This is a genomic window from Vibrio sp. 10N.286.52.C3 (assembly GCF_041468865.1).
GTDB classification, from domain to species: domain Bacteria; phylum Pseudomonadota; class Gammaproteobacteria; order Enterobacterales; family Vibrionaceae; genus Vibrio; species Vibrio crassostreae_C.
The window spans coordinates 1-57,671 of sequence record NZ_JBFRJM010000053.1; the positions used below are offsets into that span (position 1 = coordinate 1).

Annotated in this window: 53 protein-coding genes and 1 pseudogene (1 of these 54 running past the window's edge); 29 read left to right on the top strand and 25 right to left on the bottom strand. The window is 45.9% G+C overall.

Annotated elements, in window-relative coordinates; genetic code table 11:
* Positions 1 to 196: 196 nt before the first annotated feature.
* Complete coding sequence (locus AB4138_RS16590; RefSeq protein WP_136977858.1) at positions 197 to 1,090, bottom strand: DMT family transporter; 894 nt, start codon at positions 1,088 to 1,090, stop codon at positions 197 to 199.
* 123 nt (positions 1,091 to 1,213) lie between these two features.
* On the opposite strand from AB4138_RS16590, the gene AB4138_RS16595 reads away from it, so the two are divergent.
* Positions 1,214 to 1,696, top strand: a complete 483-nt coding sequence (locus tag AB4138_RS16595; protein ID WP_017054932.1) for a MarR family winged helix-turn-helix transcriptional regulator — start codon at positions 1,214 to 1,216, stop codon at positions 1,694 to 1,696.
* Positions 1,697 to 1,795: 99 nt separating this feature from the next.
* Here the strand turns inward: AB4138_RS16595 and AB4138_RS16600 are convergent, their stop codons facing one another.
* Together AB4138_RS16600 and aceB are read right to left on the bottom strand one after the other, a co-directional pair.
* Positions 1,796 to 2,236 carry a heme-binding protein gene (locus AB4138_RS16600; RefSeq protein ID WP_008220964.1) on the bottom strand — a complete coding sequence of 147 codons (441 nt, stop codon included), beginning with the start codon at positions 2,234 to 2,236 and terminating at the stop codon, positions 1,796 to 1,798.
* A gap of 101 nt (positions 2,237 to 2,337) precedes the next feature.
* Positions 2,338 to 3,963: a malate synthase A gene (gene aceB / locus AB4138_RS16605; protein WP_372306874.1), complete on the bottom strand. Its 1,626-nt coding sequence runs from the start codon at positions 3,961 to 3,963 to the stop codon at positions 2,338 to 2,340.
* Between the two features lie 313 nt (positions 3,964 to 4,276).
* Between aceB and gcl the strand changes: the two genes are divergently transcribed.
* The 5 genes from gcl (at position 4,277) to AB4138_RS16630 (ending at position 10,207) form a co-directional block, all read left to right on the top strand.
* On the top strand, positions 4,277 to 6,049 hold the full coding sequence (gene gcl / locus AB4138_RS16610) for a glyoxylate carboligase (RefSeq protein WP_055319178.1): 1,773 nt from the start codon (positions 4,277 to 4,279) through the stop codon (positions 6,047 to 6,049).
* 116 nt (positions 6,050 to 6,165) lie between these two features.
* Positions 6,166 to 6,942, top strand: a complete 777-nt coding sequence (gene hyi / locus AB4138_RS16615; protein WP_372306877.1) for a hydroxypyruvate isomerase — start codon at positions 6,166 to 6,168, stop codon at positions 6,940 to 6,942.
* A gap of 37 nt (positions 6,943 to 6,979) precedes the next feature.
* On the top strand, positions 6,980 to 7,876 hold the full coding sequence (locus tag AB4138_RS16620; protein WP_372306880.1) for a 2-hydroxy-3-oxopropionate reductase: 897 nt from the start codon (positions 6,980 to 6,982) through the stop codon (positions 7,874 to 7,876).
* Between the two features lie 242 nt (positions 7,877 to 8,118).
* Complete coding sequence (locus AB4138_RS16625; protein ID WP_086969211.1) at positions 8,119 to 9,429, top strand: glycerate kinase; 1,311 nt, start codon at positions 8,119 to 8,121, stop codon at positions 9,427 to 9,429.
* 163 nt (positions 9,430 to 9,592) lie between these two features.
* On the top strand, positions 9,593 to 10,207 hold the full coding sequence (locus AB4138_RS16630) for a TetR/AcrR family transcriptional regulator (RefSeq protein ID WP_065584813.1): 615 nt from the start codon (positions 9,593 to 9,595) through the stop codon (positions 10,205 to 10,207).
* A gap of 109 nt (positions 10,208 to 10,316) precedes the next feature.
* Here AB4138_RS16630 and AB4138_RS16635 read toward each other — a convergent pair whose 3' ends face one another.
* Positions 10,317 to 11,792, bottom strand: coding sequence for a Na+/H+ antiporter NhaC family protein (locus AB4138_RS16635; RefSeq protein ID WP_372174384.1), 1,476 nt, complete (start codon positions 11,790 to 11,792; stop codon positions 10,317 to 10,319).
* Between the two features lie 17 nt (positions 11,793 to 11,809).
* Entirely contained in the window at positions 11,810 to 13,153 is a 1,344-nt protein-coding gene (locus AB4138_RS16640) for a glutamine synthetase family protein (protein ID WP_017065013.1), read from the bottom strand.
* A gap of 342 nt (positions 13,154 to 13,495) precedes the next feature.
* On the opposite strand from AB4138_RS16640, the gene AB4138_RS16645 reads away from it, so the two are divergent.
* From AB4138_RS16645 to gabT, 8 genes are all read left to right on the top strand, one after another.
* Positions 13,496 to 14,242 carry a gamma-glutamyl-gamma-aminobutyrate hydrolase family protein gene (locus tag AB4138_RS16645; protein WP_017065012.1) on the top strand — a complete coding sequence of 249 codons (747 nt, stop codon included), beginning with the start codon at positions 13,496 to 13,498 and terminating at the stop codon, positions 14,240 to 14,242.
* Positions 14,243 to 14,258: 16 nt separating this feature from the next.
* On the top strand, positions 14,259 to 14,816 hold the full coding sequence (puuR, locus tag AB4138_RS16650; RefSeq protein WP_017065011.1) for an HTH-type transcriptional regulator PuuR: 558 nt from the start codon (positions 14,259 to 14,261) through the stop codon (positions 14,814 to 14,816).
* A gap of 36 nt (positions 14,817 to 14,852) precedes the next feature.
* Positions 14,853 to 16,337 carry an aldehyde dehydrogenase gene (locus AB4138_RS16655; protein ID WP_017065010.1) on the top strand — a complete coding sequence of 495 codons (1,485 nt, stop codon included), beginning with the start codon at positions 14,853 to 14,855 and terminating at the stop codon, positions 16,335 to 16,337.
* A 30-nt stretch (positions 16,338 to 16,367) separates the two neighbouring features.
* Positions 16,368 to 17,645, top strand: a complete 1,278-nt coding sequence (locus AB4138_RS16660; protein WP_017065009.1) for an FAD-binding oxidoreductase — start codon at positions 16,368 to 16,370, stop codon at positions 17,643 to 17,645.
* A 21-nt stretch (positions 17,646 to 17,666) separates the two neighbouring features.
* On the top strand, positions 17,667 to 18,533 hold the full coding sequence (aguB, locus tag AB4138_RS16665) for an N-carbamoylputrescine amidase (protein WP_017067340.1): 867 nt from the start codon (positions 17,667 to 17,669) through the stop codon (positions 18,531 to 18,533).
* 11 nt (positions 18,534 to 18,544) lie between these two features.
* On the top strand, positions 18,545 to 19,627 hold the full coding sequence (gene aguA, locus AB4138_RS16670; RefSeq protein ID WP_017065007.1) for an agmatine deiminase: 1,083 nt from the start codon (positions 18,545 to 18,547) through the stop codon (positions 19,625 to 19,627).
* Positions 19,628 to 19,720: 93 nt separating this feature from the next.
* Positions 19,721 to 21,148 (top strand): NAD-dependent succinate-semialdehyde dehydrogenase, encoded by a 1,428-nt coding sequence (locus AB4138_RS16675; protein ID WP_372306883.1) that lies wholly within the window; start codon positions 19,721 to 19,723, stop codon positions 21,146 to 21,148.
* Positions 21,149 to 21,163: 15 nt separating this feature from the next.
* The gene (gabT, locus tag AB4138_RS16680) at positions 21,164 to 22,435 is read left to right on the top strand and encodes a 4-aminobutyrate--2-oxoglutarate transaminase (protein WP_102320842.1); all 1,272 of its coding nucleotides are present in this window, start codon (positions 21,164 to 21,166) and stop codon (positions 22,433 to 22,435) included.
* A 169-nt stretch (positions 22,436 to 22,604) separates the two neighbouring features.
* Here gabT and AB4138_RS16685 read toward each other — a convergent pair whose 3' ends face one another.
* From AB4138_RS16685 to uraH, 4 genes are all read right to left on the bottom strand, one after another.
* Positions 22,605 to 23,966 carry an 8-oxoguanine deaminase gene (locus AB4138_RS16685; protein ID WP_372057742.1) on the bottom strand — a complete coding sequence of 454 codons (1,362 nt, stop codon included), beginning with the start codon at positions 23,964 to 23,966 and terminating at the stop codon, positions 22,605 to 22,607.
* Between the two features lie 157 nt (positions 23,967 to 24,123).
* Positions 24,124 to 25,575, bottom strand: coding sequence for a nucleobase:cation symporter-2 family protein (locus AB4138_RS16690; RefSeq protein WP_372132967.1), 1,452 nt, complete (start codon positions 25,573 to 25,575; stop codon positions 24,124 to 24,126).
* Between the two features lie 224 nt (positions 25,576 to 25,799).
* On the bottom strand, positions 25,800 to 27,143 hold the full coding sequence (locus tag AB4138_RS16695) for an NCS2 family permease (protein WP_372132965.1): 1,344 nt from the start codon (positions 27,141 to 27,143) through the stop codon (positions 25,800 to 25,802).
* A 245-nt stretch (positions 27,144 to 27,388) separates the two neighbouring features.
* Positions 27,389 to 27,742, bottom strand: coding sequence for a hydroxyisourate hydrolase (gene uraH, locus AB4138_RS16700; RefSeq protein ID WP_004732855.1), 354 nt, complete (start codon positions 27,740 to 27,742; stop codon positions 27,389 to 27,391).
* 398 nt (positions 27,743 to 28,140) lie between these two features.
* Between uraH and puuE the strand changes: the two genes are divergently transcribed.
* From puuE to AB4138_RS16745, 9 genes and pseudogenes are all read left to right on the top strand, one after another.
* On the top strand, positions 28,141 to 29,079 hold the full coding sequence (gene puuE, locus AB4138_RS16705; protein WP_372132962.1) for an allantoinase PuuE: 939 nt from the start codon (positions 28,141 to 28,143) through the stop codon (positions 29,077 to 29,079).
* 22 nt (positions 29,080 to 29,101) lie between these two features.
* Complete coding sequence (gene uraD / locus AB4138_RS16710) at positions 29,102 to 29,617, top strand: 2-oxo-4-hydroxy-4-carboxy-5-ureidoimidazoline decarboxylase (protein ID WP_017067791.1); 516 nt, start codon at positions 29,102 to 29,104, stop codon at positions 29,615 to 29,617.
* A 123-nt stretch (positions 29,618 to 29,740) separates the two neighbouring features.
* Positions 29,741 to 30,727 (top strand): allantoicase, encoded by a 987-nt coding sequence (alc, locus tag AB4138_RS16715; RefSeq protein ID WP_017086623.1) that lies wholly within the window; start codon positions 29,741 to 29,743, stop codon positions 30,725 to 30,727.
* A gap of 14 nt (positions 30,728 to 30,741) precedes the next feature.
* On the top strand, positions 30,742 to 31,302 hold the full coding sequence (locus AB4138_RS16720) for an ureidoglycolate lyase (protein WP_372132959.1): 561 nt from the start codon (positions 30,742 to 30,744) through the stop codon (positions 31,300 to 31,302).
* A gap of 14 nt (positions 31,303 to 31,316) precedes the next feature.
* Complete coding sequence (locus tag AB4138_RS16725; protein WP_372112640.1) at positions 31,317 to 32,633, top strand: urate hydroxylase PuuD; 1,317 nt, start codon at positions 31,317 to 31,319, stop codon at positions 32,631 to 32,633.
* A gap of 273 nt (positions 32,634 to 32,906) precedes the next feature.
* On the top strand, positions 32,907 to 33,788 hold the full coding sequence (locus AB4138_RS16730) for a hypothetical protein (RefSeq protein WP_050647480.1): 882 nt from the start codon (positions 32,907 to 32,909) through the stop codon (positions 33,786 to 33,788).
* Positions 33,789 to 33,871: 83 nt separating this feature from the next.
* On the top strand, positions 33,872 to 34,468 hold the full coding sequence (locus AB4138_RS16735) for a DJ-1/PfpI family protein (protein ID WP_372112643.1): 597 nt from the start codon (positions 33,872 to 33,874) through the stop codon (positions 34,466 to 34,468).
* Between the two features lie 96 nt (positions 34,469 to 34,564).
* The gene (locus tag AB4138_RS16740) at positions 34,565 to 34,804 is read left to right on the top strand and encodes a hypothetical protein (RefSeq protein WP_372052116.1); all 240 of its coding nucleotides are present in this window, start codon (positions 34,565 to 34,567) and stop codon (positions 34,802 to 34,804) included.
* Between the two features lie 16 nt (positions 34,805 to 34,820).
* Positions 34,821 to 35,003, top strand: a pseudogene (locus AB4138_RS16745) (GrpB family protein); the annotation flags it as partial.
* Between the two features lie 109 nt (positions 35,004 to 35,112).
* Here the strand turns inward: AB4138_RS16745 and AB4138_RS16750 are convergent.
* Positions 35,113 to 35,391 carry a hypothetical protein gene (locus AB4138_RS16750; RefSeq protein ID WP_102351827.1) on the bottom strand — a complete coding sequence of 93 codons (279 nt, stop codon included), beginning with the start codon at positions 35,389 to 35,391 and terminating at the stop codon, positions 35,113 to 35,115.
* Between the two features lie 438 nt (positions 35,392 to 35,829).
* Here AB4138_RS16750 and AB4138_RS16755 point away from each other — a divergent pair, with 438 nt between their 5' ends.
* On the top strand, positions 35,830 to 36,354 hold the full coding sequence (locus AB4138_RS16755; RefSeq protein ID WP_017067015.1) for a hypothetical protein: 525 nt from the start codon (positions 35,830 to 35,832) through the stop codon (positions 36,352 to 36,354).
* Here AB4138_RS16755 and AB4138_RS16760 read toward each other — a convergent pair.
* The 9 genes from AB4138_RS16760 to AB4138_RS16800 form a co-directional block, all read right to left on the bottom strand.
* On the bottom strand, positions 36,351 to 37,232 hold the full coding sequence (locus tag AB4138_RS16760; protein WP_004732869.1) for an AEC family transporter: 882 nt from the start codon (positions 37,230 to 37,232) through the stop codon (positions 36,351 to 36,353). The genes AB4138_RS16755 and AB4138_RS16760 overlap by 4 nt on opposite strands.
* A 287-nt stretch (positions 37,233 to 37,519) precedes the next feature.
* Positions 37,520 to 38,854 carry a guanine deaminase gene (gene guaD, locus AB4138_RS16765; RefSeq protein WP_372112645.1) on the bottom strand — a complete coding sequence of 445 codons (1,335 nt, stop codon included), beginning with the start codon at positions 38,852 to 38,854 and terminating at the stop codon, positions 37,520 to 37,522.
* Between the two features lie 59 nt (positions 38,855 to 38,913).
* Positions 38,914 to 39,795, bottom strand: a complete 882-nt coding sequence (xdhC, locus tag AB4138_RS16770) for a xanthine dehydrogenase accessory protein XdhC (RefSeq protein WP_372132952.1) — start codon at positions 39,793 to 39,795, stop codon at positions 38,914 to 38,916.
* A 48-nt stretch (positions 39,796 to 39,843) separates the two neighbouring features.
* Positions 39,844 to 42,249, bottom strand: a complete 2,406-nt coding sequence (xdhB, locus tag AB4138_RS16775) for a xanthine dehydrogenase molybdopterin binding subunit (protein WP_372306889.1) — start codon at positions 42,247 to 42,249, stop codon at positions 39,844 to 39,846.
* Entirely contained in the window at positions 42,242 to 43,687 is a 1,446-nt protein-coding gene (xdhA, locus tag AB4138_RS16780) for a xanthine dehydrogenase small subunit (RefSeq protein WP_372306892.1), read from the bottom strand. Before xdhA ends, xdhB begins: the two co-directional genes overlap by 8 nt.
* A gap of 467 nt (positions 43,688 to 44,154) precedes the next feature.
* Entirely contained in the window at positions 44,155 to 44,889 is a 735-nt protein-coding gene (locus AB4138_RS16785; RefSeq protein WP_017071662.1) for a GntR family transcriptional regulator, read from the bottom strand.
* A gap of 194 nt (positions 44,890 to 45,083) precedes the next feature.
* A complete protein-coding gene (locus AB4138_RS16790; protein ID WP_017067459.1) occupies positions 45,084 to 45,770 on the bottom strand; it encodes a DNA-3-methyladenine glycosylase I in 687 nt (228 codons plus the stop codon).
* A 63-nt stretch (positions 45,771 to 45,833) separates the two neighbouring features.
* Positions 45,834 to 46,460: an HD domain-containing protein gene (locus tag AB4138_RS16795; protein WP_372112651.1), complete on the bottom strand. Its 627-nt coding sequence runs from the start codon at positions 46,458 to 46,460 to the stop codon at positions 45,834 to 45,836.
* A 196-nt stretch (positions 46,461 to 46,656) separates the two neighbouring features.
* Positions 46,657 to 47,316, bottom strand: a complete 660-nt coding sequence (locus AB4138_RS16800) for an HAD family phosphatase (RefSeq protein WP_017069081.1) — start codon at positions 47,314 to 47,316, stop codon at positions 46,657 to 46,659.
* A gap of 411 nt (positions 47,317 to 47,727) precedes the next feature.
* Between AB4138_RS16800 and AB4138_RS16805 the strand changes: the two genes are divergently transcribed.
* On the top strand, positions 47,728 to 49,056 hold the full coding sequence (locus tag AB4138_RS16805; RefSeq protein WP_010432780.1) for an anaerobic C4-dicarboxylate transporter: 1,329 nt from the start codon (positions 47,728 to 47,730) through the stop codon (positions 49,054 to 49,056).
* A gap of 105 nt (positions 49,057 to 49,161) precedes the next feature.
* Here the strand turns inward: AB4138_RS16805 and AB4138_RS16810 are convergent, their stop codons facing one another.
* The 5 genes from AB4138_RS16810 to AB4138_RS16830 all read right to left on the bottom strand — a co-directional run bounded on the left by AB4138_RS16810 (position 49,162) and on the right by AB4138_RS16830 (position 51,818).
* On the bottom strand, positions 49,162 to 49,485 hold the full coding sequence (locus tag AB4138_RS16810; protein WP_108194370.1) for a DUF4144 domain-containing protein: 324 nt from the start codon (positions 49,483 to 49,485) through the stop codon (positions 49,162 to 49,164).
* Between the two features lie 31 nt (positions 49,486 to 49,516).
* The gene (locus AB4138_RS16815; RefSeq protein ID WP_017061615.1) at positions 49,517 to 49,783 is read right to left on the bottom strand and encodes a Txe/YoeB family addiction module toxin; all 267 of its coding nucleotides are present in this window, start codon (positions 49,781 to 49,783) and stop codon (positions 49,517 to 49,519) included.
* The gene (locus AB4138_RS16820) at positions 49,773 to 50,030 is read right to left on the bottom strand and encodes a type II toxin-antitoxin system Phd/YefM family antitoxin (RefSeq protein WP_017061616.1); all 258 of its coding nucleotides are present in this window, start codon (positions 50,028 to 50,030) and stop codon (positions 49,773 to 49,775) included. Before AB4138_RS16820 ends, AB4138_RS16815 begins: the two co-directional genes overlap by 11 nt.
* 186 nt (positions 50,031 to 50,216) lie before the next feature.
* Positions 50,217 to 51,008, bottom strand: a complete 792-nt coding sequence (locus tag AB4138_RS16825; protein ID WP_372306895.1) for a CLCA_X family protein — start codon at positions 51,006 to 51,008, stop codon at positions 50,217 to 50,219.
* Between the two features lie 120 nt (positions 51,009 to 51,128).
* Positions 51,129 to 51,818, bottom strand: a complete 690-nt coding sequence (locus tag AB4138_RS16830; RefSeq protein WP_017061618.1) for a flavin reductase family protein — start codon at positions 51,816 to 51,818, stop codon at positions 51,129 to 51,131.
* Positions 51,819 to 52,075: 257 nt separating this feature from the next.
* Between AB4138_RS16830 and AB4138_RS16835 the strand changes: the two genes are divergently transcribed.
* The 3 genes from AB4138_RS16835 (at position 52,076) to AB4138_RS16845 (ending at position 55,798) form a co-directional block, all read left to right on the top strand.
* Positions 52,076 to 53,407, top strand: coding sequence for a ferric reductase-like transmembrane domain-containing protein (locus AB4138_RS16835; protein WP_017064979.1), 1,332 nt, complete (start codon positions 52,076 to 52,078; stop codon positions 53,405 to 53,407).
* 139 nt (positions 53,408 to 53,546) lie between these two features.
* A complete protein-coding gene (locus AB4138_RS16840) occupies positions 53,547 to 53,954 on the top strand; it encodes a hypothetical protein (protein WP_017054885.1) in 408 nt (135 codons plus the stop codon).
* Between the two features lie 470 nt (positions 53,955 to 54,424).
* Positions 54,425 to 55,798 carry a carbohydrate porin gene (locus AB4138_RS16845; RefSeq protein WP_102320859.1) on the top strand — a complete coding sequence of 458 codons (1,374 nt, stop codon included), beginning with the start codon at positions 54,425 to 54,427 and terminating at the stop codon, positions 55,796 to 55,798.
* Between the two features lie 134 nt (positions 55,799 to 55,932).
* On the opposite strand, the gene AB4138_RS16850 is transcribed toward AB4138_RS16845, so the two are convergent.
* On the bottom strand, positions 55,933 to 56,919 hold the full coding sequence (locus AB4138_RS16850) for a LacI family DNA-binding transcriptional regulator (RefSeq protein ID WP_017067468.1): 987 nt from the start codon (positions 56,917 to 56,919) through the stop codon (positions 55,933 to 55,935).
* Between the two features lie 234 nt (positions 56,920 to 57,153).
* Here AB4138_RS16850 and AB4138_RS16855 point away from each other — a divergent pair, with 234 nt between their 5' ends.
* Positions 57,154 to 57,671: the beginning of a sucrose-specific PTS transporter subunit IIBC gene (locus AB4138_RS16855; protein WP_017064972.1), read on the top strand. The gene runs 922 nt beyond the window's last position; the window shows 518 of its 1,440 coding nt (coding positions 1–518); its start codon is at positions 57,154 to 57,156; its stop codon lies off the right edge, out of view.

Sequence of the window (57,671 nt, forward strand, 5' to 3'; positions counted from 1 at the left end):
TCTAATATAATTATTTTATAGAAAATAAATTCACTTTAGATAGCTTAAGTAAAGTCATTATTCTTTGTGAGGTTTGATTTAGTTCAAGAAATGATCAATTCGGCGAGTATGGCTGTTAGGTTATTGCTTCAGCGTAGCAACAAAAACGCGCCCGAAATGAGGCGCGTTTTTGATCAATACGTTTAAGAGACGGTATCTACTGCGTAACAGGCTTGACTTGTTTGGACTGTCTTACTGCCAGAATAAGTTGTGGCAGCAGTGACATCACGATCATGCCAGTCATTAGCGAGTATTGGACTGGAGTAAATGATTCACCCATTAACACCATACCGGTCACGATGCCAGCCACTGGGTTGGCGATGCCACCGAAGGTGAAATCAACCACAGACATACGTTGTAGCAACCACACATACATGCCGTAACCCAGTGCAGTATTTAGACCAATAACCCAAACCAAGCCCATCGCATTGCGAGTATCGAAATGAGTCACAGCATTAACATAAGGCTGCGGGTCGATGAATGCATGAACGCCAGACGCGACAGACAAAATCGTACCGCCCAGAATCAGTTGCCACGTTAATACCTTCCACCAGTGCATGCGATTACCCAGTGACTTGGTAATGCTGCTGCCGATAACGATACACATGATCGCGGCGAACATTGCGCCTAAACCTATTGGGTTCAGAGCAATTTGGCTTGGGTTAAAGAGTACCCACGCTAAGGTGATCAAGCCAATACCTGAAAGGGCTTGAATCAGGTGTGGGCGCTGTTTTTTCACTACCCAGTGGAAGATCATCGCGAACACCGGCACAGAGATCATACCCACGCCAGAGATTGCCGAAGGTAGCGTTAGCGCCATCACGAAGATCAAGCCAAAGAAGGTCGCGATATTGATAAGGCCCAGTGTGAAAATGATCTGCCACTCGCCTTTTTTAGGTAGTGTTGGCTTTACTGCTAGCAATAACAAACCAGCAGGTAACGCACGCAAAGCACCCAATAATAATGGTGGCCACTCCTGTAGCGTAAATTGCGTCACTGCATAGGTTGTTCCCCAAAAGAACGCGGGGATCATTGCTAATAATATGTTCATCTGAAATATCTTTACGTTAAGATAACTATTGTGTGAACTGTATACTGAGAACTAGTGGTTGTAAAGTATCTTTATGTTAAACTAGTTTGAAGTAATCAGACTAACAACGGAGCGAGATTGCAAATGGATGCTATCGACCGCGTAGTAGAGCAATGGGCAAAGGAAAAGCCCGAACTAGAAACTGAGCCTATGGCAATGATGGGTCGGATTATGCGTATTGCCAAGTATATGGAGACGCAAGTTGCCGAGCTTCATAAAAAATACGACATGAAGCTGGGTGAGTTTGATGTGCTGGCGACGTTACGACGTTCTGGAAAGCCTTACCGACTGACTCCGTCAGAACTGATCGGGTCGATGATGCTGACATCAGGTGCGATGACCAATCGCCTTGATAAGCTAGAAGCCAAAGGGCTGATCAGTCGTGAGCACAGCAAAGAAGACAGACGCAGCGTGAGTGTCCAGTTAACTAAAGATGGTCTTATTCTGATTGACCAAATGATGACTGAACATGTCGAAATGCAGAAAAAACTGGTTAAATCATTGTCTGCGAGTCAGAAGAAGAACACCAACCAACTTCTGAAAACATGGTTGAGCGCGTACGAGTAGTTTTGCTGATCTTCCTTTAGATTCAATGAAAAACCGAAGCCTAATCGCTTCGGTTTTTTTGTTCCTGTCTAAGAATTTCAAGTACAGCGAATTGGCGAGTTAAGCTTGCAGCATCTCGTCACTGAACAGTTCTGCGCAGCCAATGCCATTAATGGCGCAGCTCTCGTCGATATCTGAAATGTCACCGCTGACACCAATCGCGCCAAGTACCGTTTTGTCCTTATCTCGAATCAGTAGCCCCCCTGGAACTGGCACCATGTTTCCGTGTGCGAGTACGTTTACGGCGGAGATAAATGCTGGTCGATTGTCAGCATCTTGGGCCAGTTTTCTTGAGGAACAGCCCAGTGCGAGTGCTCCCCATGCTTTAGCGATCGCGATGTCTGGTCGCATCATGCTAGAGCCATCTTGACGTTGCAAAGAAATCAGCTTGCCACCGCTGTCTAAGACGGCGACCGTCAAAGGTTCTGTGTGGATCTTGTTTCCTGCTTTTAAGGTGCCATCTATGATGGTTAACGCTTGTTGTAGAGTCAAACTTCCCATGTTATCTCCTAGTTTTTCAAGGGGCCATGTACCAAGCCAAGTCAGCCAATCATTACTCTAGTTGTGAATATCATCGACTGATTCAGCTCGGTACAAGAGTCCTAACTGGACTCTTGTAATAGCCCATAGCTGGGTAAAGTTAGGAAGGCAGCGAACTCTTCGGCTGTAGAAAGTTGATAGAAAAGATCGGCTGTCTCTTCAAATCGACCTGCAGCATAGCGCGAGTCTCCGACTTCATGTTTTATGGTGTCCAGCTCTTGGTAAAGCCAAGAGTGGAATAGTGATTTGGTAAAGGTTTGGCCATCATCGAGTGTTACCCCGTGGTGGATCCATTGCCAGATATTGGCTCTCGAGATCTCAGCGGTCGCCGCATCTTCCATAAGGCCGTAGATAGGTACACAGCCGTAGCCTTGAATCCAAGCTTCGATGTAATACAGCGCGATGCGGATATTCTTACGAACGCCTGCTTCGTCGCGGCTGCCTTCACAAGGTTTTAGCAGAGAGTCTGCATTGATCACATGCTCTGGGCTTTGGAAATCCATTTGGTTTATTTTGCCATCTAAGTGCTTATCAAAGATCGACATTGCCAAATCAACCAGTGCAGGGTGCGCGACCCATGTGCCGTCGTGTCCGTTCTGAGATTCTCTTTGCTTATCTTCGATAACCTTGGCGGTTACACGCGCCATCTCTTGCGGGTCTTTCGCTGGAATAAAGGCTGACATACCACCCATCGCCAGTGCGCCACGAGCGTGACAAGTACGCACCAACAGTTGGCTATAGGCGTTGAGGAATTCTTGATCCATGCCGATGCCGTGACGATCTGGCAGGATGCGGTCTTTATGGTTCTTCAGCGTTTTGATGTAGCTGAAAATGTAATCCCAACGACCACAGTTCATTGCCACGATGTGATCACGCATTGCATACAAGATCTCTTCCATCTGGAACACGGCTGGTAGCGTTTCGATCAATACTGTCGCGCGAATGGTGCCTTTTGGTACATGGAAATAATTTTCGGTGAAGCTGAAAATATCGTCCCACCATTGTGCTTCTTCCATGCTTTCAAGTTTTGGAATGTAGTAGTAAACCCCCAAACCTTGTTGTGCACGTGATTGATAGTTGTGGAAAAAGTATAAGGCGAAGTCCATCAAGCAACCGCCGATAGGCTGATTGTTGAATTGAATGGACTGCTCAGGTAAATGAATACCACGTGGGCGGGCAATCAGCAGTGCAGGATCGTCGTTTAATTGGTAACGCTTCTGTTTCTTCTCATCGAAGTAACTAATGGTGCCTAGGTTGGCATCTCTTAGGTTGATTTGCCCTTCGACCATATTGGCCCAAGTCGGGGAAGACGCATCCTCAAAGCAACACATGAAGACTTTCGCGCCTGAGTTTAGCGCGTTGATCACCATCTTTCTTTCGATAGGCCCGGTGATCTCTACGCGGCGATCCAGTAACTCTGGCGGCGGTGTTGCCACTTTCCATTCTTTATTTTGGCGAATGGAAATGGTGTCCTTTCTGAAATTGGGTAACTCACCCTCGTCATATTGAGCTTGTTTTACGTCGCGGTCACTTAGCAGGGCATGACGGCGATCTCCAAACTTATTCACGAGAGCTTCTAAGAATTTTAATGCATCTTTAGACAAGATCTCTTTGTACTCGGAGTTGTCCATCTTCCCAAGTACCTGCATACATTGTACTTCTTCTCTCTCTTTTACGTCATTCATCATTGTTGTCTCCTTTAAACAATACGATGTCACTTTGTATACAAAATGCTATTTTTAAGGATATTTATATTGCATAAATTGTAAACAAGCAAAGGGTATTTAACATTTATTTATCATTTGGTCTTTTTGTGATTTATTTTTACGTAAAGATATTTTATGTAAAGCAATGAATTGTAAGCTTTTCAGGGTGGGTGCTTACTCAAAATGGCAGCTTGATGTAACGAAATTGTTTCATTTTGGGGTTGATAAATAGCGAGGATGGTTCATAGTACACAAAAGTTAGTTTAATTGTATACAATCTGAACTGGAGGTTCGAATGGCAATTATGAAAGCGATTGAAGCAGCGGTAGAGGTGCTTAAACGTGAAGGTGTAGACATCGCATTTGGTGTTCCCGGCGCAGCAATTAATCCTATGTATGCGGCTATGAAAAAGCTCGGAGGAATCGACCACGTCTTAGCTCGCCACGTAGAGGGTGCATCGCATATGGCCGAAGGGTACACGCGCACTAATCAAGACAATATTGGTGTGTGTATTGGTACCTCTGGCCCTGCGGGAACGGACATGATCACGGGTCTTTATTCTGCGTCTGCAGATTCGATTCCAATTCTATGCATCACAGGCCAAGCGCCACGTGCTCGTCTTCACAAAGAAGATTTCCAAGCGGTCGACATTGAATCTATCGCTAAGCCTGTGACTAAGTGGGCAACCACGGTACTGGAACCTGCTCAAGTGCCACGCGCATTTCAAAAAGCCTTTCATTTAATGCGTTCGGGTCGTCCGGGTCCAATCCTGATTGATCTACCGATTGATGTTCAGTTGGCTGAGATTGAATTTGATATCGATACCTATGAACCGCTAGAACCTTATAAGCCACAAGCGACACGCGCGCAGGTTGAGAAAGCATTAACCATGATGTCTCAATCGGAAAAACCGCTGATTGTATCCGGTGGTGGCGTGATTAACGCTGGCGCATCTGAATTGTTGCAACAGTTTGCCGAGATCACTGGTGTTCCTGTGATTCCAACCTTAATGGGTTGGGGATCGATCCCGGATGATCATGACTTAATGGCGGGCATGGTAGGGCTACAAACTTCTCACCGTTACGGTAACGAAACCATGCTTAACTCTGATTTTGTGTTTGGTGTCGGTAACCGTTGGGCAAACCGTCATACTGGCTCTGTGGATGTTTACACCGAAGGCCGTAAGTTCGTACATGTGGACATTGAACCAACCCAAATCGGTCGTGTGTTCTGCCCGGATTTAGGCATAGTCTCTGATGCGAAAGCTGCACTAGAGCTAATGGTTGAAGTGGCGCAAGAGTGGCGTGATGCTGGCAAGCTGCCGAACCGAAATGCTTGGGCAAGTGAGTGTCAGGAACGCAAGTCGACCATGCTGCGTAAAACCAATTTCGATGAAGCGCCAATGAAACCGATGCGTGTTTATGAAGAGATGAACAAGGCATTTGGTCGTGACACTTGTTATGTGAGCACCATTGGTTTGTCGCAAATTGCAGCCGCTCAGTTCCTGCATGTTTATAAGCCGCGTAACTGGATCAACTGTGGTCAGGCTGGCCCATTGGGTTGGACAACGCCCGCTGCATTAGGTGTACGAGCGGCTGATCCAAATCGCGATATCGTTGCTATCTCTGGTGATTACGATTTCCAATTTATGATCGAAGAACTGGCAGTAGGTGCTCAATTCAATCTGCCATACATTCATGTGTTGGTGAACAACTCGTATCTAGGCTTGATTCGCCAAGCACAGCGCCAATTTGATATCGATTATTGTGTACAACTGGCGTTTGATAACCAGAATGCGCCAGAGCTTGAAGGCTACGGTGTTGACCATGTTGCCGTTGTTGAAGGCCTAGGCTGTAAGGCAATTCGAGTTCGTGAACCAGACCAAATTGCCGCTGCGTTTGAGCAAGCAAAAGAGCTGATGAACAAGCACAAGGTGCCAGTGGTCGTTGAACTGATTCTTGAGCGAGTAACCAACATTGCGATGGGCGTAGAGATCAATGCTATTAACGAGTTTGAACCGCTTGCCGAAAGCCGCGGCGATGCTCCAACGGCGCTGGCGTACAAGTAATCATTAAGTCATGTGTATCCGTAGAGCTGAGGTTTAGCTCTACGGAAAGTCTCCAATAGAGCGAGGCTTTACTACAAATAACCAGATTTTTACAGATAAAGAATAAGGACAGAGTCATGGCAAAATTTGCAGCAAACTTGTCAATGTTATTCACGGAAGTTGATTTTATGGATCGCTTTGAAGCCGCCGCAGAAGCGGGCTTTCAAGGTGTGGAATACCTTTTCCCTTACGCCTTTGATGCTCAGGCAATCAAAGCAAAGCTCGATACTAATAACCTAGAGCAAGTGCTATTTAACTTGCCTGCGGGTGATTGGGACGCTGGCGACCGTGGTATCGCGGTAGACCCAGCAAGAGTTGAAGAGTTTCAAGCGGGTGTACCTAAAGCCATCGCTTACGCAAAAGCACTCGGTTGTACTCAAGTGAATTGCTTGGCGGGGATTGTTCCGCAAGGTGTGACCCAACAAGACGCGCAATCGGCGTTTGTGATTAACCTGCATTACGCGGCGAACGCGCTAGCAGCAGAAGGCATCAGCTTAGTGATCGAAGCGATCAATACCCGCGATATTCCGGGCTTCTTCTTGAACACCACTGAGCAAGCCAAAGCGATAATCAAAGAGGTAGGGAGCGATAACCTTTCTATCCAATACGATATTTATCACATGCAAATTATGGAAGGCGATCTTACGCCGACCATGCAGCAGAACATTGGCCAAATCGCACACGTGCAACTGGCTGATAACCCAGGCCGACACGAACCGGGTACTGGCGAAATCAATTACCCATTCGTGCTCAATTATCTTGATGAACTTGGCTATCAAGGGTGGGTTGGCTGCGAATACAAGCCGAAAACAACAACGACAGAAGGCCTTGGTTGGCTGCACCAGTACCGTTAATTACGTCTGGTAACCCTCAAACGTTAAGGAGAACAACATGTCTAAAATTGCATTTATCGGAACTGGCATCATGGGGAAACCTATGGCGAGTAACCTTCAAAAAGCAGGTCACGATTTGATTCTGTCGGATCACTTTAATGCAGCACCTGCCGATCTTGTGGCAGCAGGCGCAACGGTCTGCCATTCACCCGCAGAAGCGGCAGAGGCGGCGGATGTCATTATCCTAATGGTGCCGAATACGCCTCAAGTGGAAGACGTCCTGTTTGGTGACAATGGCGTCGAGCAAGGCCTCACCGCAGGTGGCGCTGTTGGAAAACTGGTTATCGATATGAGTTCTATCTCGCCAATCGCGACCAAAGCCATTGCAGCGCGAATCAACGAAGGCGGTGCTTCATACCTTGATGCTCCGGTATCAGGTGGCGAAGTAGGCGCTATCAATGCAGCGCTGACTATCATGGTCGGCGGTGAGCAAGACGCCTTTGATAAAGCCCGTCCGCTATTTGAAATCATGGGTAAGAACATCACGCTGGTGGGTGATAACGGTGCAGGTCAAACGTGCAAAGTGGCTAACCAAATCATCGTTGCTCTGAATATCGAAGCCGTGTCTGAAGCGTTAGTCTTTGCTTCAAAAGCCGGTGCCGATCCAGCACGCGTACGTCAGGCTCTATTGGGCGGCTTTGCTAACTCTAAGATATTGGAAGTGCACGGCGAGCGCATGGTTGAAGGCACATTCGACCCTGGCTTTAGAATCTCACTTCACCAGAAAGATCTGAACTTAGCACTAACGGGCGCACAAGAATTAGGTGTTGCACTGCCGAATACGGCGAATGCTCAGGCGTTGTTTGGCGAGTGTGCCGAAATGGGCGGTGAAGGTTGGGATCACTCTGCGCTTATCCAAGCGATAGAGAAACGCTCTGACCACTCGATTCGTTAATCTAGTTAACGGTTTATCCGTTTAGTGGTTAATCAATCAACCGATTATCCGTTAATTAATTGGGGCTGCTATCGATTCGTAGCCCAACAGTTTGTTTATAAATCGCGTAGTTTCGTCTCCTTTTATACGCGTTCCTGATACAAGGCAGAGGTTGAAGTTGTTCCTTTCCAACTTGATCTTAGCAGGCACCCTTTGGCCTTGTATCGGGGTTCTTTTTTTCTCCGTCAACTAAGGAGTGGCTGATGGACATTGATGCTAAGCAATTTCTGCAAACCCTTTTCTCAAGTGCTGTTAATCAGGCGCTACCTAAAAATCACATCGAACCTTTTCTTCCTCAAGACATTTTTTATCGCTCTGCTAACCAAGCCGGGCGTACTGTGGTGATAGGAGCAGGAAAAGCGGCCGCGTCAATGGCAGCAGAGCTTGAAGCGGTTTGGCAGGCAAAGAAACAACAAGACCTTGCACTGCGTGACCTTGAAGGCTTGGTGGTGACTCGTTATGAGCACACCGCCCCTTGTGAACATATTGAGGTGATTGAAGCAGCGCACCCCGTGCCAGACGCGATGGGTTTAGAAGTAAGCCAACGTATGTTGCAATTGGTGAGTGGCTTGAGTGCTGACGACACAGTGATTTGCCTACTGTCTGGCGGTGGCTCTGCTTTACTAAGCTTGCCCGGTGGCGACATCAGCTTGGCAGAGAAGCAACAAATCAATAAAGCGTTGCTTAAATCGGGCGCCGCTATTGATGAGATGAACTGCGTTCGTAAGCATTTATCTTCGATTAAAGGTGGGCGATTAGCGAAAGCTGCTTACCCGGCAAGAGTGGTCTCTTTGGCGATTTCAGATGTGCCGGGCGATGATATCAGTGTGATTGCATCGGGCCCGACCGTGCCAGACACCACCACCCGTTTTGATGCGATGGCAATACTGGAACGCTATCGAATAGAAACACCACCTTCGGCATTCGAATGGTTGAACAACCCAGAGTCAGAAACGGTAAAGCCGGATGATGAGTGCTGGAAAAACGCCGAGCACCATATTATCGCCACCCCGATGTCGGCATTGGAATCCGCTGCGGCAGAGGCTGAAGGCTTAGGCATTCCGGCTTATGTGTTGAGTGATTGTATAGAGGGAGAGGCGCGAGATGTCGCGAAAGTTCACGCAGCGCTGGCTAAGCAAGTGGCCAATCATAAGCACCCGTTTGAGACGCCTTGCGTGATACTTTCTGGTGGCGAAACCACGGTAACCGTTAAAGGGAATGGTCGCGGTGGGCGTAACTGTGAGTTCTTGTTGAGCCTATATAACGAGCTTAAAGGCCAAGACAACATATTTGCATTGGCTGCTGATACCGACGGGATTGATGGCGTGGAAGACAATGCGGGCGCATGGATCACGCCTCAAACATGGCAACAAGGTTCGAGCCTGTCGCTTAAAGCGCAAGACTACCTCGATGCCAACAACAGCTACGATTTCTTCAAGCAAGTCGATGTGCTTCTTACCACGGGGCCGACGCTGACAAATGTGAATGACTTCCGCGCAATATTGATTCTTTAACTTGAACAGTTCAAAAACACGGTATGGAATGGTCGCTTCTTAACAAATAGAGCGGCCATTTTATTGTTATCAATGCGGTGACCTTGAGTTCTGAGATTATCTTCTGGACTAATGAAGCACGTTGATTACTATGATTTTAGTAACGAGCTGTAAAGGATGCAATATGTCTAGGATCAGACAAAAGAATCAAGATTTAATCATCGAAGTCGCGTGTGAACAATTCGCCACTCATGGTTATGCTGCAACAAAAATGGCCGATATCGCGAAAGCGGCCGACATTCCCAAGCCTAACGTATTCTATTATTTCAGCTCAAAAGATAAGCTCTACAACGCTGTGCTTGAAACCGTCACTCAGCCTTTACTAGAAGCGTCTCGTCCGATTGAAGAGCTCAGCGATCCTGTTGAAGCCTTGTCTCAATATATTCAAACCAAGCTGATCATTTCTCGCGATCATCCACATGCCTCTAAGGTATTTGCCAATGAAGTGATGTCTGGCGCTAAAGTATTGCCGAAAGAGATTGGTGACGAGCTGTATAAGCAATCCCAGATGATTCTTGATAAGTTCTCGACATGGTCGGCGCAGGGCCTAATGGACGATGTTCCCGCTCATCACCTGATGTTTACCATCTGGGCGGCAACTCAAACCTACGCCGATTTTGGCTGGCAGATTTGCAGCGTGATGCAGAAGGACCAACTCGATGATAAAGACTATGCCGATGCCGCTGAGTTCATCACTCAGCTAGTGATTAAAGGCTGTGGTGTGAAAGGGAGCACTTGAAAGCTGGAGAGTCTTGCTGAGAGTTGCTTTAAGCTTGCTCTTCAGGAAATTGAAATGCCTTATCGTAGAATAAGGCATTTTTTACGCTTGTATTTTAGCTGTATGAGGCTTAGCCAACTAACAAGAAGAAGAGAGCTGTTGCGACAATACCTATCAATGCGTAGGGGAATTGAGTGGTTGCGTGTTGCATTGAGGTACACCCGGAACCTTGAGCTGACAATACCGTTGAGTCACTAAAGAAACATGAGTGACTGCCCGCTGCTGATGCCGAAAGCAGAGCCGCAATAGTTAAATGTAGAGGTACGCCAAGTTGTTCGCCTAGAGGCAATACGATTGGCATAGCAACTGCAAAAGTTCCCCAAGAAGATGCGGTAGCAAACACCAATGCACCGGTGATCATAAAGATAATTGCTGGGAAGTAAGACGCCGATAGATAAGGGCTTACTGTCTCGATGACATATTGTGTCACTCCTAGAGAATCATTCACAGACTTCAGCATGAATCCACCAATCACCGTTGCCAATGGCAGCAGCATAACTTTGATTCCGTCGTAGACAGCTTCAAACATATCATTCATTGAGATTAGACGTTGAACACCATAGAAGCAGATAGTAAAGATAATTGCGACAAATACGCCTGCTAATAGATCAATACCGAAGTACCAGCTTGCACCAACTAACACCACCATAGGCAATAGGAAGTTGATTAATCCCATCGTTGGGTTGGTGTGCGCTGTAATATCTGCGCCAAAGTCGATGTCTGTTGCACCGTCAGGACGTACTTGACCTTTCTTCGCTCGTTCCTCAGCCTGCTTCATTGCGCCTAAATCCGGCATCTTTTCTAACGCAACGAGAAGGACGATTATCAGCGTAACCCAGCCATAAGCCATGTATGGAATCGCTTCAATATATGCTTTGATACCCTCACCAGCTTCAGCCACTCCATTCGCTTCAAGCAGTGAGCTAAAGAAAATAGCCCATGTTGATATTGGCACCAGAATACAAATCGGCGCAGCGGTGGAATCGACTAGATAAGATAGTTTTTCACGGGAGATGTTGTATCCGTCAGTAATCTTCTTCATCGATGATGAGATAGCGATCGCGTTCAGATAGTCATCAATAAAGATCATGATGCCGAGGAAAAAGGTCATCAGCATAGATTGTTTACGGCTCTTAACCTTTGTGACCAACATATCTGAAAAGCTTAAAATACTGCCGCCTTTTTCGAGAATTGCGATTAATCCCCCCATCAGTCCGCAAACTAGAACGATCCATGCAATGGTTTCGTTCATCATTACATCCATCGATATGCCGACAATTTGCTCAACGGCTTGCGCAGGATTGAGTAGTAGTACACCAGCGATGGTACCACTAAAAAGCGCCTCTACGGTGCGGTGTGTAGTTAGGGCGAATACCAAAACAAGTGCGGTAGGGAGAAGGCTCATCCATCCATAGGCCTCTCCTTCTTGGTGGTTCAATCCAATTGATGTGAAGAAAATGAAAGTCGTGACAACCAATAGAGATACCATGATGTGTTGACTGTTGATCTTCAGCGGCGCGTCCAACGCCTTAGTTTGCGTAGTCATACGTGTAGTTCCTTTGTTTATGCTGAGTGCAACATCCAGTCGATTTCTAATGGAGTGATGGCGCGTTCAAACTCCGCCAGTTCACTTCGTTTACAAGCTAAATATAGATCGACAAACTCTTTAGAGATGTACGGGGTCAGCTCACTGCGTTCTAGCTGATCGAGAGCTTCAGACATACGCAGAGGTAAGTCTATTGCATCATCACTGAGGGAGTTAGGACATTGGTCTTTGGTATAGTTTTCACTCGCTAATACTGCGGATAGTACTACTGCAGCGAGAATGTAAGGGTTAACGTCAGCTCCCGCAATGCGGTGTTCAATTCGGCGATTGTTGCTGTCGCTGATAGGAACACGCAGTGCGACACCACGATGGTTCTCGCCCCAGTCTGCTTTCGTTGGCACGTAAGCTCCTGGAACAAAGCGGCGGTAAGAGTTAACGTTAGGGCAAATCAAGGCCATGGAATCGGATGTTTGAGCAAGCATCGCGGCCATGGTTTGATAAAAGAGATTACTGGGTTCACCATCTTGTTGGCTGAAGTGGTTATTGTCGTTGGAATCCACCAAGCTAAGGTGGATGTGCATACCGTTACCAGCTTGCTCACTAAATGGCTTAGCCATGAAGGTAGCATCGAAATCATGTTGATTAGCAATTTGACGAATTAGGCGTTTGACGATGATGATTTCATCACACACTCGTAGTACATCTTTAGAGTGGTTGAAGTTAATTTCGAATTGTCCTGGGGCGGATTCAGATAGTGCCCCCGAAGTATTTAACCCTTGTTCTTGAGCGACTTTGTTAAGATCGGCCAAAAAGTCTGCGTAATCATCCAAACCATCTAAGTCATAGACTTCGGTATCTTTTTCTCGTGATTTTTTGTTTGGGTTGATGGCTGTTTGTAGTGCTCCCATCTCACCCCGCTTCCTGTCTATTAAGTAAAACTCTAGCTCTAAGGCAACACATGGATGTTGATCTTTGGTGTGTAACTTTTCGAGAATTTCACTGACGATATTACGAATAAAGAGCGGGTTTGGGGTGTGGGCTGACTCATCCATCATACTCAACATTATTTGGCCCACTTGCTCTTTAGCGGTAGGCATCAATGTATCCGCAATTGGGAAACACATGTTGTCTGGTTCTCCCAATTCTTCACCTAACCCTGCTGTTTCAACCACATTACCTTTGGTATCTAAAGTAATTGTCGAGAGGGGAAGAGCTACTCCTTTATGCAGCTTGTGTAGTGCACTTACTGGGATGCGCTTGCCTCTTGGTGTGGCATTGATGTCGGTAAAAATCAGATCAACAAACTCGATGTTGGGCCATTTTTGTCGAAAATTTTTAACTTCCTGTAGATACGATTCCATTGTGTTCTCCAACTAGCCTCTATTTGGTAAATTAAAAGTAATAAAAAAGAAACAAGTCAATTGTACTAATTAGACTAAAGTCTAGTTTTAAAGGTTATTTCCTTTTAATACATAAGCTTGCGTTGATTACTTTGAAATTTACAATTTTATTGAAAGATGTTTCTGTTAACTATTTTGTAACAGTTGATTGTGTTTTGCTCAATATAATGTCCAAAATTAGTCGTTTTTTTGACCAAAAAGGTGGGTTTGGTCACGCTTTGGTCATAATATCGAACATCGGTGTTGATAATTTTGTACATGATTTGTAGTGTAAGTGTTAAATAAATCGAGCACGGAAGTAACATGTCTAGAACAAGCAAACCCATTATTGGAATTGTTAGTTGCGCTAAAGAATTGGGTGGCTATCAAATACAGGCAGTGAATAATTTTTACCTCACGGCTGTGAAAGACTTTGGTGGGTTGCCACTGATATTGGCTCCGGATATGGCAAGTGAAGACGTTGAGCGTCTTCTTAACATCTGCGACGGTTTTTTATTTCCGGGGAGTCACTCAAATGTGGCACCACATCATTACAACGGCACTCATGAAGAGTCTAAGAAAGATGAAGCTCGAGATGAGCTTTCCTTTACTTTGATTCGTCAAGCGATAGACAAAGACATTCCGTGTTTTGGTGTTTGCCGTGGATTTCAAGAGATGAATGTTGCTCTGGGAGGCTCACTGAACCCAGCAGTTCATGATTCAGGTTTCAACGACCATAGAGAGAGTGAGGTCGAAGACTTTGAGGAAAAGTACGCTCCATCACACGCGGTGTTGGTGCAAAAACAAAGTTTGTTTGAGAAATGGCTGACTGAAAATCATTGGGAAAACACTATCTTTTTTGAGGTTAATACTCTTCATAACCAAGGGGTTGACCAATTAGCTCCCCAACTGACTGTGGAAGCTAAAGCACCGGATGGTTTAGTGGAAGCGTTTAGTCTTCCAGGGCAAAAATTCTTTGTTGGCGTGCAGTGGCACCCAGAATGGAAAGCAAAAACGAATCATTTCTCTCAAATTTTGTTTAAAGAATTTATGATGGCGGCCTCTCTATAAGTTAGGAGCCACCTACATGGACAACCAAGAGATTGGTAAAAATATTGTTCGATTAAGAAAAGAACATGGATTGTCACAACGAGAATTAGCCGAACGAGCAGGTATTACACATAGCGCGATCTCTTCGATTGAGAATGCGAAGGTAAGCCCTTCAGTAAGTTCGTTGCAAAAAATAGTGAATGTTTTTTCTTTATCTCTTTCGGAGTTTTTCACACTTGAACAACCCAAAAGCGATGAAGTGAAGGTTGTCGTTGCACCTGAAGAGTTGGTTGAAATGGGCAGTGAGTCGGTTTCAATGAAATTGGTAACCAACGGCAGCAAAGAACAGGTAATTGGATTTTTGATTGAAGAGTATGCCCCCCACGGCACAACGGGTGCGGCGGAAATTAAACATGAAGGCGAAGAGATCGGCACTATTTTAGAGGGCGAAATCACTCTGGAATACAAAGAGCAATCTTTTGTCCTTAAACAAGGTGAATCGTACATTATTGATACGACGCAGCCGCACAAGTTCACAAATCACACAGACAAGGCTTGTCGAATGATAAGCGCGCATACGCCAACCACATTCTAAGTGGGCCTTGCCTTGTTGTGATAACAAGGAGAGCGTATGAAAACCCAAGAACAATGGATTGAACTGAGAAACAATCTAAACATCGAAAATCGTGCCTTTATTAATGGCGAATATAGCGCAGCTATCAGTGGAGAAACTCTAGATGTTGTTAACCCGGCTACCGACGAGACACTGACCCAGATAGCTCGTTGCCAAGAAGAAGATGTTGAGCTTGCGGTAACATGTGCTCGTCAAGCTTTCCTTTCTGGTGAATGGAGCAACAGCGCTCCGTCATATCGCAAAGCGGTACTCAGCCAATTTGCAACGCTGATTGACCAACATCGTGAAGAACTTGCGTTGCTGGAAACCCTAGATACGGGTAAGCCAATCAGCCATAGCTTTTCAACCGATATCCCTGGTGCTGCAAGTGCACTGCGTTGGTATGCAGAAGCCATCGATAAAGTGTATGGGGAAGTCGCGCCAACGGAACAAGATGTACACGCCTTTGTTTCTCATCAAGCTATCGGTGTTGTTGCAGCGGTAGTTCCATGGAACTTTCCATTATGGTTAGCTTGCTGGAAACTTGGCCCTGCATTAGCAGCAGGTAATAGCGTTATTCTTAAACCCTCTGAAAAATCTTCTCTCACTGCTATTTATATTGGTCAACTCGCCAATCAAGCAGGCTTACCACGTGGCGTTTTTCAAGTCGTTACAGGCTTTGGCCATGAAGCCGGTGATGCTTTAGCGAAACACCATGACGTCGACTGTATTGCATTTACGGGTTCCACTCGTATTGCTGGTCAATTAATGGTTCGTTCTGGTGAAACCAATCTTAAGCGTGTGTTTGCTGAGGCTGGTGGTAAGAATGCCAATATCGTATTTGAAGACTGCGAAGACCTCGATCGTGCAGCCGCAGAAACCGCTGGTGGTTGCTTCTATAACCAAGGCGAAGTCTGTGTCGCTGCAACTCGTTTATTAGTGCACGAAAGCATCAAAGATCGCTTTGTTGATAAAGTCATTTCTGCGGCTCAATCCTTTATGCCGAAAGACCCAATGGACACCTCATCTTCGATGGGAGCGCTCATCGATCAAGGTCACAAATCAAAAGTGCTTGAATATATAGAGCTTGGCCAAGCGGAAGGTGCAGTTCTTCGTTGCGGGGGTGATGTTGAAGGCAAAGGTGCATTTGTTGAGCCGACCATTCTTGATAACGTTGACAATAAAATGCGTGTCGCCCAGGAAGAGATCTTTGGTCCTGTACTTTGTGTTATCTCATTTAAAGATGAAGCTGAAGCCGTCGCAATCGCCAATGACTCAAAATACGGTTTAGGTGCGGCGCTTTGGAGCAATAACATTAACCGCGTACACCGTGTAGCTAAACAGCTTCAGGCAGGTTCTGTTTGGGTGAACAACTACAACGAAGGTGATATGACCGTCCCTTTTGGTGGGTTCAAAATGAGTGGTAACGGCCGTGATAAATCACTGCACGCCATCGAAAAATTCACAGAAACCAAAACCACTTGGATTCGCCTTCACCCTTAGCCTGCTGATGATTAATAAAGGAATATCACTATGAATAAGCATACGGATTCGTTTTACGCCCACTCTATCCCGAACATGCCAGAGTTCCCACAACTGCAAGACAACATTGAGTGTGATGTGTGTGTGGTTGGGGCTGGGTTTTCAGGTTTATCTTCGGCTCTTCATTTAGCCGAGAAAGGTTTTAAGGTAGTGGTACTAGAGAGTGCCAAAGTTGGTTTTGGAGCAACTGGTCGTAATGGTGGACAGATCGTCAATAGCTACAGCCGAGATGTTGATGTAATAGAAAGCCGTTACGACCAACCCCAGGCTAAAGCCCTGTGTGACATGATTTTCGAAGGCGGAGATGTCATTCGTGGCCTAATCGAAAAATACGATATTGAGTGTGACCACAAACGCGGTGGCCTATTTACCGCGCTAAACAAAAAGCAGTTAATAGGTTTAGAGCATCATAAGAAAAACTGGGAGCGATATGGTAATGACCAGCTCACCATGTTGGATGCTAGCCAAGTAGAAGAGGCGGTTGGTACTCAAGCTTACACCGGTGGCTTGCTTGATATGCGAGGTGGGCACATTCATCCGCTTAAACTCGCATTGGGGGAAGCCGCAGCATTTGTTTCTCTTGGTGGCCAAATTTTTGAACAATCAGCGGTAACGTCCATTGAAAAAGGTGCGAATCCTGTTGCAAGAACAGCGAGCGGTAGCGTGAAGAGTAAATACTTGGTGTTAGCTGGCAACGCCTACTTAGGTGGGTTGGCTCCGAATATCAGTAACAAAGCCATCCCATGTGGAACTCAAGTCGTGGCGACAGAGCCGCTTACCGATGAGCAACTAAAACAGGTTTTACCAAGTGACTACTGCGTTGAAGACTGTAATTACTTACTGGACTATTTCCGATTGAGTGCCGACAAACGCTTGTTGTTTGGGGGCGGGGTGGTTTATGGCGCTCGTGACCCTCAAGACATTGAGTCTCTGATTCGTCCTAAGTTAGAAGGTATTTTCCCTCAACTTAAAGGTATCAAGATTGATTACACATGGACTGGTAACTTCTTACTTACCTACTCACGTATGCCGCAGTTCGGCGCATTCGACGACAATATTTATTATTTGCAAGGCTACAGTGGTCATGGAGTTACCTGTACTCACTTGGCTGGCAAGTTATTGGCAGAAGCCTTAACAGGGCATGCCGAACGATTTGATGCCTTCGCACAACTCAAGCACTACGCCTTCCCTGGTGGACGTCACTTCCAAATACCATTCACAGCAGTTGGCGCAGCGTATTACAACCTAAGAGATAAACTGGCTATCTAACCGGACGATAAGGAACATCCAATGAGTAGAGTAGTAAAATTCGCGGCCCTGCAACTGACCAAAAGCTGGGATCTGGAAGATAACCTAAATAAAGCTAAGCAAGCGATTCGTGAAGCTGCGAGTAACGGTGCCAATGTGGTTTTGCCGCAGGAATTGTTCGCTGCTCCTTATTTTTGTAAGAAGCAAGAAGCTAAGTATTTTGAGTTGGCTGAGGAAGTAGACAATTGTCTGTTGATAACAGAGATGAGTGCATTGGCAAAAGAACTCGGGGTCGTGATTCCAGTTAGTTATTTTGAAAAAGCGGGCAATACCTTCTTTAACTCATTAGTGATGATTGATGCCGATGGCACTGTGCTAGATAACTACCGCAAATCACACATCCCGGATGGTCCGGGTTATAGCGAAAAATACTATTTTAGTCCTGGAGATACTGGTTTCAAAGTATGGCAAACCCAGTTTGGTAAGTTCGGCGCTGGTATTTGCTGGGATCAATGGTTTCCCGAGCTTGCTCGTAGCTTAGCGTTACATGGTGCAGAAGCCATTTTTTACCCAACCGCTATTGGCAGCGAACCACAAGATCCAACTTTAGATTCTCGTGATCACTGGCAACGCACTATGCAAGGCCATTCCGCTGCAAACTTGGTTCCTGTGATTGCGTCTAATCGCGTAGGCACAGAATGTGATGATGGCATTGAAACCACATTCTACGGTTCTTCTTTTATTACCGATCATACTGGTGGCAAGTTGGCAGAAGCGCCACGTGATGAGGAAGCTATCATTTACGCGGAGATTGATTTAGCCGCAACGGCTCAAGCGCGTCACTCGTGGGGGCTGTTCCGTGACCGCCGCCCAGATCTATATGGCTCTGTGGGCAAACTAGCAGTTTAAAGGGGCAGACTATGCAGTTATCGACAACACCACTGCAAGATGGGTTCTACTTTCCAGCTGAGTTTCATCCTATTGAAGAAGTTTGGTTGGCTTGGCCAGAAAGACGAGACAATTGGCGTGATAACGCCCTTCCTGCCCAGCAAACATTCGCTAGCATTGCGAATGCAATAGCAGAAGTGACTAAGGTTTGTGTCGCCGTGAGTGCGAAGCAATTTGATAAGGCGAGAACATTGCTTCATTCAGATATTCGGCTTGTTGAAATCCCATTCAATGATGCGTGGATGCGTGATATTGGGCCCACAGTGTTGGTGAATCAAGACGGCGAGCGTCGTGGAATCAACTGGCAGTTTAACGCTTGGGGTGGTGACTATAATGGCCTCTATGAAAACTGGCAGCAGGACGACCTAGTGGCTAGCTCAGTATGTGACATTATCGGAATTGATCACTACAACGCCCCATTCGTTTTAGAGGGGGGCTCAATTCATACTGATGGCGAAGGTACGCTCTATACAACAGAAGAGTGTTTGCTTAGTCCGGGACGCAACCCTGAGTTGAATCAACAACAGATAGAAACACATCTCAAAGAATATTTAGGTATTGAAAAGGTCATTTGGCTGCCTAAAGGACTATTCGATGATGAAACTGACGGACATGTTGATAATTTGATGCATGTAATTGCCCCGGGGAAAGTGGTATTGAGTTGGACAGATGATCCATCAGACCCACAATTCGCATTATCTCGTCAGGCGGAACAAGTGTTAAAAGATCAATCTGATGCTAAAGGTCGAGAGATTGAAATCATCCGTTTACCGTTGCCAGGGCCTTTGCACTATAGCGAAGCAGAAGCAAGCGGAATTGATAAAAGTGATGGAATGACACGTGATGCAGGGGAAAGGTTAAGTGCTTCTTATGCCAACTTTCTTATCGCGAATGGTTATGTGTTTTTGCCATTGCTCGATGATAGAACTGACGAGCAGGCAATAAAAATATTGCGGCAAGCGATGCCTGAACATCAAGTCGTTGGTATACCAACGCGTGAGGTTTTGCTGGGTGGAGGTAACATCCACTGCATTACTCAGCAGATCCCTGCTTAGGAAAACCATTATTAAAACAATGAACTATTGGTTTTCTGCTTGGTAGGGTAACTATCAGTAGACGCCAAGGTAAAGCTGTCAAAAGGAATCCCCATGCAACAAATTACAAATCAATCATTGCTGTCGTTTATGGTGCTAAATCAAGACCAAGGTATTGCTGTAAGTAACCCCGCGACGGGTGAAATACTTGGTTATGCACCAGTGTCGTCTGAACATGACATTTTAGATGGGGTCGAGCGTGCAAGCTTCGCGCAAAAAGAGTGGGCTTTGCTGCCAGCCAAAACCCGTTCTGGTTTACTACAAAAATGGTATCAGTTGTTACTTGATAACAAGGAAGATCTCGGTCGCCTGATGACGTTAGAGCAAGGCAAGCCATGGGCAGAAGCACAAGGTGAGGTGTTGTACGGCGCAAGCTTTATCGAGTGGTTTGCTGAAGAAGCGAAGCGTACCTATGGTGAGACAATTCCAGCGCCAAGTAGCGACAAACGCCTTGTAACTATGAAACAACCTATTGGAGTAGCTTGTGCGATTACTCCGTGGAATTTTCCTATTGCAATGATAACTCGTAAGGCAGGTCCAGCACTTGCGGCTGGCTGTAGTTTTATTGTGAAGCCGTCTGAATCCACACCTTTATCTGCTTTTGCTGTAGCTGAGCTAGCATATCAAGCGGGCATTCCTCGTGATGTACTGCAAGTGGTATTGGGAGCGAATTCTCGTCAAGTTGGCGGTATTTTCACCTCACATCCTCTGATTCGTAAGCTCTCTTTCACGGGCTCTACGCAAGTTGGAAGAGTGCTGATGCAGCAAAGTGCAAACGACATCAAGCGAACGTCAATGGAGCTTGGTGGAAATGCACCATTTATCGTATTTGATGATGCAGATATTGATGCGGCTGTGCTTGGTGCAATGGCGTCTAAGTTTCGTAATGCCGGTCAAACCTGCGTCTGCGCTAACCGTTTTTATGTACATAACAAGGTGTACGATGAGTTTGTTGAAAAATTCAATGCGGCAGTGCAGCAGCTTAAAGTAGGCAATGGTCTAGAAGAGGGTGTAAATGTTGGTCCGGTAATCAGCGAATCAGCAAAACAAGGTATTCAGTCCCTCATTGACGGTGCAATCGAACAGGGCGCGAAACCAGTTACTGAGCCGAAAACTCTTGATGGTTTATTCATGCAACCTGTCGTTCTCAAAAACGTTACGCATGATATGGATATTGTCTCGCAAGAGATCTTTGGCCCAGTCGCTCCGGTGATCAAATTTGATGATGACCAACAGCTTATCGAAATGGCTAACGACACTATCTATGGCTTAGCGTCTTACTTCTATAGCCAAAATATCCACCGTGTATGGAAGATAGCAGAAGCGCTGGAATACGGCATGGTAGGAATTAACGAAGGCATGATCTCTACCGAGGTAGCCCCTTTCGGTGGAGTTAAGCAGTCCGGTATAGGGCGTGAAGGGGCAAAACAAGGTATCGATGAATACATGAGCATCAAATATCTCTGCTTTGGCGGCAACTAATCAAAGGACATGACAATGACAAATCAACAACTACATCAAAGAAGAAGCCAAGTTATCGCTCAAGGCATGGGCGCACTGTACCCACTTTATGTTGAAAAAGCAGAGAATGCTCACGTGTGGGATGTGGATGGAAATAAATATATCGACTTTGCTGCTGGTATCGCGGTGACGAATACAGGGCATGCAAATAAGCGTATCAACGAAGCGGTAAAGGCTCAACTGGATAACTTTTCACACACTTGTGCGATGGTAACGCCGTATGCCTCCTTTGTTGAACTGGCAGAAAAGCTCACAGAACTCGCCCCCGGTGACAGTGATAAAAAAGCGATTTTCCTGACAACAGGAGCTGAAGCGGTTGAGAATGCTGTGAAAGTAGCGAGAGCTCATACTGGCCGCAGTGGTGTGATTGCTTTTAAAGGTGGCTTCCACGGCCGCACTAATATGACCATGGGGCTAACGGGTAAAGTCGCGCCTTACAAAGCGGGCTTTGGCCCATTTCCAAATGAAATATTTCATGCACCTTACCCAAATGCTTTTCATGGTGTAAGCACAGAACAAAGCCTGCAAGCGCTCGATGATTTGTTTGCGTGTGATATTGAGCCATCACGCGTGGCGGCGATAATCTTTGAGCCTGTGCAAGGTGAAGGCGGTTTCTATCAAGCCCCCGCGGAGTTTGCTCAAGGCCTGCGTGAGTTGTGTGACAAATACGGCATTATGCTTATCGCGGATGAAATTCAAACGGGCTTTGCGCGCACGGGTAAAATGTTTGCCACTGAATATCTGGGCATTGAACCCGACATGATAACAATGGCAAAAGGTATTGCGGGTGGTTTCCCTATCTCAGCAGTAGTGGGAAAAGCCGGTGTTATGGATTCGGCACTACCAGGTGGCTTAGGTGGTACTTACGCTGGCTCTCCGTTGGGGTGTGTGGCTGGTTTAGAAGTCCTAAAAATTATCGAAGAAGAGCAATTGTGTGCTAAAGCAATGGGCATTGGTGAGGTTGTGAATGCCCGTATGAGCAAGCTACAGGAATCGGTTCCAGCTATTGGTGAAATACGTACCACTGGAGCGATGATGGCTATTGAGTTTACTGATCCAGAGTCAGGCAAGCCATTGCAGGACTTAACTAAAGCGGTGATAACGAAAGCACAAGAAAATGGTCTTATTCTGCTTTCGTGTGGTGTAAAAGCGAATGTAATTCGTCTGCTTCCACCATTAACTATTGAATCTGAAGTACTCAGCGAAGGCTTAGATAAGCTTGAGAAAATTATTCTGGAAGTTGTTTAGGATTTGAGTTAAGACATTGTATTTTAATATAAAGGTCATTGTAGATATTCTTTTCGTGCTTATAATGTCCCTTCCTGAAATGTATTTACACATTGAGGACGGGGCTGTGAATGAATAAGTAAGGCCGACATCACGTCGGCCTTTTTTCGCTTTTCTAGTTAGAGAGTATTTAATTATTCATCGCCAGTTTACCTAGCTTCATTGCAGCTGCATGGTGGCGGTGCATTAGTTGTTCCATGTCTACGCCAATCACAGCGCCATCGTTCACTCGCCACTTACCTGCAACCATCACTTTATCCGCTTGTTGAGCACCACAAAGTAGTAATGCGGCCAGTGGGTCGTGGCTGCCAGAAAAACGAATATCATCGAGCTTGAACATCGCGATATCGGCTTGTTTGCCAACCTCTAGTGTACCAATGTCGGTTCTGCCCATTGCCGCGGCAGAACCGGATGTCGCCCAGCGCAATGCATCAAAGTGTGAAACGTTGGCGGAACCATATTGCAGGCGTTGTAGATACATCGCCATGCGCACTTCGGCAATCATATTAGAGCCGTCGTTTGAGGCCGAACCATCCACACCTAGCCCGACTTTTACGCCTGCTGCTTCTAGATCGTTGTTTTTACAAATACCGGAAGCCAACATCATATTGGAAGTTGGGCAGTGACTGATACCAATGCCTGCTTTACCCAAACGTTTGATCTCTTCTGGATTGAAGTGAATACCATGAGCGAGCCAAGTGCGCTCGTTCAGCCAACCCACATCTTCTAGGTAATCAACTGGGCGCAAGCCAAACTTCTCTATACAGAAGTCTTCTTCATCGAGCGTTTCGCATAGGTGCGTGTGCATCATGACGTTTTCACGCTCACTGATCTTGGCGGTCTCTTTCATCAGGTCGGTAGTGACTGAGAACGGCGAACAAGGCGCGAGCGCGATTTGAATCATCGCCCCTTCATCACGCTGGTGGTAATCACGAATCAAGCGCTGGCTGTCATCAATGATGGTTTGTTCGGTTTGAATGGTGTGTCTTGGTGGCAATCCACCCTCATCTTCCCCTAGGCTCATGGAACCTCGGGTAAATATCGCTCTAACGCCCAGTTTCTCTGCGGCCTCGACTTGCAAATCAATAGCGTGCTCAAGCCCGTCTGGTAGCAAGTAATGGTGATCGGAAGCAGTGGTACAGCCCGACATCATCAGCTCAACCAGAGCAAGCTCTGTTGCGAGGCTCATCATCTCCGAATCGAGGTTGGCCCAAACTGGGTAGAGGCTTTGTAGCCAATGGAAGAGTTCTTTATTGAGTGCGCCGGGGTAGGCTCGCGTTAGGGTTTGATAGAAGTGGTGGTGCGCATTGATAAGCCCAGGAGTCACAACATGACGAGAGGCGTCGACGCTGTAATCTACGGGTAAGGTCGGTTCTTTGTGTTTGCCAACCAGCTCAATGATTGTATTACCTTTAATGACAATACCGCCTTCTGCATCAGCCAGTGAGCCAGTGTAGATTGCGAGAGGATTCTTAATCCAGATGGTTTCCATTCATAGTAGTCCTTAGCCATCTCAGCCTTTTCAGGGACGAGGGTCTTTATTGGTATTTGCTGTTGAAAGATAAATTCGAATCAGGGCGTTAAAACGTTCAATGCTCTAATCAGCCCTGATCCTACGGAAATCGGTTTTACGTTAGTCAGTGAACTAGCTAGTTCGTTTTTGGCTCAGGGTTATCTGATGCTGCTTGAACGTCTGCTTCTGTACTTGCTTGCTGAATCTCTAATTGCTCGTCTGAGTGTCGTTCTTCTTCAGCTTGCTCTTTCATTTCTAGCTCAACTTGCGCTTGGCTTTCGGCCAGTGCTTCTTGCTCTTCTGCTCGTGAAGATTTCGGCAACACAAGGTTTAGAAGAACCGTCATGATGGTGCCTGTTGTAATGCCAGAATGAAGAAAGTTCGCTAGATCATGCGGCAAGTGTTGCAGCAATCTTGGTTCGAAAGTTACCGCCAAGCCAGACGCCAAACCTACACAGATTACCAAGGCATTTCGCTTGGTGTCTGCGGCTTTGATCAACATGCGGATACCTGCGTAGGCAATCATTCCGAACATCACAAAACCCACACCACCTAGAACAGGTTTCGGAATCGTGACGGCAATAGCGGCTAATTTCGGGAATAAACCGCCTAAAATTAGCAAACCACCGGTTGCAGCCACTACATAACGACTTGCTACACCTGTGATACCCACAATACCGACGTTTTGACTGAACGATGCCAGTGGCATTGCCGTTAAAATCGAAGATAAGGTACTGCCAAGGCCATCGCCCAATAGACCACGTTTTAAGTCTTTACCGCTGACTTGGGTTTGGCAGTTGTTGCCTAGTGCCATGAAGTCACCTGTTGCTTCGGCGATAACCACGATGTACACCAAGCTCATGCTGATGATGGCACTCGCAGAAAAGGTAAAGCCATATTTGAAGGGCTCAGGTCCACCGATCCAAGCGGCAGAACTGATTTGCTCAAGGTCGACCATGCCGAGCGACAGCGCCACAATGTAGCCGCCCGCTAAACCAATCACGATGGCCGAAGCGGCAACCGCGCCTTTACAGTAAACCGATACGCCAACCACAATCCCCAAAGAGATCAGTGCTAGAAACAGCTTTGGCAGCGTGGCGAATTGTTCTGTGTTGGCAGGAGAGTCTCCGACCCAGTTCATGGCAACCGGTAAAATGGTTAAGCCGATTAAGGTAACCACTACACCACTTACCACGGTTGGGAACAGTTTCCGAACCTTGTCCATATAGAAGCTGGCACCAATCACTACGAACGAGCCGATAAGCGCTGAGCCCATGATCGCGGCGACACCACCTTCGTTACCGATGGAAATAGCCACACCTAAAAAGGCAAAGCTTGAGCCCATTACAACAGGCAGTCGAATACCAACAGGGCCAAAACCGAGACATTGCGCGACAGTCACAATACCAGAAGCCAATAGCGCCGCATTGATCAGTGAAACGATCTCTGTGTTAGGTAGGCCGATAGAAGCACCGACAATAAGCGGGACAGCGACGATGCCACCAATCGAGGCGAGCATGTGTTGTAAAGCAAGTAGAAGGGTTAGCCCATGGGGCGGTCTTTCATTAAGGGTGTACAGAAGTTTCATTTGATATTCCTCTGCCTGCGTTTCCGTTTACAGGCGATTGGCGGTCAAATAATGACTTCTACAAACTGCGTAGGGTCATAAAAAAGTGCACTGAATCGGTAGGGTTTCTGCTCTCTCGTCATCAATGCAATTAGCTTTCTTAAAAATCATGTTGTTGCTTGGCTTGCGAACCAGCCAAGCAACGTTGTGAGCAATCAAGAAATGACTGCTCAGGAGCTTTAGGGTTAACCGATGAACACTAGCTTGGCGATGAAGATAGCCGCTAGGAAGTACATCGAGATAGACACATCTTTGGTTTTACCTGTCGCCAACTTAAGCACTGTGTAGGTAATGAAACCCAATGCGATACCGTTCGCGATAGAGAAGGTCAGTGGCATCATTAGTGCGGTAATCGCGGCTGGAGCACCGTTAGTGAAGTCTTTCCAATCGACGTGCTGCATGCTGCTCATCATCACGAATGCGACGTAAATAAGAGCACCAGACGTTGCGTAAGCGGGGATCATGCCTGCAAGCGGTGATAGGAAAATTGCCGCTAAGAACAACACACCAACCACGATTGCTGAAAGACCTGTACGTGCGCCTGCTGCAACACCGGCTGCACTCTCTACATAACTGGTTACTGGCGGACAGCCTACACACGCACCTGCCACGCTTGAAATACTGTCGGCTTTCAGTGCTTTGCTTAGGCCTTCAATCTTGCCCGTTTCAGGGTTGGTCAGGTTTGCACGCTCAGCTACGCCCATCAAGGTACCAGCTGTATCAAACATGTTTACAAAAAGGAAAGCCAAGATAACGCTGATCATCGATACGTTTAGTGCACCGGCGATATCCATTGCCATAAAGGTAGGCGCTAAGCTTGGTGGTGCAGCGAAGAAGCCATCGTAGTGAACTAGGCCAAGCATCATGCCGACTAGCGTTACACTCAAAATACCGATAAGCACCGCGCCAAACACTTTACGCTCACTCAGAACCGCAATGATCAAGAATGCAATCGCAGCAAGCAGAGCTTCTGGTTTCGTGAAGTCACCCAATGAAACCAAAGTTGCTGGGTTTTCGACGACGATCCCCGCTGTTTTTAAGCCAATTAGACCTAAGAACAAACCAACACCTGCAGTCATTGAATAGCGCAAGCTCTCTGGAATACTCTCGATGATCCATTGGCGGACTTTGTAAAAGCTCATCCCGACGAACAAGATACCGGAGATAAACACCGCACCTAGCGCGACTTCCCAGCTGTAGCCCATTTCGCTTACTACTGTGAACGAGAAGAAGGCGTTCAAGCCCATGCCCGGCGCAAGTCCGACAGGCCAATTCGCAAATAGCCCCATTAACAAACAACCGATCGCAGCACCAATACAGGTCGCGACGAATACCGCGCCTGAATCCATGCCTGAAGCGGCCATGATTTGTGGGTTAACGAAGATGATGTAAGCCATGGTTGCGAAGGTAGTGACACCACCGACTAACTCATTTTTTACGCTACTTCCGTGGGCCTTAATTTTAAAAAACTTCTCTAAAATTCCGTTGTTCGCATCTTGGTTGAGTATTTCTGTTTTACTCTCACTCATGTCAGCAAGTCCTTTTATGTTGTGATCCATTTATTGAATACAGCGAGATTTCAATATTAAGTTTTAAGGTTTTTCCTAGCCGCTATTTCTTTAGCTATCAGTTGATTAGTCATCAACTCTCTAACTAATAACGTTATTAGTATTTTTATATGAGCGTGTTTAATGAGCGCGCATCATTTTAGATGCACACACTAATCTGCTTAATATTTGTCGGTGAGCCTAGTTAGAAGTTCTAGGTCATGAGACTAACTGCCCCGGTAGGTTGAGAAACTGTAAGGGGAGACGAGAAGAGGAACGTGATAATGCGCTTCTGGATCATCTAAGCCGAAACGAATAACCACATCGTCTAGGAAAGGCACACCATCCAATTCCACACCTTTGCTTTTGTAGTAATCCGCAACGTAAAACACCAATTGATATTTCCCCGGTCGGAAATCATTCCCTGCCAGAATCGGCGCATCGGTTCGGCCATCGGAGTTAGTGATTACCGTCGCCAACTTTTCTGTTGAGTCTTCATTGACCTTATAAAGCTCTACCTTGATCTCTGCACCCGGTAAGCCGTGAGTCGTGTCTAATACGTGTGTTGTTAATCTTCCCATAGTCCTTTAATAGCGCTTTTGGCGCTCCTCTGTTCCGTGGTTTATCTGTCTGTTTCGACCTTGCAAAGAATGCAACTGGTCACTTTGTTATCACTAACTATGTACGAACTGTACACAATTAGTAAAGCGAATTGTTGGAAAAATGTTAACCATTGTGTCGTTTTTTCTGATTTTATAGATCTTGATTACCGTTTTTTGGTGAGTTTTGGTTTTGTTAAGTTGTTGTTTTTAGCTGGTAATAGTGCGTAAATTTAACTTGAATAACAAAATCTTTACATTGAGATAAATAATTGTATACAATAAATGTACAGGGGTAAGGTTGCTCTGTTTATCGAGAATCCATTTGGTGACTTACTTAAAGAGCGGCTAAGCCAACCACTTATGTTAGGAGTACTTGGATGAATAAGGATTATTCAAGAAATTTGATCGGTTACGGAGCTAACCCTCCAAACCCTCAATGGCCAGGTAATGCGCGCGTCGCGGTTTCTTTTGTATTGAACTATGAAGAGGGCGGTGAGCGTTGTTTGTTACATGGAGACGACGAGTCTGAAGCTTTTCTTTCAGAGATCCCGTCAGCACAGCCGATCAAAGGCGAACGTCACATGAGCATGGAATCCATCTATGAGTATGGTAGCCGTGCGGGTGTATGGCGTGTTCTTCGCTTGTTCGATGAATATGAAATTCCATTAACCGTCTTTGCTGTCGCAATGGCGATTGAGCGTCACCCAGAAGTAGCCAAAGCTATGGTCGAAGCGGGCCACGAAATTTGTAGCCACGGTTATCGCTGGATCGACTATCAATACATTGATGAGTCAGAAGAGCGCGACCACATGACCAAAGCGATTGAGATCATCCAACAAGTGACGGGTCAGCGCCCGCAAGGTTGGTACACAGGTCGAACGGGTCCAAATACGCGTCGCTTAGTCGCAGAAGAAGGCGGCTTTCTTTATGACTCGGATGCCTATGACGATGACCTGCCTTATTGGCACACCGAAACCGGTCATCCACATTTGGTGATCCCTTACACACTCGATGTGAACGACATGCGTTTTTCAACAGCGCAAGGCTTTAACTCGGGTGAGCAGTTCTTCCAATACCTGAAAGACACGTTTGACACCCTTTATATGGAAGGCGAAACCGCACCGAAAATGATGTCGGTTGGGCTGCATTGTCGTCTGATTGGTCGCCCCGGTCGTATTGCTGCATTAAGACGTTTCTTAGATTACGTAAAACAGCATGACAGCGTGTGGTTATGTCGTCGAATCGATATCGCCAACCATTGGCACCAACATCATCCATATCAACCAAATAACGCTAATCATCAACAGCAAAAGTAGCAGTGAAGCAAGGAGGCTTAACGTGACTGAATTTCGATCATGCCAACCAACAACCATGGACCGCGATACCTTTGTCGCTCACTTCGCTGATGTCTACGAGCACAGCCCATGGGTTGCAGAAGTGGTGTATGACCAAGGTTTGAATGCCGAAGATGACCATATCGAGAATCTTCATCTGAAAATGGCATCGACCTTGTTAAGTGCAGACCAAGGCAAACAGTTGGCTTTGATCAACGCTCACCCGGATTTAGCCGGTCGAGCAGCAGTAAACGGCGAACTCACCGAGTCGTCGACCAAAGAACAAGCGGGGGCGGGCATCGATCAGTGCAACGCCGAAGAATTTGAAAAATTCACTTCTTACAACAACAGCTACAAAAGTCGCTTCAATTTCCCTTTTATCATGGCGGTGAAGGGAGCCAATCGTTACCAAATTCTTGAGTCGTTCGAGATGCGATTAGGAAATGATAGTGAAACTGAGTTTGCTACGGCGATTCAAGAGATCAACAAGATCGCGATGTTTCGTCTCTGGGATATGTAAGTTAACGGAGTTAACAGCTATCTCAGCCCAGTCTTAGTGCGCTAAGAGTACGCTTTATAAGCGAATAAACCACTAAGTTCTCATTTTATTATTACTTGATTAATTGGATAGGATTACACGGACATGACCCAAACATTTGAACAATACATAAACCTTGCAGACGAAAAACTCGGCGCAGAAGCTATCTTCGCAACAGACGATTTTTTCGCGGATAAAAGCCGTCTTCTCAGCCATGCAGCGCCAGAGTGGAAAGACGACTTATACGACGATAACGGCAAGTGGATGGACGGCTGGGAAAGCAGACGCAAACGCGGCGAAGGTTACGACTACTGTGTCGTTCGCCTTGGCCTAGCTGGCACTATTGCTGGCGTTGATATTGATACCTCATTCTTCACAGGTAACTTCCCACCTTCGGCATCAATTGACGCGTGTTATTCACCACAAGGTGAGCCAACAGACGCAACAGAGTGGCAAGAAATTCTGCCTTCAATGGCACTACAAGGTGATCATCATCATCTTGAAGCGATTGAAAGTGACCAAGTATTTACTCATCTACGTTTGAACATCTACCCAGATGGCGGTGTAGCGCGCTTACGTGTTTATGGCCGACCAAGTGTGGATTGGGAAGCAATTGATTCTCAGCAACAGGTCGACCTAGCATCGGTTGAACACGGTGGTCGAGCATTGGCATGTAGCGATGAGCACTACGGCAACAAAGCCAACATCTTAGGTCCTGGCCGCGGTGAAAACATGGGTGATGGCTGGGAAACAGCACGTCGTCGTACACCGGGTAATGACTGGGTTATAGTGGCACTAGGTCATCCAGGTAACATCGAACGTATCGTTGTTGATACGGCTCATTTCAAAGGTAACTACCCAGACAGCTGCTCAATTCAAGCGGCTTACGTGAAAGGTGGTACCGACGATCAAGTGGAAACACAAAGCCTATTCTGGCGTGAACTACTGCCTGCTCAAAAGCTGCAAGCGCACGAGATTCACGAATTCATTTCTGAGGTAAACGACCTTGGTGCGATTACCCACGTACGTGCAAACATATTCCCAGATGGTGGTATCAGCCGTTTGCGTCTGTTTGGTACGAAAGCGAAATAGGTAAGGAAATGAGTATGAGTAATGGAATACGTCGTTTATCTATCGAACCGTTAACCAAGCAGGCTTTTGCAGAGTTTGGCGATGTTATCGAGTCCGATAATAGTGATTTCTTCATGATCAATAGTGGATCAACACGTCGCTACCACAAGCTAGCGACAACGGATGTGCAAGACCAGGGCGGAGAAGCCATCATCAGCATCTTCCAAGCTACGCCGTTGAGCTACCCACTGACCATCAAAATGTTAGAGCGTCATCCACTTGGCTCTCAGGCATTCATTCCATTACTTGGTCAACCCTATTTAATTGTTGTTGCGCCAAAAGGCGACGATCCAACATTAGCCAATAGCCGAGCTTTCTTGAGCAACGGTCGTCAAGGAGTGAACTATCACAAAGGGGTGTGGCATCACCCAGTGCTCGCCCTCACCGATCAAGACCAGTTCTTGATCGTCGATAGAGGCGGAGAAGGACATAACTGTGATGAAGTTTATTTTGAGAACGACCTAGTGGCATTGCATTTGGAAGATATGCCAACGGAAGACAACAAGGAAGAACAACGCTTAGCTAAAGTGTTGTAATACAGGAGTTTATTATGGATCCGCATATTACAGAGTGGTTGAATTTAGCGATTCGCTGGATTCACATGATTGTTGGTGTTGCATGGATAGGCGCATCATTTTACTTTGTTTGGTTAGAGAACAACCTTAACCGAGTAAACCCAAAAACTGGCCTTTCAGGCGACTTATGGGCAATTCACGGCGGTGGTATTTATCACCTAGAGAAGTACAAACTTGCGCCACCAGAGATGCCAGAGCACCTGCACTGGTTTAAATGGGAAGCCTACTTCACGTGGATCACCGGTGTGTGTCTACTGGGTGTGGTTTACTACCTTAACGCTGAAATCTACCTGATTGCACCGGGCTCTGGCCTTGATTCAACAACGGCAATCGCGATTGGTATTGGTTCATTCGTTGCTGGTTGGTTTATCTACGACTTACTGTGTGACTCGCCTTTAGGTAAAACCCCCGTGTTGCTTGGCGTTGTGCTGTTTTTGCTGCTCGTCGCTGCGACGTACGGCCTAACTCAAGTGTTCAGTGGCCGTGGTGCTTACATTCATGTGGGTGCAATCATTGGTACCATCATGGTGGGTAACGTATTCCGCGTTATCATGCCTGCACAACGTAACTTGGTGAAAGCGATTGAAGAGAAGCGCGAACCGGATCCGGCATTGCCAGCGAAAGGTCTACTGCGTTCTCGTCACAACAACTACATGACCCTGCCAGTGCTGTTCATCATGATCAGTAACCACTTCCCAAGCACTTATGGCTCGGAATACAACTGGCTGATCCTTGCTGGTTTAGCGATCTTCAGTATCTTGGTGCGTCACTACTTCAACACCCGTCATGGTAGCCAGAAGTTTGCATGGACAATACCAGTAGCAGCATTGGGTATGATCACGCTTGCGTTTGTTACCTCACCTTACGCGAAAAAGCAGATGACTCCGGTTGTGCAAGCACCAGTGGTTCAAGAAGTGCAAGTGAGCGCGACTGAATCAGCGACAGAAGAACTTGCTGCAAACGACACCGCTTCAACGACTAGTTCTCAGGCCGCACCAGCAGACCACGCAATGCAAACTGCTAGCGCAGGTGTAAGCTTTGAAACCATCAACAAAGTCATTCAAGAGCGCTGTTCTGTGTGTCACTCATCAACCCCGAGCCACGCCGCTTTTGCTGCTGCGCCAGCCGGCGTGATGTTTGATACCCCAGAAGAGATTAAAGCCAACGTCCCAAGGATTGTTGCTCAAACGGTAACAACCAAGGTGATGCCGCTTGGTAACATGACTCAAATGACCGACGCAGAGCGCGCACTCATCGGTACTTGGGTAGAGCAAGGCGCTACGCTTCAATAATCATACTTTGTAATAAAAGTACTCAGCATCCTTTACCTAAGAGCATGAGTCTTAGGTGAGGCTTGGGGAGAGTTTGGTTTACGGGCACGCGCCAAACTCATCCCACCCTGTTTCCCCGGTTCCTATAACCGGGGCTTTTTGTTTTTGGACAAAGGAAATGCAGATTTATCATTCAGTTGGTGACTCTAGGTGCATATGTGAATTAAAGTGTGCTGTTGGTTGTTCCTGTCTAGTCGGGCAGAGTGTTGATGTTCAAGATCAGTTGAGAGAGTTATGAAAAATATCGTTGTATTTAATACTGAAACAGCAGAGCACCGAGTTTTTGACGTATCAGATTCTGATGCGGAGAATTATCAAGAGATACGTTCTTTGCTAGTCAAAGCTTTAGATCTAGAAATTATTTATGACCAAATAATTGAAGCATATTGGGACTTCAAAAATAAAGTTAATTATTGGAATTTAAGGTCTATTTCAACCCCGTTTGCTGACTATGTACTAAACCATGAAATTCGTAGCTCTTTGAATAGTTTGGCTTTTAACTTGTTCAACTTAAGTAAGTTATATCTTGATTGGCATTTTAATGAACGGAAGAAGCGATGTTTTGCATTTGAGATTACGAATGACGAAGCTGCTAGAGTTGCTGTCGAATCACAACGTCAGGATATTTACGACTCAAATATTCATTACGTAGTTGGCTGCGACTTGAGAGGACATAGCCAACATAGCGCTTTACCTGTAAGAACTTTTACTACTGGTGTTCGCTACGATCACGAAACATCAAGTCGCACTGCTCATTTCAGTATTTTTTACGATTACGATGACCTAGTTAAAGCTGGTGTCCCAAAGAAAAAATTATCACATGATATTAAGCTAGAACTCTCAGAAATTATCGACGGTTTCGTATACGCGATTTCTCAAAAGCACATGTTGAATCGTGAGTTATCCGATTCAATTGTTCGTGATGGCCGTGAAAGATATTTGACTAAGTGGCAAAGTTTGGTCAATGACACGAATTTTGAACGGTATCGTTGCGAACTACATTTGGAAGGTGGTGAAAAGCATGTGTTATCTCTTGAGTGGTTTGAGGTGTACGGTCATCTCCAATTAAAGCATCGTAGGTCAATAGATTACTCAGCGATTCGGTTCGAAAAGTGAGTTAGATATAATCAAAAATGAGTTGTATGTAGTTTTAATCACAGTGTCTGAGCTATTAAATAGGGTTTAAGGAAAAGACAAATATGGATATTGCCGTACTAACATTTGATGGATTTAACGAGCTAGATTCTTTCATCGCATCGGGTATTTTGAATCGAATGAAAGAGTTTGGTTGGAATGTGCAGATTACTAGCCCTACAGAATCAGTGACTTCAATGAATGGAGTCACAATTAAATCTCAACAGCCTTTAGAGTTCGCGAATACAGCTGATGCGGTGTTGTTTGGTAGTGGCATGTTGACCCGCGATGTCGCCCAAGATGATAAATTACTCTCAAGGTTAAACCTTAATCCACAAACACAATTGATTGGTGGTCAATGCTCAGGGACTTTATTGATGTCGGTATTGGGGTTACTGAATCAAGTTCCAGCCTGTACTGATTTAATAACGAAGCCATGGGTAATTGAATCCGGTGTGACCATATTGGACCAGCCGTTTTATGCGGAAGGAAACATTGCTACAGCAGGCGGCTGCTTGTCATCCAAATATCTAGCAGCATGGGTTATCAGTAAACTCGCAGACCAAGCACATGCCGAAGCTGCAATTCACTATGTTGCGCCTGTTGGTGAGAAAGAAGACTCTGTGAATCATTGCATGTCGATAGTAAGTACTTACGTTTAAACTGATTCATTGCGTGCGCAGTCCTGTATAAGGTCCTTGATATGAATCTCTACCCATGGCATTTTTAGTCCAAATTGACTTTAGTTAGGACAAAAAATGGAAGACTTGATAGTCGCGTATTTTAGGGCATTGAGCTCATTCTTTAGGTATCTGTTTCAGTCGATATTGATTGAGTTCATTGGTTACGGAGCTGGCTGGATAGTCTGTAAAGCATTCACACTAGGGCGCTTCCCCCCATTGATTCCAACTGAAAAAGAGCGAACCAGAATCTCTTATATCGGAGCTATTAGCATCGTGTTGCTTCTGTTAGCAATTGGTGTGTTCAATAGTTTGTGATTCGGAGTGAGGATATATGAAATTTTACCCCGCGGAACAATACCAAGCGGCTTGCAACGAGCTGTTTATCCGATACGAACGTGACATCAAAAAGCTAATCCCTAACGCGAGAGTTGAGCACGTAGGCGCATCTTCTATTCCTTTTGCCGTGTCTAAGGGCGATCTAGATATTTTCGTAGGTATTGAACTTGGTATGTTGTAATCCACATCTGCTGATGATGTGGCCTTGCAAGTGGTCAGTGTTATTGACTATGAGTGGAACTTAAATGTTGATAGCCTAGTGAAGTTAGACTATCAACATTTATTGATTATGATTCTGCAGATTCTGCTTTATCAAGAACTGAATCGTTATAAGCTTTGGTGCCCTTGTAACCTAGGAAAAGCGAAACTATCCATAAAATAAATGATACTGGAGAAGCAATAACGGTGATCGCGCAAACTACGATGAGAATTAAGTTAACAACTCCCCACATGACGCTCCCTGCATACATCTGAGCGCCTCCTGGTATTACAAAACCTAACAGTAGCGCTATCATAGGATTTTTCATTTTGTTTTGTATGCGAGCTTGTTGAATTGCGTCATTCATAATTATGCTTCCTTATGCATTTAGTTGTTATTCTCGCACTCTATATCTATCTTATTTTTAGTCAAGAATTTAGTTAAATATTTGATTTGATTGATTGTTTTGTGATCTGATATTTGCTGGGTTAATGAGTCTTCCGGTTTTATTGTGTTTGGTTTATGGTTTGATCTGAGATATATAGGGAGGAATATCGCTCTATTGTTTATTACACTACTTTTTGTGCTGTTTTTACTTTCCCCTTACACTCTTTTCAAGTATCGAACCTAGTATCAAATTTCTCTTTGTTATACAGGCAAGTCTCTCATTATGAAGAACTTCTTTGATAGCGAACTCATGCTCTCTAGCTCCTTGAATTTCGTTTTGCTATCGCTTGGGCTAACGCTCCTTTTTCATCTTCCGATTTGGTGTGGGTTCAACTTGAGCCGACGAAAGTGGAAGCTCATGGATTATTTATGGCCGTTTCTAGCGGGTATCGGGATGCTGGGTGCAGTGTCTGAGATTCGTGCGAAAGTAGCGGGCGATTGGGTTGAAACAGAACAAACTAGAGCGGTCGCGATTTTAGAATCGGTTCAGCAGTTTTCTTTGGATAAATTAAGAAGTGATACCTGCACTGGTCAGCCATCTTTAGATAATCACGCTCAGCACCACGAAGCGTGTTTGTGGTATTTGAATACGGCGATCACGTTCAAAGATGTCGATTTTACCTTGTTACCCAACGCATCGGATTTTACGGTTCCTGCGCCTAGCGTGTCGCTGGTTGAAAGTGATGCAGTGTGGGTGGATGGTATGTTGAGTCAGTATGAGAAGCAGAAAAACCAATACATAAAAACCAGAGAAGCGCAGGTGAAGCAGCCATTAGAAAGCCTCTTCTGGTATGTGAGTCCTTACTTAGTCTGTTTCGCTATTGCTCTGCGCCTTACTAAAGTGACGGCAGAGCTTAAACTGGATAAGTGCGTAAACAATTAACTCGACATAGACAGCGCGAACGACAGTAAAATAGGCAAGGTAACCACACTTAGGAAGTTGCCGAACAACACCATAGATGCGACTTTAGGCGGCTCGACATTGAACCGTTCAGCGAACAGGTAGTTCATCACGGCAGGTGGCAGCATGGTGAACAGCACCATCATTTGTAGGTGCAGCGTTGGCAGCGGGATAAAGAAGTAGATGATGGCGAAGGCGATGGCACCAGTAAACAGCGATTGAGCCGTACACAGCAAGCCAACTTTGAGTCCGCTTAGCTTCAAGTTGACCATTTGCGAACCCAACGACAACAGCATGATGGGCACGGCTGCTTGGCCGAGTAGCGATGTTGCTTCGTAGATTGGATTCCATACTGCAATGCCAGACAGGTTGAGCGTCATCGCTAATGCTGCGGCTAAGAATATCGGCATCTTGAGGATCTGTTTGATCGGATTACCTTCGCTTAGTAGCGCTAAACCGACACTAATGTGCACGCATGCCGATACCACAAACAGCAATACCGCAGGGGCTAATGCACTCTCACCAAAGGTATAGGTGAACAGGGGAATGGCCAGGTTGCCACTGTTGCGGAACATATGTGGCGGCGCCCAAGCTTTGAAGTTGAGCTTAAAGATCTTACAGATTGGTATCATCAATAAAGCGGGCACCAACACCGCGACCAAAGAGGCGGTGATGAGTGGCAGTTGTTCGGTGTCGAGAGGCATGGTGGTCAGCGAGGCAAACACTAGCGCAGGAATACACACATCCATGTTGATGCGATTGATCGGTTTGAAATCGGGCTTGAGCCAACGACCCACCGCAAAGCCAGCACTGGCTAAAGCAAAAACGGGAAACAGAATGCTGACGACCTGTTCGAACATAGAATTCCTTTCTAGATTGAGTGCTTCCATTTAGCTGAGAAACGAATGTTTTAGAGAGACGCTAAAGTGAAGTATGAAGTCGATATGTATAAACATTAACCTATCAATATAATGACTTGGCGTCACCGAAGATCGTTGTTTGTGAACGGTTAATTTATATTTCTTTGAATGAAGCACAAAAAAGACCAGTGGCATCAGCAACTGGTCTTTCAAGGCTAGATAAATCTGGACGGATTTTTAATTAACGACGGCTGTCGCTGTCTAGCGATTGTTACTCGGTTTTCAGTCTAGCTAACGAGCTTTTGATAATCTTTGAAATTCACATCGTAGGCTTTCTCGCCGTAGATGTAAGTCTCGCTGACGGTTCTGTCGTCACCCAGGCTCATCAATACAAATAGCTTCTCTTCAAGCTTGGTCGCTTGTTCCATTCTAAAGCGCATCAATTGTGTGGCGTGTAAGTCCAACACCACGAAATCGGCTTCTTTTCCTACTTCCAAGTTGCCAATCTTGTCTTCTAAATGCAGTGAACGTGCACCACCTAATGTGGCTAAGAATAGCGACTTAGCTGGGTGCAATTTCTTATGTTGAAGCTGCATGATCTTATAGGCTTCACTCATGGTTTGTAGGATTGAGAAGCTAGTGCCTGCGCCGACATCAGTCCCCACGCCGACACGAATACCGTGATCTTCCATCTCTGGTAATCGGAACAACCCCGAGCCTAAGAAAAGGTTAGAAGTTGGGCAGAAGGCGATGGCAGATTCAGTATCGGCAAGGCGTTTACATTCACAATCAGAAAGGTGAATACCATGAGCAAATACCGAACGTTTGTGAAGTAGTCCGTAATGGTCATATACATCTAGGTAACTGTCGCGCTCTGGGAACAGCGATTTCACCCACTCGATCTCTTTCTCGTTTTCAGAAAGGTGAGTGTGCATGTACACGTCTGGATATTCTTCTAGCAGTTTACCTACAGTAGCAAGTTGCTCTGGTGTGCTGGTTGGCGCAAAGCGAGGTGTCACTGCGTAAAGCAAACGGCTACGGTTATGCCATTTTTCAATCAGTTCCTTGGAATCAGCATAGCCAGATTCTGGTGTGTCGGTGAGGTAATCAGGCGCATTGCGATCCATCAAGACCTTACCGGCGATCATTCGTAGATTACGCTTCTCAGCTTCTTCAAAGAATACGTTGACGGACTCTTTGTGTACCGTGCCAAATACCAGTGCTGTGGTGGTGCCGTTGCTCGCCAGTTCGTCTAAGAATAGCTTTGCCACTTTGTGTGCATAAACTGGGTTTTTGAAGCGTTTTTCTTCTGGGAAGGTGTAGTTTTCTAACCAATCAAGAAGCTGCTCACCGTAAGACGCGATCATCCCTGTTTGAGGGTAGTGGATGTGCGTATCAATAAAGCCAGAGGTGATCAGCTTGTCTTTGTATTCTTTTACTTCGAGTGTTTTAGGTTGGCGAGCCAATACCTCATCGGCATGGCCTAAGTCGACGACATGGCCGTTCTCAACCACTAAAACACCGTCTTCAAAATAGTCGTAAGACTCATCGATACCGACGTCTTTTGGGTCGGCGACGCTGTGTAAAATGCTGGCGCGATAAGCTTTGCGTTGCGTTGTCATGTTTACTTCCTTTTAATGACTTCAGCGACGTTATGGCCACTGAAGCTTTGCGACTTTTATTAGGCGATCTTCTCTTCCAATGGTGGTTCGCCTACGTCGCTTGGTTGACTGTGTTGCACGGTCAAATCCTGATTTCGATATTGTTTGGTTGGGCGCTTTTGTTCAAGTGCTTGGCCTTGATAGTGTGCGATCAGTTCACCAGCAACCGACACCGCAATTTCGGCAGGGTGTTTGCCATTCACCGCACTTATACCAATCGGGCAAAGCATGGTTTCAATTTGTTCTTGGCTATAGCCGCGTTGCTCTAAGCGGAAGTCGAACTTCTTGCGCTTAGTCAGAGAACCAATCATGCCAAAGTAACGGCTGTCTTCACGGTCAATAATGGCCTTAGTTAGGTCAAAATCGAGCTGGTGGTTGTGTGTCATCACGAGGTAATAGCTGTTCGGTGGCATGTGTTTCACTTCGCCAACCGGATCGTCTGAGACAAGCTTCTTCACACCGTGTGGTAGCGCTTCAGGGAACACTTCTTCACGTTCGTCAATCCAAGTCACGCGGAAAGGCAGGGTAGCTACAATATGCAGCAGCGCTTTGGCAACGTGGCCTGCTCCAAACAGCACAAGGTGGTTCTGCTGAGTGCCAATCGGTTCAAAGCTTAACGTTGCCATTCCGCCACAACATTGGCCTAAACGAGCACCGAGGTTGAAGCGTTCCACTTTGAGGGACTTTTCGCTGGCAATCAGCATCTCACGAGCCATTTTGGTGGCCACATGTTCAAGGTGACCACCACCAATCGTAGCGATGATTCGGTCACGAGTGACAAGCATTTTGGTGCCCGCATCGCGTGGAACGGAACCTCTGTCTTCAAGAACCGTCACCATCACACACGGTTCGTAGTTCTCTTCCAGTTTTGCCAGTTCGTGAATCCAATTATCCTTAAACATATGTCCTCCTAAATCCCTTCTATGCTTCCTAAGCTATCATGAGCCTTATTAAGCCGTTTCTGATTGAGCATCGACCGAAGTCGGAGCCGTTTCAGTGACTTCCTGAATCGCCATCAGAATACGTTCTGGCGTTGCAGGTGTGTTGAGCTTAGGAATCGCGCCATCGACGGCGACATAGCTAATGGCGTCTTTCAGTGCGCTCCATACTGACATACCCAACATGAAAGGCGGTTCACCCACGGCTTTCGAGTTGAAGACGGTGTCTTCTGGGTTGTTACGGTTTTCTAAAAGGTGCGTTCTGAAATCAATTGGCATATCAGCAACCGCAGGGATCTTGTAACTCGCAGGGCCATTAGTCATCAAGCGGCCTTGCTGGTTCCAAACCAACTCTTCCGTCGTTAACCAACCGACACCTTGCACAAAGCCACCTTCGACTTGGCCGATATCAATTGCTGGGTTCAATGAAGCGCCCACGTCATGCAAAATATCGACACGTAGAATCTTGTTTTCACCGGTTAGGGTATCGACGATAACCTCTGAACAAGAGGCACCATACGCGTAGTAGTAGAACGGGCGACCGCGTGCTTTCTCATGATCGTAATAGATCTTCGGAGTGCGGTAGAAACCAGTGCTCGATAGCGAGATTTGGTTAAACCAAGCCAGTTCAACAAATGAGTTGAAGGTCATGATCTCATCGCGGATCTGCACCATGCCGTTCTTAAATACCACCTCTTCAGGCCACACTTTGAAGTGCGAAGAAGCGAAGTCGATCAGGCGCTGCTTAATGGTCATTGCGGCGTTTTGCGCGGCCTTACCGTTGAGGTCGGTGCCCGATGAGGCTGCGGTTGGTGATGTGTTCGGAACTTTGTCTGTGTTTGTAGCGGTGATCTGGATACGTTCGACATCGACTTGGAACTCCTGTGCAACGATTTGTGCCACTTTGATGTTCAAGCCTTGCCCCATTTCCGTACCACCGTGATTCAAATGAATACTGCCATCGGTGTAGATATGGATGAGCGCACCTGCTTGGTTCAAGAAAGTCGCAGTAAACGAGATACCGAATTTCACGGGTGTGATAGCAAGGCCTTTCTTCAAGATAGGGCTTTGCTTGTTGAACTCGGCAATGTCTTTACGACGTGCGTGATAGTCACTGCTGCGTTCAAGCTGTTCGGTTATCTCAGGTAAAAAGTTGTCTTCAACGGTTTGGTAGTAATGGGTCACGTTACGGCCTTCTTCGCCGTAGTAGTTCGCCTTACGTACTTCCAAAGGATCTTTTTTCAGGTAACGCGCAATCTCGTCCATGATGTGTTCGATGGTCATCATGCCTTGCGGGCCACCAAAGCCACGGTATGCAGTGTTCGATGCGGTGTTGGTTTTGCATCGGTGACCAACCACAGTTGCATCGCCTAAGTAATAAGCGTTGTCTGAGTGGAACATCGCTCGGTCGACGATAGAACTTGATAAGTCTGGCGAGTAACCACAGTTACCTGAAACGGTAATATGGGCACCTTGAATCACACCATTGTCGTCAAAACCGACCGTATATTGATTGTAGAATGGGTGGCGTTTACCGGTTTGCTGCATGTCTTCACTGCGTAGCAAACGCATTTTTGTAGGTCGGCCTGTAAGGTGGGCAATAACCGCGGCCATACACGCTGGAGAGGCTGCTTGAGTCTCTTTACCACCGAAACCACCACCCATACGACGCATATCAATCACGACTTTGTGCATCGGCACGCCAATCACTTCCACAACCAGCTTTTGAACTTCGGTCGGGTTCTGTGTCGAGGTGTAGACGATCATGCCGCCGTCTTCGGTTGGCATTACACTACTGATTTGAGTTTCTAGATAGAAGTGCTCTTGGCCACCGATCTCTAGGTCACCAGAGATCACGTGTTTCGCTTTTTTCAGTGCTGCTTTTGAGTCACCACGCTGTTGAGTGTGGCTTTCTGTTACGAAGTGCTCTTTTGCCAGCGCTTCTTTCACATCAAGAATGGCTGGTAGCTCTTCGTATTCAATAACGGCTGCGTGCGCGGCTTTGCGTGCGGTTTCTAGATCGTTAGCTGCCACAGCAATCACAGGTTGGCCGTAGTATTCTACTTTGCCATCGGCAAGCAGTGGGTCGCCCGGTAGGATTGCACCAATGTCCAATTCACCTGGTACGTCTTTGGCTTGAATGGCAATCGCCACGCCTTCAAATTCGTAACACGGTGATAAATCTATATTGGTAATGTTCGCGTGTGCTTGAGTGCTCAGGCGTGCGTAGACGTGCAGCTGATTTGGGAACTCTAGGCGGTCGTCAATGTATACCGCTTCGCCCGTGACTTGCTTGGCTGCACTGTCGTGTTTTACGCTTTTACCTACGCCAGTTTTTAGGTCTTGTTTTGCAATGGTAACCATCTCTTCGTGGGTCATCGCATTGCTCTTGTGAACAGAGGAATTTGATTTAGACATAAGACGTTACCCTTGTTTCGATTTGGTTGTTTTTGTTCTGCTGTTCAATGAAGTAACGACGCAACATATTGGCTGCCGACAATGAACGGTATTCTTGGCTGGCACGGAAATCAGATAGCGGCTCAAAGTCGTTATACAGTTTCTGCATCGCTAACTTAATATTAGCGTCTGTCCATGGTTTGCCTAATAACGTATTTTCACAACGCGCCGCGCGCTTAGGTGTTGCAGCCATACCGCCGAAAGCGATACGAGCGTAAGAAACCTTGCCGTCTTCGATTTGAATATCAAACGCACCACACACCGCAGAGATGTCGTCGTCTAAACGTTTAGACAGTTTGTAAGCTCGGAAGCTGTCGTTAGTTGGCTTAGGAATGATGATCTGTTCAATGAACTCACTCTCTTTTTGCGCCGTCACTTTGTAGCTGATGAAGTAATCTTCAATCGGCATGGTGCGTGACTCGTCACCGCAACGAAGTTTGATCTTTGCGTTAAGGGCAATCAGCAAAGGAGGGGTGTCACCGATAGGCGAAGCATTCGCTACATTACCGCCGATGGTGCCTTGGTTACGCACTTGCAGTGAAGCAAAGCGATGCAGCAGTTCACCAAAATCTGGGTAGTGTTTTTTCAATAGTGAGTAAGAATCACTGATAGGCAGGTTGGCACCAATGATTAGATCGGTGTCGGTCTCTTCACATACCTTCATGTCTTCAACAAGGTTCACGCTGATCAGTGTTTCAATCTCACGATGGAATTGCGTCACTTCCAGCGCTAAATCCGTACCGCCAGCAACCAGCTTAGCGTTCGGGTGGGCTTGAAAAAGCTTGGCCAACTCATCGGTGCTTTTTGGGGAAAAAGCGGTGAGGTGACCAAGGCGTAAGTTGGCCTCAGTGTCTTGAATGCTTTCTAGCTTCTTGATGGTGTTGCGTTCAAGTTCAGCAAATTGGTCGATCAAAGGTTGGTCTGTTGAAAGTGACATCGCAGCATCAACAATTGGTCGGTAGCCTGTACAACGACATAGGTTACCCGCCAGTGATTCCATGACGTCTTCTTTGCTCGCATCGGGTTTGTTTTTGCCTAGCGCAAACATCGACATGATGAAGCCCGGCGTGCAGTAACCACACTGTGAACCGTGAAAATCAACCACCGCTTTTTGCACTGGGTGCAATGAGCGATCTCGATTTTGCAGATCTTCTACTGTGATCAGTTGCTTGCCATGCAGCGCTGAAACGAACGTAAGGCAAGAGTTCACCGAGCGGTATTGCAGTTGTCCATCAACCACTTCACCCAGAACTACCGTACATGCGCCACAGTCGCCCGACCCACAACCTTCTTTTGTACCCGTCTTATTTATCTTGGTACGAAGGTAGTTGAGCACTGTCATATTTGGCGACAGATTATCTTCGCGTCTTATTTCCTGATTGAGCAAAAAAGTAATCAAGAGACCTCCTTGTAAATCGACATATTTCCATGTGTATTCTTTTTGACTTCTAGGTCAATAATTATCCATCCTGACCCTGCGGTCAACTATTTATTTACAAAAATGCAACAAAGATGGCTTGTCGTGAATTGTATACAATTTAATTTTGGTCATAGTCGTCTGTTTTATAAGGGTTTGGATTGAGATTGAACAGTTTTATGGTGTGAATGAATGGATAGCTATGTATACAAGATAAAGACAAGATTTATGGCACTGTTGGGAGTGATTCTGTAGAGGCTAAGATCGTTGTTGAGGCTAGAATAGACAGTGTTTTAGATGGATGTGAGCCGATCGTCGTCTTTATTTTTAGGTGAGAGGGCATAAAAAAGAGAAGCAAACGCAGGGGCTTACTTCTCTCCTGTATTGTTAATAAAAAGCTGTTAACAAAAAGTTGTTAACAGATGGTTATCAATCGTTTGTTGAATCGTCTATGACTTACTCTTAAGCAGATCTGAGAACACGACATGCAGATCACTAGAAGCTGTGCTGCTGTCTAGGTTGAGCTTCGAACGAATATGGCTTAGGTGTTCTTGCATCAACTCGACGGCTTGTTGTTCATTGCCTGACTCTATCGCATCCAGTAAGCCTGAGTGTTCGTCTAGAGAACAGTTCGAGTGGTTGCCCGTTTCGTACTGAGCGATCAGCAGTGAAGTTTGCGATACCAAGCTGCGTTGGAAAGCCAGCAGTGGCGCGTTCTCTGCCATTTCAGCCAATTTGATGTGGAACTCACCAGACAAACGTAGGCCAGAGCCGTAATCGCCTTGGTCGAAAGCACAGTTCTCTTTCGCGACTAATTTTCTGCATTCTTCTATTTGAGCTTTGGTTGCGTTTTTCACCGCCAGCTCAGTGATAGCAATTTCCATCACTTCACGTGCTTTAAAGATTTGTTTGGCTTCGTCAACCGTTGGCGCAGCAATCACGGCTCCTCGGTTAGGACGGATCACCACAACTTGTTCTAAAGAGAGACGCAGTAAGGCACGGCGGATAATGGTGCGGCTAACGCTAAAGATTTCTGCTAACGCTTCTTCGCTTAATTTGGTGGCTGGTGGCAGCCTTTGTTCTAGTATCGCGTCGAAGATATGGCAGTAAACAACATCGTCTTGAGTCTGGCCTGTTACTTTTGTTTTTACACCTTTGGAGACAGAATTTTTGAGAGCTGTCATAGAGATAAGGACCCTTGTTTAGTCGAGTTGGGTTGGCCGAGAATAATTCATGAGTATTACTCTATATTGTATACATTTATCTATACAATGCCACTGGATGAAAGTGCGATGCACGCTTATTTGTTAATGACTTATAACATTTAGTTTGCAGGGAACTGTGTGCAATCTTGAGCTTTAAGTCATTCGCCCTAAAACTAGACGCGATTATCGCCGCAGCTGTACGCCACGATCTGGCTGATTTCGCTCAGGCTACGACCTGACTGTTGCTGCCATTCGTTGAAGGCTTTACCCGCTGCCAGTTGTGCTCGCTTGGTGTTACGACCGCTATCAACCACGTCTGTGCTGCGTAGGTGTGCTTCAACATCTGATGACAAGATGAAGGTATCTTTACCCATTTGGCGCAGAGTGTAGGCACCAGTGTTACCGCCTAATCGCTTGCCGTGTTTCTTCAGATAATCCCAAAGTTCAGTGATACGTTCTGATGGCCAGTCGGCAACCATTTGTGAGAAGGAATCCGCCTCACGCTTAGCATTGTGGATCATGGTGGCATTGGCAGGGATGGTCATCACCTTAGTGAGGTGGCGAATAATGCGCGGGTCTTGCGCTTTTTGTTCCCACATTTCATTCGGCAGCATCAGCATTTTTTCGATATTGAATTCAAAGAACACTTCTTCAAATTGCGGCCATTTCTTCCTCACTACATTCCATGAAATACCACACTGGAATACTTTTTCAGTAAAGGCGGCTAGCCAACGATCGTCGGTGATTTGTGATAGCTCAGCTTGTGAAAGGGGCGCACGAACAATCTTTTCGAGCTCGGCAGCTCCACCTTTACGGTGAGCAGCACGTTGATAAATAGTGTCGAATTTTTCTTGGGTCATTGGAGGTTCCAAACTAAAGCGATTCTTTATGATATGGGGACTAATTTCTATATGAAAAGGAGCTTAAGCTTCTGTCGCCAATTGAGCGAGAAAGCCACGCATGTAGTCGGTGCGCTTGTTGGCTTCTAACTTAGCGGATTCTGTATTCATGGTTTCAGCGAGCTTAAACAGCTTCACGTAGAAGTGGTCGACGCTGTAATGCTTGTCATCTAAGTCACGATGTTCAGCGAACGGGTCTTCGTGGTTATACAGCTCGGCATTAAAGCTCTGACCCACATACAAGCAGCGAGCGATGCCAATTGCTCCGAGCGAATCAAGGCGATCGGCATCTTGGACTATCTGAGCTTCTAAGGTTTCAGGTGTGATGTTGGCGCTGTAGCTGTGCGTGACAATGGCATGATGGATCTCATCAAGATAGGACGCGGGATAGTCGATAGATTTGAGGAAAGAGATCGCCTTGTCTGCTGCCATTTGCGAGCTTTTGGCTCTGTCTGGGTGGTTCTTGGGAAAGGTGAAACAATCATGAAGGTAAGCGGCGGGTAAAACGACTTCAAGCTTAGCCTGTTCTTGAGCACACAAAGCCTTAGCGGTTTTGACTACGCGCTTAATGTGGCTAATGTCGTGTGCTGCATCTTGTGTCATTTCTCGTTGTGCAAAATCAAGCAGTTGGTCTTCAAACTTTTCCTTCACGCGTCTCTTTCTCCCTATGTAGACGTTAGCAATCTTGTTGATCACCTAGCATTTATTTCACATCGACTTTAACAGTTTCAAGCGCGAGTTTTTATCTTTTATAAAAGGAATACCAACAAAAAAACCGACTCTGTGAGTCGGCTTAATAGAGGGGCTTGTCTACGTTGATAAAAGCATTATCAACGGCAGTCAGAGCTTAAGCTGCAGCTTGTTGAAGCTGTGCTAGCACATCATGCAGAGAAGGGCTGATGGTGTGTCCAAGCGCTTTCACTTCGTCACATGGCTCTACTAAATCAGGGATCTGGAAGCTGATCATGTTGGCTGCCATAGAAGCGCGAATTCCGTTGTTCGAATCTTCGAACGCTAGGCAGGTTTCAGGTGCAACACCTAAGCGTTCTGCCGCGAGTAAGTAGATCTCTGGGTGAGGCTTGCCGTGAGTCACTTCGCAGCCTGTGCTTAATGAGGTGAAGTACGAATCTAGGCCAGCCAGCTCAAGCTTCTTCTTTGCGATATCAAGCTGAGTGGAGGTCGCCACCGCGATTGGAATGTCATTCGATTTTAGCCATTCAAGCAGCTCAATCACGCCATCTTTTACTGGGATTGCTTGGTTTTTAACAATTGCACTGTAGCGGGTGCGCCATTCATTATTCAGCGCTGGGTAATCTAACCCTTCACCGTAACCATTTCGAAAAATCTGTTCGATGGTTTTTGCGTTACAACCAATGATGCCTAGGTAGACATCTTGCAAAAACGGAACACCTTGCGCGTGACATGCTTCTTCAAAAACCTGCATACAAAGTCGCTCGGTGTCGAGCAGCAGCCCATCCATATCAAAAATAGCAGCTTGAAAATTCATATCCGTGGTTCTTAATGTGTTGTCATCGTGAGGGCGGGTATTTTGACATAGTGTCTAGTGATAGGCGAGTCAACGTTCAGTAAGAATATATCCAATCGGCTCGGCAATATGCTTCTGCATGACTTTAAATGTGATTGATTGTGGTTGAAATAATATCGTTCAGTTATGAGCCTTGTGTTTTATAGGCCATCCAGATCTAACAGAAACAATTATGATTATTCCACATAACAAATCTAGCTTGTGCGTCTGGCTTCTTATTACATTTCATAAACTTACAGGTCGGTTTACGTGACCATAATCTTATAAAAAACAATTACCGGGAGCCTGCAATCATAGTGTGACCAAGCAATAAGTAAATGGCTGAGCTTAGGGAGAAAATAACATTAGTCCACATTTTTAGCAGGGTTGCTTATGTTGTATTTTGAGTTTCTATTTTTATTAGTCGTCCTTTATATCGGATCTCGGTATGGCGGTATTGGCTTAGGTGTTGTTTCTGGTATTGGTTTGGTTATCGAGGTGTTTGTCTTCAAGATGCCACCAACGTCTCCACCTGTCACCGTGATGCTGATCATCCTCGCCGTTGTTACTTGTGCTTCGATTCTCGAAGCGGCAGGTGGTTTGAAATACATGCTGCAAGTGGCGGAAAGGGTGCTTAGAAAGAACCCGAAACGCGTTACCCTGATAGCTCCGTTCGTGACTTACTCGATGACTTTCTTATTGGGTACTGGCCACGCGGTTTACTCCATCATGCCGATCATTGGCGATGTCGCACTGAAGAACGGGATTCGTCCTGAGCGCCCAATGGCGGCGGCGTCTGTAGCGTCTCAACTGGCTATTACTGCCTCGCCAATTTCAGCTGCTGTGGTGTATTACCTCGCGCAGCTTTCTGATATTCAACATTCTATTACTCTGCTTTCTATTTTGATGGTGACGGTGCCTGCAACGTTGTTTGGTACGTTCTTACTTTCTTTGTATAGCTTGAAACGCGGTAAAGAGCTGAACGATGATCCTGAATACCAAGCGCGTCTAAAAGATCCTGAGTGGAAAAAGCGTATCGAAAGCACCACAGCAACGTCTTTGGATGAAGTACTGCCAACTTCGGCTCGCAATGCGGTATTGATTTTCCTATTGTCGATTGTCGTGATTGTTATCGTGGCGATGGTGCCTGAGATCAGAACTATCGTAGACGGCGACAAGCCAATCAAGATGTCGGTGATCATCCAAATGATGATGCTCTGTTTCGGCGGTATCATCTTGCTGGCAACCAAAACTGATCCGCGAGATGTGCCAAACGGTGTGGTATTCAAATCGGGAATGGTGGCAGCGATTGCGATCTTCGGTATCGCTTGGATGTCGGATACTTACTTCCAATACGCAATGCCTCAGTTCAAATCTGGCATCGTGGAAATGGTGACCAACTACCCATGGACGTTTGCGCTAGCGCTATTCATCGTATCGGTTGTGGTGAACTCGCAAGCCGCTACTGCACGTATGATGCTACCGGTTGGCCTTGGCTTAGGATTAGACCCAGCCTTGTTGATCGGCTTAATGCCAGCGGTTTACGGCTACTTCTTCATCCCGAACTACCCATCAGATATCGCAACGGTTAACTTCGATGTGTCTGGTACCACTAAGATTGGTAAGTGGTACTTCAACCACTCATTCATGTCGGTGGGTTTAATCGGTGTCGTGGGCGCATGTTGTTTAGGCTACGCTCTGGCACAGATTTTTATCGCTTAATGTATTAGCTTTCTTTGAGATAGCTAAGACAACAAACAAAAACAGCGCCTAAATTGGCGCTGTTTTGTTTTAACAGGTTTCGTTTATTAGCTTTTAGGAGAGCTATTAACGTGGCTCAAAAGCCAAAGACTGAATCGCTTCTTCAATCGTTAGGAAGTGGATCTTCATCAGGCACACTTCAGCTTTCTGGAACTCGTGGTTTCGAATCAGTTTAGTCACGCTTTCAACCGAATACTGCTCAGCTCGTTTAGCTAAACCCAGTTGGTTTGAGTTTGATTGTAGCGAGTAGCTGTCGCCAACTGAATCGATGAGGTAATCATCTTCGCCCAAGATCATATCTGAGCATTCCACCTGGAAATCTTGTTCTGACGCGACGTAAATAAGCTCATCATCACCGTCGAGTTTTACCAAAGATGGCCAACTGATCATTGCTGCCCTTTCTATGTGCTGCTTACTGCTTTTAATAGTGGTGACGACAAGCAATTATATAAAAGTTATCGTCATCTGCTTTATACACTAATCGATTCTTGTCATCGATTCGTCTTGACCAAAAGCTAGACAGGTTGCCGACTAGTGGCTCCGGCTTTCCAATCCCTTCAAAGGGCGTTCTTTTGGCGGCTTCAATCAACTTATTTAGTTTCTTGAGCGTTTTCTTGTCTTGGGTTTGCCAGTATAGGTAATCTTCCCAAGCATTATCTGTAAATACAATCTTTCGATCATTCGTCATTATTCAATTCTCGAACGGTTGTATTTCCGGCTTCGAGTTGAGCAATGGATTCAGCTAATCTTTCAGCGTTTTTAGGCGAGCTCATTAGGTACAAGGTTTCTTGCATTGAATTAAAATGGTCAAGAGACATTACCACGGCATCTTCTGAATCTCGTCTGGTTATTACCGTAACATCAGAATCGTCTACCACTCTATCGAGCACAGACTTAAGGCTATTTCTTGCCTCAGTAAAAGAAACAATATTCATCACTTATTTACCCTGTTGTTTTTGGATATGTTTAATCTTTCAATATACACAGAATAGTTAATCATTCATGAATTAACTATTATACATGTTTCGCTTGTTGTACATGTTATCTCAGAGATTACACATGATCAACTTATGGTACATGTCACTCACTGTAAATCTGCAGAGTGTTACTGACTCAAAATGCTATTTACTTAAAGATCGGCCCAACGGCACGAAGTAACCTTGCAGCGCTTGATAAATCTCTTTGCGATGCGTGAGATCTGGATAGAGAGGGAACATATCCGGTTTGGTCGTGCCATCGACTAAGTAAGAATTCTCGATATCTGAGCAGGATTCAATCGTAGCTTCAAAGGCACGAGCCATCATTTCTGTTGGCAATGAGAAGTAACGAGCCGACGTTGCCTTGTCGGCAATGACACTGCGTGCCACGTAATCGTGTTTGTCCAAGTTATTGTCGCTAAGCAGTGTGGAATCAAACAGAGACATCAAACTTTCGTTTAATGGATGAGGTCGCACCGTTCTATCGTGCAACCAACAGTCGCTGGCGAACAGGATCTGCTTGCGAGGGCCAGAGGTATCGCCGATTTCAAACGCTTTCTCAGCGATATAGTGGTCAAATGCATGCCAAAACTCGTGAGCGAGCGCGCCAGCTCCGGCATTCTTCGCGAGGGCTAATTCTCGTTGGTTCGGGGCATAGTGTGCTTGTACGCCTTTTCTGCCGCCACTGCCGAACGCTAAGCCTAATGTGCCGCGAAGGCCAATCGCTTCTGGTGGCAAAGCCAAGATGTAAGCCAAGTCGGCTAGCGAATCGAATATCAGATTTGCGGCCAACTCTTTTTCTTCTTTCGTCACCCAAGCACCCACACGAATGCTGCCCATACCGAAGGTTTGTTTGATGTCCATGAATGACACCTGATCGCCATGTCGGTAGTCTGGGCCTTCGCGCGTTTTGTATTTAAAGTGAGTTAACTTCAAAAGGGTCCTTGGAAACAGACGTAAGAATGAATAGTGTGCTCAGTGAGATGCGCCTGTGTGAGATGCATCTCTTGGAATTAAAGGACGTTAGCACTTTTGATAGCAAATTGCCGAACAAAATTAGTTTAGATTGAGTTCGAAAGCTTCCCATGAAGTTGGGTTACCTTCACGAGTGAGTGGAAAGAGTGGCTGTTGTGGTTTTGCATAGCTTAATCGGTGCAGTCTTTGAGTTACGTGGTAGCTATCAAGCCCTGATACCGTGACCAAATCCAACGCTTCTAAATCAAGGTAGCCATCCGGCATCACGGCGCGTTTGGGTGCGTGAATCGTTATAACTTCACCGATCAACATTTGCGTTTGATTGCTTTCGATTGTTATCTGTTCTTTGAACGCTAACCCTATCTTTAAACTGCTCTCCAAGACGAAGGGAGCGGGGAATGTGTCGTCATAATAGGCCGTTAAGCCGACCGCGTTGAATTCTGAGACTGGTTTAGGGTAGCGAGCCGAGGTTTGATGGGCCTTTTTAACAAAGTCAGCACCAATGCTGTTAACGGTGAAGTACTTAGTTTCTAGGATGTTTTCTAGCGTATGACGTCGGCTTTTATCTGGGCGAACAATAAAACCAAGCAGCGCGGGATCAGACCCTAGGTGAATGACAGAGCTCACTATCGCAAGGTTTTCAAGCCCCTGTTTATCACAAGTACCAATTAGGTTGGCGCTTTTAAATCCAGATAGGGAGTTAACCAAACGAATGCGGTGGCGCGGGTCCATTGTTTGGATATCTTGTTTAGAAAGGGTCATGTCCTTCATATCTTCTCTTCTTCTCTTCTTCTCTTCTTCTCTTCTTCTCATTTATTGTTATCTTCGAGCATGCTCACTAACGGACTTATATGTACGAAGAATCCGCTTTTATCGATCAAAGAGCGCTTATTGGCCGTGGGCAGTTTGTCTCTTTTATCTCTGCTACAGCACAATGAACGAGATCCTTTGCATAGATTTACGTACGTTGACGTCCCTTTACATCACAGGAGCTAAAGTAATGATGTCGTCTTTATGAGTGTTAACAAATGAAAACAGTCCGCAATATCATTTGGGCAATGATTGCCACAATGTCAGCCTTTTGGTTTGCGATGGAACCGCAATTATTCGCTTCAAGCGATGTCTTTGAATGGCGCTCAGCCATGATTCAGTACTCAGGTATTTTGTCTCTGGTGTTAATGTCCATCACAATGATCTTGGCGATGCGTTTGCCTATGGTTGAGAATTGGCTGAAAGGTATGGATAAAGCATATCGAGTCCATAAATGGCTCGGTATCGGTGGTGTTGCACTGGGTGTGACACACTGGTTGTGGTACCAAATACCTAAGTCATTGGTGGTGTCTGGTGTGTTAGATAAGCCTGTTCGACACGATGGTTCAGGGCCGCAAGCTGTTTTGACTGGATGGGAGTTATGGGTCAATGAATTACGCGGTATTGCTCAGAGTATTGGCGAGTGGGGCTTCTACTTGTTGCTCATTTTACTGGTGGCGTCACTATGGGCGGCAGTGAAGTACAAACCGTTTAAATTGTCGCACCGTCTGATGTCGGTTGCGTACCTGTTTATCGCTTTCCACTCAGTAATCCTGCTTAAACGAGCGTATTGGGGAGAACCTATTTATTATCTAACTGTGGCATTTGCTTTGGCTGGGTCTATCGCAGCGATTTACAGTTTGTTGGGCTTGGTTGGGCGTCGTAATCGTCACTCAGCGACGATTATCTCGACTCGCTATTTTCCACAAGCTGAAGTGATGGAGCTGGTGTTAAAACCGGAGGCATCTTGGCAAGGTCACAAAGCTGGGCAGTTTGCGTACTTGCGTTTCGGTAATGAAGACCCGCATCCGTTTACCATTGTTTCTGGCAGTGATGATCCAGAGTTGCGCTTTTTGATTAAAGAGCTGGGTGATTTTACTAATGGCCTATATGAACGAGTGAAAGCGGGCGATGCGGTTACGGTTGAAGGACCCTATGGTCGACTTTATTTTGACCTAAGCAAGCCACAAATTTGGATTGCTGGTGGTGTCGGGATAGCGTCGTTTTTTGCAACACTTGAAGCGCTCAAAACAGAACGAGATCATCCTCGTATTCAACTGTTTTATTGTACTCGCGGTGTTGATAAGCAATTAATCGATGAGTTGTGGCACCTAGCACACGCGGTTGGTGTGAAGTTGACCGTGATAGATACCTTGCACTCACCGCGGCTAAACGCCGGAAGAATTGTCAATCAATGTGGCGACCTCAACGAGTACGAGATGTATTTCTGCGGGCCGGAGTTGTTCTCTACATCACTGAAAAAAGAATTAGACACCTATCAATTTGATATTGAAAAGCACTACCACGAAGAGCTGTTTGTGATGCGTTAAAGCCAACTATTGGAGCTGTGATTGTTAAATTAGTCAATCGGCACAGTGTAAAAAGGCGTAAAGTCACTCAATTTGTTATTGCAGCGGTTTGCTATTGAGCGATACCATATAGGGCTGTTTCTTTGGTAAAGATGTAATTATGTCAGATGAAAAACTCGCACTCGAATGGATGCGCCAACAAGCTCATAAAGTTGACCCATACGTTATCGATCCATCGTTTGATGAATGCGTTGAGTTGCTTGATCCTGCCTTCAAGAAAGGCAAGAGTGTTGCTCAACTCAAGTATCTGTTATCAGAAGCAGATCGCCGAGCGGGCGCGGCAGAACGTAAGCATGCGGCTTTAAAATACGCCAAAGAGAAAAGCCCAAATGCTGGTCAAATCTTGCGACTGCAAAGCAAGCTTCAACAAGTTCAGTTGGCTCTCAAGCTTGCCACTGGCGATAACAATATGACCATATCTCAGTTCTGTGCGGAGTACGATGTCTCTAAGCGTGACGGCAATACGGCATGGAATGAAAAGTTGGTGGAGCAGGGTAAGAGAAAGTAGTCTTTTAAACGCTTTATTCTTCTATAAACTGTCACGTTAGTTAATGTCATACACTTTTCAAAAAACGACCTATTGTTATCAATGAACGCCTTTCTAAAGCCTGAAAAATCGCTTCTCAGGCTTTAATTTTTATAGCCAACCTGTTGCATTTTTTAGCGCCTTTCCTAATTCTCGTACTGGATTTTCTCTCTATTTTTCTGAGATATCTAATGTGCGCGATACACTATTTTTCGCCCATTAATCAATTTCACTTGTGACAAAGTTATCAGAATTATGCATTTTCGGTAACGTTCCCGAAATTATCGATCTATCATCCACTCAGATACAAAAGTGAAGTAATCAACACGACTGATTTCTATTTCTTCTTCGATATAGAGCTTATACATCAAAAGTATAAGCCGAAATGTGCTTACGAATTGTTTTGGGAACGTTTGCAAATAATCCAAAGCAATTAACGTGAGAACATCAGAATGAAACGACACATTTTAGCGGTTGCTGTAACAATGGGGCTAATGACTACATCGGTATTAGCAAGTGAAGACGTTGCAGCATTAGAGCAACGTATTAATGAATTAGAACAAAGGGTTGCACAAACAGAGCAGGTCTCTACCGAGGCCAATGAAAAGGCTTCTTCGTTTGAGTTTCACGGCTATGCTCGCTCTGGGTTATTGATCAACGACGACCTAAACGGCGCGACAGGTACTGGTCCTTACATGACAGCGGCGGGTGCCATTGGAGCTCCAATTGGACGTCTTGGTGTTGAAGATGATCATTACGTTGAAGCGAACTTGATTCATAAGCGATTTGCAGACGATGGCTCTAGTGCTTTGTTTCGCATCATGTTGGCCGACAGTACTGAGACAAATAACGAGTGGACTGCCAGCGAAAGCCAGTTGAATGTGCGACAAGTGTATTCAGAACTGAACCGTCTGAGCATGTTCTCTGAATCTGAAGCGTTTTCTGAAGCAACGTTTTGGGCGGGTAAACGATTCGATCGCGACAACTTTGATATTCACTTTTTCGATTCGGATATTGTCTTCTTATCAGGTACTGGTGCGGGCGTTTATGACGTTCAGATGAGCGACAACTGGAAAGCGAATTTCTCTATTTATGGCCGAGATTTTGGTGAGATTGATAGCTCGTCAACAGATGTAGAAAACTACATTGCAACCATGAATAACCGTATTGGCCAATGGCAAGTGATGTTGAGCGGTATGACCTCAGCAGACAACGATAGCCGCCTAAATGGCGCAGCTGAAAGCGGTGTACACGCAATGTTTGCGTACCATGGAGACAACTTCTTTGGTCTGAGCGAAGGCTTCTCTAAAACGGGTATGTTAGTGGGTAGTGGCCTAGGTGCAGAGCTAAAAGGCATCGGTTCAAATGGTGATCTACTGGATGACGCGAAAGCCGTTCGCCTGTTTAGCTACGGTGTCACTCGCATTGGCGACAACTGGCGCTTAGCACCTGCATTAATGGCAGAGCATAGCCAAGACCGTTTGAAGAAGAATGACGAGTTCACATGGGCTTCTTTAAACGTTCGATTAGCTCAAGAGTTCACAGAGAACTTTGAGATGGTTTACGAAGGTTCATTGCAATACATGGATTTAGACAACTCGACAGAGCAAGCGAGCGGCGGTTTCTACAAAGCGACAGTTGCACCAACACTGAAGCTTTCAACTAGCACTGGTTTCTTTGATAGGCCTGAACTGCGTTTCGCTGTGAGCTATGTGGATTGGAGTGAAGACCTGAATGGTTACTCGATTAGCACTGAAGCAGATGCTGCAACGATGGGAGAGGGCGGCGAGGTTCTGTTTGCACTGCAGATGGAAACTTGGTTCTAATTGCTTGATATATCGTTTAGATAGAGAGTGTTACTCATGATGTGATAGTCGCATCACCAAATGCCAACCTTATCGTTTCAACTCGAAGGTTGGCATTTTTTATCTTGGGATAACCTGATCTCTGAAATAAATCGCTAGCAAGACTCTCGGTCAATAGTGGTGAAGGTCAACACCATCTTGCTCATTTCAAAGCCTTTTTTCTCAATACGGTCGAGTAGCAGCTTGGCTCCATTTTCTCCCGCTTTATCAAACGCATAGTTAAACGTAGACAGCGTTGGTGTGCATACTGAAGCAAGTTCATCATCACCCACGCCGAGTACCAAGACATCCTTTCCTGGAACGAGGCCCGCTTCTTGAATTGCTCTGATCGCACCGATTGCGATACGGTCAGTGGCGCAGAATAGGCCGTCGAGCTTGGTGTGCTCCTTGAGATACTGCTTCGCCAGTTGGTAACCTGATTCTATGGTGAAGTCGCCACGGGCGTGAAATTGCAGTGTGAGGTCGTTAAATTGAAGCGATTGAGCGAAGCCTTCCGATCTCATCTTATCAACCGCAATATCATCACCTTGCACACCGATGAATCCCATATGCTTACAAGCTTTCGCTATGAGGCGATTACCCGCTTCAAACCCTACGCGAGTGTCGTCGTGCACAATGCTTGGGATGTTAAACATTGACCCGTCTTGACCAACCAATACCACGGGTACGGCAGAGCTTTGAATCGCTTTGACTAATTGGTTGTCGAGGTGGGTCGCGTACAGGATGATGCCTTCAACACGCTTCTGGTTAAATATCTGAATATATTCAAGTTCTTTATGGTGTGTTTGGTGTGTGCTCGCTAATAATACATGCTTGCCCGCTTGCTCTAAGACGGCGGTTAAACCATCGACACCCTGAGAGGTGGCATGGGAAGAAACCCTAGGAACAATCACGCCAACCAGGTTGGTTTTTTGGGACTTTAAGTCTTTAGCGACTTGGTTTGGGAGATAGCCACACTCTTCAACCGCTTTACGCACCTTCACCTTGGTCGCGTCTTTTACGCCATACTCATCATTGATTACTCTTGAAACCGTCGACTTGGAAACTCCAGCGAGACGAGCGACATCATGAAGACTAGCCATTATTCATTATCCAATTGTAATTTTAGTTTTGGGATTGTTTGCAAACAGAGCATCAAATTTACCTGTTATTAGGGGATTTTAACCCTGTCTTCTTATCCTAGGGAGATAATTTGAAGATCATTCTCACACTATTGAGCAGTTATCTTTGATCATTTGTTATTTCTAGGCAAAAATTTGTTTTGCAAACGTTCCCGAAAATTCAAAAGCTCAAATGATAATCCAATGGGGTATGTAATGAATTATCCAAAAATAGCAAAAGAGCTGCTTTCTCTATTAGGTGGTAAAAGTAATATCACCGCACTCGCACACTGCGCGACTCGTCTGCGTCTTGCGGTTGCAGACCAAGATAAAATTGATGAACAGGCGATTGATAACCTAGAAGGGGTTAAGGGCCAGTTTAAAGTGGCAGGTCAATATCAGATCATCTTTGGCTCAGGCATCGTAAACCAAGTTTATGCTGAGTTGGCTAAGCTGACTGAAATGACGGAAATGTCGACCAACGATGTGGCGTCTGCAGGTGCTGACAACCAAAATATCCTGCAACGCGCGGTGAAAGGCCTGTCTGATATTTTTGTGCCAATCATTCCGGCGATTGTTGCTGGTGGTTTGTTGATGGGTATCTACAACCTATTGACGGCTCAAGGCTTATTCATTGATGGCAAATCTTTAATCGACGCTAATCCGGGTTTGACCGACTTAGCAAACATGATCAATACATTTGCTAATGCTCCTTTTGTGTACTTACCTATTTT

Coding starts and splice junctions, on each gene's coding strand:
- AB4138_RS16590 (WP_136977858.1), bottom strand. CDS start 1,090: ATGAACATATTATTAGCAATGATCCCCGCGTTCTTTTGGGGAACAACC.
- AB4138_RS16595 (WP_017054932.1), top strand. CDS start 1,214: ATGGATGCTATCGACCGCGTAGTAGAGCAATGGGCAAAGGAAAAGCCC.
- AB4138_RS16600 (WP_008220964.1), bottom strand. CDS start 2,236: ATGGGAAGTTTGACTCTACAACAAGCGTTAACCATCATAGATGGCACC.
- aceB (WP_372306874.1), bottom strand. CDS start 3,963: ATGATGAATGACGTAAAAGAGAGAGAAGAAGTACAATGTATGCAGGTA.
- gcl (WP_055319178.1), top strand. CDS start 4,277: ATGGCAATTATGAAAGCGATTGAAGCAGCGGTAGAGGTGCTTAAACGT.
- hyi (WP_372306877.1), top strand. CDS start 6,166: ATGGCAAAATTTGCAGCAAACTTGTCAATGTTATTCACGGAAGTTGAT.
- AB4138_RS16620 (WP_372306880.1), top strand. CDS start 6,980: ATGTCTAAAATTGCATTTATCGGAACTGGCATCATGGGGAAACCTATG.
- AB4138_RS16625 (WP_086969211.1), top strand. CDS start 8,119: ATGGACATTGATGCTAAGCAATTTCTGCAAACCCTTTTCTCAAGTGCT.
- AB4138_RS16630 (WP_065584813.1), top strand. CDS start 9,593: ATGTCTAGGATCAGACAAAAGAATCAAGATTTAATCATCGAAGTCGCG.
- AB4138_RS16635 (WP_372174384.1), bottom strand. CDS start 11,792: ATGACTACGCAAACTAAGGCGTTGGACGCGCCGCTGAAGATCAACAGT.
- AB4138_RS16640 (WP_017065013.1), bottom strand. CDS start 13,153: ATGGAATCGTATCTACAGGAAGTTAAAAATTTTCGACAAAAATGGCCC.
- AB4138_RS16645 (WP_017065012.1), top strand. CDS start 13,496: ATGTCTAGAACAAGCAAACCCATTATTGGAATTGTTAGTTGCGCTAAA.
- puuR (WP_017065011.1), top strand. CDS start 14,259: ATGGACAACCAAGAGATTGGTAAAAATATTGTTCGATTAAGAAAAGAA.
- AB4138_RS16655 (WP_017065010.1), top strand. CDS start 14,853: ATGAAAACCCAAGAACAATGGATTGAACTGAGAAACAATCTAAACATC.
- AB4138_RS16660 (WP_017065009.1), top strand. CDS start 16,368: ATGAATAAGCATACGGATTCGTTTTACGCCCACTCTATCCCGAACATG.
- aguB (WP_017067340.1), top strand. CDS start 17,667: ATGAGTAGAGTAGTAAAATTCGCGGCCCTGCAACTGACCAAAAGCTGG.
- aguA (WP_017065007.1), top strand. CDS start 18,545: ATGCAGTTATCGACAACACCACTGCAAGATGGGTTCTACTTTCCAGCT.
- AB4138_RS16675 (WP_372306883.1), top strand. CDS start 19,721: ATGCAACAAATTACAAATCAATCATTGCTGTCGTTTATGGTGCTAAAT.
- gabT (WP_102320842.1), top strand. CDS start 21,164: ATGACAAATCAACAACTACATCAAAGAAGAAGCCAAGTTATCGCTCAA.
- AB4138_RS16685 (WP_372057742.1), bottom strand. CDS start 23,966: ATGGAAACCATCTGGATTAAGAATCCTCTCGCAATCTACACTGGCTCA.
- AB4138_RS16690 (WP_372132967.1), bottom strand. CDS start 25,575: ATGAAACTTCTGTACACCCTTAATGAAAGACCGCCCCATGGGCTAACC.
- AB4138_RS16695 (WP_372132965.1), bottom strand. CDS start 27,143: ATGAGTGAGAGTAAAACAGAAATACTCAACCAAGATGCGAACAACGGA.
- uraH (WP_004732855.1), bottom strand. CDS start 27,742: ATGGGAAGATTAACAACACACGTATTAGACACGACTCACGGCTTACCG.
- puuE (WP_372132962.1), top strand. CDS start 28,141: ATGAATAAGGATTATTCAAGAAATTTGATCGGTTACGGAGCTAACCCT.
- alc (WP_017086623.1), top strand. CDS start 29,741: ATGACCCAAACATTTGAACAATACATAAACCTTGCAGACGAAAAACTC.
- AB4138_RS16720 (WP_372132959.1), top strand. CDS start 30,742: ATGAGTAATGGAATACGTCGTTTATCTATCGAACCGTTAACCAAGCAG.
- AB4138_RS16725 (WP_372112640.1), top strand. CDS start 31,317: ATGGATCCGCATATTACAGAGTGGTTGAATTTAGCGATTCGCTGGATT.
- AB4138_RS16730 (WP_050647480.1), top strand. CDS start 32,907: ATGAAAAATATCGTTGTATTTAATACTGAAACAGCAGAGCACCGAGTT.
- AB4138_RS16735 (WP_372112643.1), top strand. CDS start 33,872: ATGGATATTGCCGTACTAACATTTGATGGATTTAACGAGCTAGATTCT.
- AB4138_RS16740 (WP_372052116.1), top strand. CDS start 34,565: ATGGAAGACTTGATAGTCGCGTATTTTAGGGCATTGAGCTCATTCTTT.
- AB4138_RS16750 (WP_102351827.1), bottom strand. CDS start 35,391: ATGAATGACGCAATTCAACAAGCTCGCATACAAAACAAAATGAAAAAT.
- AB4138_RS16755 (WP_017067015.1), top strand. CDS start 35,830: ATGGATTATTTATGGCCGTTTCTAGCGGGTATCGGGATGCTGGGTGCA.
- AB4138_RS16760 (WP_004732869.1), bottom strand. CDS start 37,232: ATGTTCGAACAGGTCGTCAGCATTCTGTTTCCCGTTTTTGCTTTAGCC.
- guaD (WP_372112645.1), bottom strand. CDS start 38,854: ATGACAACGCAACGCAAAGCTTATCGCGCCAGCATTTTACACAGCGTC.
- xdhC (WP_372132952.1), bottom strand. CDS start 39,795: ATGTTTAAGGATAATTGGATTCACGAACTGGCAAAACTGGAAGAGAAC.
- xdhB (WP_372306889.1), bottom strand. CDS start 42,249: ATGTCTAAATCAAATTCCTCTGTTCACAAGAGCAATGCGATGACCCAC.
- AB4138_RS16785 (WP_017071662.1), bottom strand. CDS start 44,889: ATGACAGCTCTCAAAAATTCTGTCTCCAAAGGTGTAAAAACAAAAGTA.
- AB4138_RS16790 (WP_017067459.1), bottom strand. CDS start 45,770: ATGACCCAAGAAAAATTCGACACTATTTATCAACGTGCTGCTCACCGT.
- AB4138_RS16800 (WP_017069081.1), bottom strand. CDS start 47,316: ATGAATTTTCAAGCTGCTATTTTTGATATGGATGGGCTGCTGCTCGAC.
- AB4138_RS16805 (WP_010432780.1), top strand. CDS start 47,728: ATGTTGTATTTTGAGTTTCTATTTTTATTAGTCGTCCTTTATATCGGA.
- AB4138_RS16810 (WP_108194370.1), bottom strand. CDS start 49,485: ATGATCAGTTGGCCATCTTTGGTAAAACTCGACGGTGATGATGAGCTT.
- AB4138_RS16815 (WP_017061615.1), bottom strand. CDS start 49,783: ATGACGAATGATCGAAAGATTGTATTTACAGATAATGCTTGGGAAGAT.
- AB4138_RS16820 (WP_017061616.1), bottom strand. CDS start 50,030: ATGAATATTGTTTCTTTTACTGAGGCAAGAAATAGCCTTAAGTCTGTG.
- AB4138_RS16830 (WP_017061618.1), bottom strand. CDS start 51,818: ATGAAGGACATGACCCTTTCTAAACAAGATATCCAAACAATGGACCCG.
- AB4138_RS16835 (WP_017064979.1), top strand. CDS start 52,076: ATGAAAACAGTCCGCAATATCATTTGGGCAATGATTGCCACAATGTCA.
- AB4138_RS16840 (WP_017054885.1), top strand. CDS start 53,547: ATGTCAGATGAAAAACTCGCACTCGAATGGATGCGCCAACAAGCTCAT.
- AB4138_RS16845 (WP_102320859.1), top strand. CDS start 54,425: ATGAAACGACACATTTTAGCGGTTGCTGTAACAATGGGGCTAATGACT.
- AB4138_RS16850 (WP_017067468.1), bottom strand. CDS start 56,919: ATGGCTAGTCTTCATGATGTCGCTCGTCTCGCTGGAGTTTCCAAGTCG.